The organism is Glutamicibacter sp. AOP5-A2-18, assembly GCF_052446055.1.
GTDB lineage: Bacteria > Actinomycetota > Actinomycetes > Actinomycetales > Micrococcaceae > Glutamicibacter.
In genome coordinates, this window is sequence record NZ_JBQSVW010000001.1 from 741,183 (window position 1) to 798,853 (window position 57,671).

The 57,671-nt window shown below is 56.0% G+C and carries 50 protein-coding genes and 1 tRNA gene (2 of these 51 cut by a window edge); 35 read left to right on the plus strand and 16 right to left on the minus strand.

Going from position 1 to position 57,671, the window contains the following annotated elements:
* The 17 genes from ACT3RW_RS03555 to ilvA all read left to right on the plus strand — a co-directional run.
* Positions 1–1,107: the 3' portion of an ABC transporter permease gene (locus ACT3RW_RS03555; protein WP_315973719.1), read on the plus strand. The gene continues 102 nt to the left of window position 1, outside the view; 1,107 of the gene's 1,209 nt are visible here — the last part of the coding sequence; its start codon lies off the left edge, out of view; it ends in the stop codon at positions 1,105–1,107.
* Positions 1,104–2,375, plus strand: a complete 1,272-nt coding sequence (locus tag ACT3RW_RS03560; protein ID WP_131090202.1) for an ABC transporter permease — start codon at positions 1,104–1,106, stop codon at positions 2,373–2,375. The genes ACT3RW_RS03555 and ACT3RW_RS03560 overlap by 4 nt, the downstream gene beginning before the upstream one ends.
* A 9-nt stretch (positions 2,376–2,384) precedes the next feature.
* Positions 2,385–2,795 carry a cytidine deaminase gene (locus ACT3RW_RS03565; protein ID WP_131090201.1) on the plus strand — a complete coding sequence of 137 codons (411 nt, stop codon included), beginning with the start codon at positions 2,385–2,387 and terminating at the stop codon, positions 2,793–2,795.
* Between the two features lie 41 nt (positions 2,796–2,836).
* Positions 2,837–4,150 (plus strand): thymidine phosphorylase, encoded by a 1,314-nt coding sequence (locus ACT3RW_RS03570; RefSeq protein WP_262198224.1) that lies wholly within the window; start codon positions 2,837–2,839, stop codon positions 4,148–4,150.
* 239 nt (positions 4,151–4,389) lie between these two features.
* Positions 4,390–5,064, plus strand: a complete 675-nt coding sequence (locus tag ACT3RW_RS03575; RefSeq protein ID WP_131090199.1) for a DedA family protein — start codon at positions 4,390–4,392, stop codon at positions 5,062–5,064.
* Positions 5,065–5,155: 91 nt separating this feature from the next.
* Entirely contained in the window at positions 5,156–6,361 is a 1,206-nt protein-coding gene (locus tag ACT3RW_RS03580; protein WP_131090198.1) for an adenosine deaminase, read from the plus strand.
* A 110-nt stretch (positions 6,362–6,471) separates the two neighbouring features.
* Positions 6,472–7,170 (plus strand): MazG nucleotide pyrophosphohydrolase domain-containing protein, encoded by a 699-nt coding sequence (locus ACT3RW_RS03585; protein ID WP_262198223.1) that lies wholly within the window; start codon positions 6,472–6,474, stop codon positions 7,168–7,170.
* Positions 7,171–7,260: 90 nt separating this feature from the next.
* Positions 7,261–8,541, plus strand: coding sequence for a phosphopyruvate hydratase (eno, locus tag ACT3RW_RS03590; RefSeq protein ID WP_131090197.1), 1,281 nt, complete (start codon positions 7,261–7,263; stop codon positions 8,539–8,541).
* Between the two features lie 123 nt (positions 8,542–8,664).
* Positions 8,665–9,516: an FtsB family cell division protein gene (locus ACT3RW_RS03595; RefSeq protein ID WP_444612843.1), complete on the plus strand. Its 852-nt coding sequence runs from the start codon at positions 8,665–8,667 to the stop codon at positions 9,514–9,516.
* A 28-nt stretch (positions 9,517–9,544) separates the two neighbouring features.
* Entirely contained in the window at positions 9,545–10,246 is a 702-nt protein-coding gene (locus tag ACT3RW_RS03600; protein WP_444612844.1) for a DUF501 domain-containing protein, read from the plus strand.
* The gene (locus ACT3RW_RS03605) at positions 10,246–11,184 is read left to right on the plus strand and encodes a Ppx/GppA phosphatase family protein (protein WP_444612845.1); all 939 of its coding nucleotides are present in this window, start codon (positions 10,246–10,248) and stop codon (positions 11,182–11,184) included. Before ACT3RW_RS03600 ends, ACT3RW_RS03605 begins: the two co-directional genes overlap by 1 nt.
* A 154-nt stretch (positions 11,185–11,338) precedes the next feature.
* A complete protein-coding gene (locus ACT3RW_RS03610) occupies positions 11,339–12,775 on the plus strand; it encodes a S8 family serine peptidase (protein ID WP_444614608.1) in 1,437 nt (478 codons plus the stop codon).
* A 180-nt stretch (positions 12,776–12,955) separates the two neighbouring features.
* Positions 12,956–14,323, plus strand: coding sequence for an NAD(P)/FAD-dependent oxidoreductase (locus ACT3RW_RS03615; RefSeq protein WP_131090194.1), 1,368 nt, complete (start codon positions 12,956–12,958; stop codon positions 14,321–14,323).
* A 116-nt stretch (positions 14,324–14,439) separates the two neighbouring features.
* Positions 14,440–14,524 (plus strand) — tRNA-Leu (locus tag ACT3RW_RS03620).
* A gap of 331 nt (positions 14,525–14,855) precedes the next feature.
* Positions 14,856–15,662, plus strand: a complete 807-nt coding sequence (locus tag ACT3RW_RS03625) for a Bax inhibitor-1/YccA family protein (protein ID WP_444614609.1) — start codon at positions 14,856–14,858, stop codon at positions 15,660–15,662.
* Between the two features lie 115 nt (positions 15,663–15,777).
* A complete protein-coding gene (locus ACT3RW_RS03630) occupies positions 15,778–17,085 on the plus strand; it encodes an AI-2E family transporter (RefSeq protein ID WP_444612846.1) in 1,308 nt (435 codons plus the stop codon).
* A 3-nt stretch (positions 17,086–17,088) separates the two neighbouring features.
* A complete protein-coding gene (gene ilvA, locus ACT3RW_RS03635) occupies positions 17,089–18,360 on the plus strand; it encodes a threonine ammonia-lyase (RefSeq protein ID WP_131090191.1) in 1,272 nt (423 codons plus the stop codon).
* A gap of 76 nt (positions 18,361–18,436) precedes the next feature.
* On the opposite strand, the gene greA is transcribed toward ilvA, so the two are convergent.
* The gene (gene greA / locus ACT3RW_RS03640) at positions 18,437–18,934 is read right to left on the minus strand and encodes a transcription elongation factor GreA (protein ID WP_131090190.1); all 498 of its coding nucleotides are present in this window, start codon (positions 18,932–18,934) and stop codon (positions 18,437–18,439) included.
* A 289-nt stretch (positions 18,935–19,223) separates the two neighbouring features.
* Positions 19,224–19,643, minus strand: coding sequence for a DUF4307 domain-containing protein (locus ACT3RW_RS03645; RefSeq protein WP_444612847.1), 420 nt, complete (start codon positions 19,641–19,643; stop codon positions 19,224–19,226).
* Between the two features lie 243 nt (positions 19,644–19,886).
* Here ACT3RW_RS03645 and mca point away from each other — a divergent pair, with 243 nt between their 5' ends.
* The 5 genes from mca (at position 19,887) to ACT3RW_RS03670 (ending at position 25,703) form a co-directional block, all read left to right on the plus strand.
* Positions 19,887–20,753, plus strand: coding sequence for a mycothiol conjugate amidase Mca (mca, locus tag ACT3RW_RS03650; RefSeq protein ID WP_131090376.1), 867 nt, complete (start codon positions 19,887–19,889; stop codon positions 20,751–20,753).
* A 43-nt stretch (positions 20,754–20,796) separates the two neighbouring features.
* Positions 20,797–21,078 carry a hypothetical protein gene (locus tag ACT3RW_RS03655; protein ID WP_131090188.1) on the plus strand — a complete coding sequence of 94 codons (282 nt, stop codon included), beginning with the start codon at positions 20,797–20,799 and terminating at the stop codon, positions 21,076–21,078.
* 33 nt (positions 21,079–21,111) lie between these two features.
* On the plus strand, positions 21,112–23,226 hold the full coding sequence (locus ACT3RW_RS03660) for a thioredoxin domain-containing protein (protein ID WP_444612848.1): 2,115 nt from the start codon (positions 21,112–21,114) through the stop codon (positions 23,224–23,226).
* Positions 23,227–23,350: 124 nt separating this feature from the next.
* Positions 23,351–24,112: an isoprenyl transferase gene (locus tag ACT3RW_RS03665; protein ID WP_444614610.1), complete on the plus strand. Its 762-nt coding sequence runs from the start codon at positions 23,351–23,353 to the stop codon at positions 24,110–24,112.
* 274 nt (positions 24,113–24,386) lie between these two features.
* A complete protein-coding gene (locus ACT3RW_RS03670; protein ID WP_131090186.1) occupies positions 24,387–25,703 on the plus strand; it encodes a PhoH family protein in 1,317 nt (438 codons plus the stop codon).
* A 102-nt stretch (positions 25,704–25,805) separates the two neighbouring features.
* Here ACT3RW_RS03670 and ACT3RW_RS03675 read toward each other — a convergent pair whose 3' ends face one another.
* Positions 25,806–26,591 (minus strand): hypothetical protein, encoded by a 786-nt coding sequence (locus tag ACT3RW_RS03675; RefSeq protein ID WP_444612849.1) that lies wholly within the window; start codon positions 26,589–26,591, stop codon positions 25,806–25,808.
* Positions 26,592–26,674: 83 nt separating this feature from the next.
* Between ACT3RW_RS03675 and ACT3RW_RS03680 the strand changes: the two genes are divergently transcribed.
* Together ACT3RW_RS03680 and ACT3RW_RS03685 are read left to right on the plus strand one after the other, a co-directional pair.
* A complete protein-coding gene (locus ACT3RW_RS03680) occupies positions 26,675–27,178 on the plus strand; it encodes a prepilin peptidase (RefSeq protein ID WP_165477365.1) in 504 nt (167 codons plus the stop codon).
* Between the two features lie 73 nt (positions 27,179–27,251).
* Positions 27,252–27,647, plus strand: coding sequence for an NUDIX domain-containing protein (locus ACT3RW_RS03685; protein WP_444612850.1), 396 nt, complete (start codon positions 27,252–27,254; stop codon positions 27,645–27,647).
* Positions 27,648–27,736: 89 nt separating this feature from the next.
* Here ACT3RW_RS03685 and ACT3RW_RS03690 read toward each other — a convergent pair whose 3' ends face one another.
* On the minus strand, positions 27,737–29,443 hold the full coding sequence (locus ACT3RW_RS03690; RefSeq protein WP_444612851.1) for an MDR family MFS transporter: 1,707 nt from the start codon (positions 29,441–29,443) through the stop codon (positions 27,737–27,739).
* Positions 29,444–29,476: 33 nt separating this feature from the next.
* Complete coding sequence (locus tag ACT3RW_RS03695; RefSeq protein ID WP_242632578.1) at positions 29,477–30,079, minus strand: TetR/AcrR family transcriptional regulator; 603 nt, start codon at positions 30,077–30,079, stop codon at positions 29,477–29,479.
* 175 nt (positions 30,080–30,254) lie between these two features.
* Here ACT3RW_RS03695 and ACT3RW_RS03700 point away from each other — a divergent pair, with 175 nt between their 5' ends.
* Positions 30,255–30,824 carry a GNAT family N-acetyltransferase gene (locus tag ACT3RW_RS03700; protein WP_444612852.1) on the plus strand — a complete coding sequence of 190 codons (570 nt, stop codon included), beginning with the start codon at positions 30,255–30,257 and terminating at the stop codon, positions 30,822–30,824.
* A gap of 103 nt (positions 30,825–30,927) precedes the next feature.
* Here the strand turns inward: ACT3RW_RS03700 and ACT3RW_RS03705 are convergent, their stop codons facing one another.
* From ACT3RW_RS03705 to ACT3RW_RS03715, 3 genes are all read right to left on the minus strand, one after another.
* A complete protein-coding gene (locus tag ACT3RW_RS03705) occupies positions 30,928–32,340 on the minus strand; it encodes a class II fumarate hydratase (protein ID WP_444612853.1) in 1,413 nt (470 codons plus the stop codon).
* 130 nt (positions 32,341–32,470) lie between these two features.
* On the minus strand, positions 32,471–33,085 hold the full coding sequence (locus ACT3RW_RS03710) for a carbonic anhydrase (protein ID WP_444614611.1): 615 nt from the start codon (positions 33,083–33,085) through the stop codon (positions 32,471–32,473).
* An 83-nt stretch (positions 33,086–33,168) separates the two neighbouring features.
* Positions 33,169–33,843 (minus strand): DUF4245 domain-containing protein, encoded by a 675-nt coding sequence (locus ACT3RW_RS03715; RefSeq protein WP_444612854.1) that lies wholly within the window; start codon positions 33,841–33,843, stop codon positions 33,169–33,171.
* A 155-nt stretch (positions 33,844–33,998) separates the two neighbouring features.
* Between ACT3RW_RS03715 and glpX the strand changes: the two genes are divergently transcribed.
* Entirely contained in the window at positions 33,999–35,033 is a 1,035-nt protein-coding gene (glpX, locus tag ACT3RW_RS03720; RefSeq protein ID WP_131090374.1) for a class II fructose-bisphosphatase, read from the plus strand.
* A gap of 98 nt (positions 35,034–35,131) precedes the next feature.
* Here glpX and manA read toward each other — a convergent pair whose 3' ends face one another.
* The 4 genes from manA to ACT3RW_RS03740 form a co-directional block, all read right to left on the minus strand.
* A complete protein-coding gene (gene manA, locus ACT3RW_RS03725) occupies positions 35,132–36,340 on the minus strand; it encodes a mannose-6-phosphate isomerase, class I (protein WP_444612855.1) in 1,209 nt (402 codons plus the stop codon).
* A gap of 88 nt (positions 36,341–36,428) precedes the next feature.
* A complete protein-coding gene (locus ACT3RW_RS03730) occupies positions 36,429–38,066 on the minus strand; it encodes an LCP family glycopolymer transferase (RefSeq protein ID WP_444612856.1) in 1,638 nt (545 codons plus the stop codon).
* An 18-nt stretch (positions 38,067–38,084) separates the two neighbouring features.
* Positions 38,085–38,615 (minus strand): 5-(carboxyamino)imidazole ribonucleotide mutase, encoded by a 531-nt coding sequence (gene purE / locus ACT3RW_RS03735; RefSeq protein WP_444612857.1) that lies wholly within the window; start codon positions 38,613–38,615, stop codon positions 38,085–38,087.
* Between the two features lie 75 nt (positions 38,616–38,690).
* Complete coding sequence (locus tag ACT3RW_RS03740; protein WP_131090171.1) at positions 38,691–39,851, minus strand: 5-(carboxyamino)imidazole ribonucleotide synthase; 1,161 nt, start codon at positions 39,849–39,851, stop codon at positions 38,691–38,693.
* 176 nt (positions 39,852–40,027) lie between these two features.
* On the opposite strand from ACT3RW_RS03740, the gene ACT3RW_RS03745 reads away from it, so the two are divergent.
* Positions 40,028–40,609: a GtrA family protein gene (locus tag ACT3RW_RS03745; RefSeq protein ID WP_131090170.1), complete on the plus strand. Its 582-nt coding sequence runs from the start codon at positions 40,028–40,030 to the stop codon at positions 40,607–40,609.
* Here the strand turns inward: ACT3RW_RS03745 and ACT3RW_RS03750 are convergent.
* The gene (locus ACT3RW_RS03750; protein WP_444612858.1) at positions 40,606–41,334 is read right to left on the minus strand and encodes a TIGR03089 family protein; all 729 of its coding nucleotides are present in this window, start codon (positions 41,332–41,334) and stop codon (positions 40,606–40,608) included. The genes ACT3RW_RS03745 and ACT3RW_RS03750 overlap by 4 nt on opposite strands.
* A 287-nt stretch (positions 41,335–41,621) precedes the next feature.
* Between ACT3RW_RS03750 and ACT3RW_RS03755 the strand changes: the two genes are divergently transcribed.
* Genes ACT3RW_RS03755 through ACT3RW_RS03770 form a run of 4 tightly spaced genes read left to right on the plus strand, consistent with a single transcriptional unit; the run spans position 41,622 to position 49,330 of the window.
* On the plus strand, positions 41,622–42,146 hold the full coding sequence (locus tag ACT3RW_RS03755; RefSeq protein ID WP_444614612.1) for a WhiB family transcriptional regulator: 525 nt from the start codon (positions 41,622–41,624) through the stop codon (positions 42,144–42,146).
* Positions 42,092–45,622: a glycosyltransferase gene (locus tag ACT3RW_RS03760; RefSeq protein ID WP_444612859.1), complete on the plus strand. Its 3,531-nt coding sequence runs from the start codon at positions 42,092–42,094 to the stop codon at positions 45,620–45,622. The genes ACT3RW_RS03755 and ACT3RW_RS03760 overlap by 55 nt, the downstream gene beginning before the upstream one ends.
* The gene (locus ACT3RW_RS03765; protein WP_444612860.1) at positions 45,622–48,375 is read left to right on the plus strand and encodes a DUF5719 family protein; all 2,754 of its coding nucleotides are present in this window, start codon (positions 45,622–45,624) and stop codon (positions 48,373–48,375) included. The genes ACT3RW_RS03760 and ACT3RW_RS03765 overlap by 1 nt, the downstream gene beginning before the upstream one ends.
* Positions 48,376–48,400: 25 nt before the next feature.
* Positions 48,401–49,330 (plus strand): COX15/CtaA family protein, encoded by a 930-nt coding sequence (locus tag ACT3RW_RS03770; protein ID WP_131090166.1) that lies wholly within the window; start codon positions 48,401–48,403, stop codon positions 49,328–49,330.
* On the opposite strand, the gene ACT3RW_RS03775 is transcribed toward ACT3RW_RS03770, so the two are convergent.
* Positions 49,327–49,788, minus strand: a complete 462-nt coding sequence (locus ACT3RW_RS03775) for a metallopeptidase family protein (protein WP_131090165.1) — start codon at positions 49,786–49,788, stop codon at positions 49,327–49,329. The two genes, ACT3RW_RS03770 and ACT3RW_RS03775, sit on opposite strands and share 4 nt — an antisense overlap.
* A 27-nt stretch (positions 49,789–49,815) precedes the next feature.
* Between ACT3RW_RS03775 and ACT3RW_RS03780 the strand changes: the two genes are divergently transcribed.
* Entirely contained in the window at positions 49,816–50,274 is a 459-nt protein-coding gene (locus ACT3RW_RS03780; protein ID WP_444612861.1) for a DUF3499 domain-containing protein, read from the plus strand.
* Between the two features lie 179 nt (positions 50,275–50,453).
* Positions 50,454–51,962: a TIGR01906 family membrane protein gene (locus ACT3RW_RS03785; RefSeq protein WP_444612862.1), complete on the plus strand. Its 1,509-nt coding sequence runs from the start codon at positions 50,454–50,456 to the stop codon at positions 51,960–51,962.
* A gap of 74 nt (positions 51,963–52,036) precedes the next feature.
* Here ACT3RW_RS03785 and ACT3RW_RS03790 read toward each other — a convergent pair whose 3' ends face one another.
* Together ACT3RW_RS03790 and ACT3RW_RS03795 are read right to left on the minus strand one after the other, a co-directional pair.
* Complete coding sequence (locus ACT3RW_RS03790) at positions 52,037–53,878, minus strand: AMP-dependent synthetase/ligase (protein ID WP_131090162.1); 1,842 nt, start codon at positions 53,876–53,878, stop codon at positions 52,037–52,039.
* Positions 53,879–53,956: 78 nt separating this feature from the next.
* On the minus strand, positions 53,957–55,567 hold the full coding sequence (locus ACT3RW_RS03795; protein WP_444612863.1) for a dolichyl-phosphate-mannose--protein mannosyltransferase: 1,611 nt from the start codon (positions 55,565–55,567) through the stop codon (positions 53,957–53,959).
* 68 nt (positions 55,568–55,635) lie between these two features.
* Between ACT3RW_RS03795 and rsmI the strand changes: the two genes are divergently transcribed.
* Together rsmI and ACT3RW_RS03805 are read left to right on the plus strand one after the other, a co-directional pair.
* Positions 55,636–56,496: a 16S rRNA (cytidine(1402)-2'-O)-methyltransferase gene (rsmI, locus tag ACT3RW_RS03800; RefSeq protein WP_131090160.1), complete on the plus strand. Its 861-nt coding sequence runs from the start codon at positions 55,636–55,638 to the stop codon at positions 56,494–56,496.
* Positions 56,497–56,632: 136 nt separating this feature from the next.
* Positions 56,633–57,671, plus strand: partial view of an NAD-dependent succinate-semialdehyde dehydrogenase gene (locus tag ACT3RW_RS03805; protein ID WP_262198204.1) — the 5' portion only. 449 nt of this gene lie beyond the right edge of the window; only the first 1,039 of its 1,488 coding nucleotides appear in the window; its start codon is at positions 56,633–56,635; its stop codon lies beyond the right edge, outside the window.

Below are 57,671 nucleotides of genomic sequence, written 5' to 3' on the forward strand. Positions count from 1 at the left end.
GTGATTGTCGCCCTAGTGATCGGCGGTCTGCTGATCGCCGTGACCGATCAGAAGGTTGCCGAGACCGCCGGATACCTCTTCGCCCGGCCTGCCGACTTCTTCGCTGAGGTTTGGCGTGCAGCCACCGAAAGCTACGTGGCACTGTTCAACGGAGCAGTTTACAACTCCACCCAGGGCTTCAAGCCGTTCTTGGAAACCCTCACCGTTTCCACCCCACTGATCTGTGCCGGCCTCGGCGTGGCAGTGGCATTCCGTGCTGGCCTGTTTAACATTGGCGCGCAGGGTCAGATCATCATCGGTTCGGTTTTGGCCGGCTACGTTGGCTTTGCCTGGCACCTTCCAGTTGTTCTGCACCTCTTGCTGGTGATCGTCTTCGGACTGATCGGCGGTGCGATCTGGGGCGGCATCGTTGGTTTGCTTAAGGCCAAGACCGGCGCCCACGAAGTGATCCTCACGATCATGTTCAACTACGTTGCGCTGTATCTGATCGATTACCTGATGAACACTCAGGCATTCCGTCGTCCAGGCGAAACCAACCCAATTTCTCCGATCTTGGATACCACCGCGACCTTCCCAGCCATTCCAGGTTCACGCCTGCACTTGGGCTTTGTCATGGCCGTGCTACTGGTGATTCTGGTTTCGTGGATGTTCAAGCGCTCCACCATCGGTTTTGAATTCCGCGCCGTTGGCCACAACCCTGAGGCTGCAAAAACCGCAGGTATCAACGTTGCTCGCAGCACCATCATTGCCATGGCTTTGGCCGGCGCCCTTGCCGGTGCCGCTGGTGTGGCTCAGGTGGCGGGTACCGAAAAGGTACTGACCAACGGTATTGCCGGTTCGCTCGGCTTCGACGCGATTACCGTAGCGTTACTCGGCCGTTCCACCCCGTGGGGCACCTTCTTTGCTGGCCTGCTCTTTGGAGCTTTCCAGGCCGGTGCGGTGAACATGCAGATCACTACCGGTACCCCGATCGACATTGTCTCGGTGGTGCAGTCGCTGATCGTTCTGTTCATCGCCGCTCCACCACTGGTCAAGGCGATCTTCGGTATGAACCGCAAGAAGAAGCGCAGCCCTAAGCTCGAAACTACCCAGGCAGGTGCCAAGTGACCTCCTCCACCTTGCAGCCGGCAATCACCGTATTGCCAAGTAAGAAGACCCCGATCATCCTGACGGCGATCGCTGTAATTGTCTTCTTCTGTTTCGGTCTGATGGGCAACAGCCAAAGCGCGCACTTCGCGCTGAACAGTGCCGGCGACGCGTTTAAGCTTCCCGAGCTGGTCTTCCCTGGAAAAGCCAGCAACATTGTTATTGGTCTGCTGCTCATTGCTGCTGCGGTCTACTCATGGTTGCAGCGCAAAAAGAGCAAGACCCTAGCCACCTGGATTATCGCTCTGGCAGCGATCCTCTTTGTCCTAGCCTTCCTCATCTGGGTTGTTGCCGGTGCCGATATCACCACCATCTCGCTGGCAAGTCTGCTGGCCGGTGCTGTGGTGCTGGCGGTCCCACTGGTCTTCGGTTCCCTCTCCGGTGTGCTCTGTGAGCGTGCCGGCGTGGTCAACATTGCCATTGAAGGTCAGTTACTGGGTGGTGCATTCACCGCAGCGCTAGTTTCCTCACTGACCAAAAATGCTTTTGCCGGTCTGATCGCAGCCGGTATTGCCGGTGCCTTGGTCTCCTTGATCCTTGCGCTGTTCTCCATCAAATACTTGGTCAACCAGATCATCGTCGGCGTTGTGCTCAACGTTTTGGTTTCCGGTATCACCGGCTTCCTATTCACCACCGTGATGCAGGAAGATCCAGAGTTGTACAACTCGCCAGCTCACCTTCCAGTGATTGAAATTCCGTTGCTTTCGGCGATCCCAGTGATCGGTCCAATTCTGTTCAAGCAGTCGGTCATCGGTTACCTGATGTACCTTGCGGTCTTCATCGTTTGGTTTGGTTTGTTCAAGACCAAATGGGGTTTGCGCGTGCGTGCCGTGGGCGAACACCCGAAGGCCGCTGACACCCTGGGTATCAAGGTCAACCGCACCCGCTTCTGGAATGTCACCTTGGGTGGCATCGTGGCCGGTATCGGTGGTTCCTTCTTCACCTTGGTCGCCATCGACTCCTTCACCAAGGAAATCTCCGGCGGTCGTGGCTTCATCGCATTGGCCGCAGTCATCTTTGGCCGTTGGAATCCTATTGGTGCATTCCTGGCTGCCTTGCTCTTTGGCTTTGCCGATAACTTGCAGGTCATCTTGACCATCATTGGTACTCCGGTGCCAAGCCAGTTCATGGCCATGATGCCTTACCTCGTGACCATCTTCGCCGTAGCTGGACTGGTGGGGCGCTCCCGCGGGCCGGCAGCCGCCGGCGAACCCTACGTGAAGGAATAACTGGTACCCATGAATACCAACACCGCGCCGTGGTCGCAGCTTGAAGCTGCCGCCGCGGCCGCGCTGTCTCAGGCCTACGCACCCTACTCCAAGTTCCGGGTAGGGTCCGCGGCTTTGACCAGCGACGGCCGCACAATCTCCGGATGCAACGTCGAAAACGCCGCCTACGGTGTCACCCTGTGCGCCGAATGCGCCATGGTCGGACAGCTCTTTGCTACCGGTGGCGGCACCTTGGAATACTTCGTTTGCTTCGGCCAACTCGAAGAGAACCAACTTGAACTGATCACTCCCTGCGGGCGCTGCCGCCAAATCCTCTTTGAACACCGAGGGGCAGATCTAAAGATCAAAACTGCCCGCGGCATCGTGGGGATCGAAGATCTATTGCCTGATGCCTTCGGGCCACAAAACCTCAACGTGTAACACCGCTTTACCGGTGAACTCCAGAACGAAAGGTGCCAACGATGGCTACCGAAAAATTCAGTGCAGTTGAAGTCATTCGTGCCAAGCGCGACGGCGGAGAACTGAGCAACGAGATGATTGACTGGACCATCGACGCTTATACCCGCGGGGTCATTGCTGAAGAGCAGATGTCCGCGTTGAATATGGCGATCTTTTTCCAGGGCATGAACCGTAGCGAGATTTCCCGCTGGACCACCGCCATGATCAACTCCGGTGAGCGCATGGACTTCTCCACCTTGGCTGATCCTCAGGGCAAAAAACTCGCAACCACCGACAAGCATTCCACCGGCGGCGTGGGAGATAAGATCACCTTGCCGCTAGCGCCATTGGTGGCAAGCTTTGGTGTTGCCGTGCCACAGCTTTCGGGCCGCGGTCTGGGTCATACCGGTGGCACCTTGGACAAGCTTGAAGCGATTCCCGGATGGCGTGCAAACCTATCCAATGAAGAACTCTTCTCCCAGCTTTCCACCGTGGGTGCGGTGATCTGTGCTGCCGGTGCTGGCTTGGCGCCGGCAGATAAGAAGCTCTACGCACTGCGCGACGTCACCGCAACCGTCGAAGCAATCCCGCTGATCGCCTCGTCAATCATGAGCAAGAAGATCGCCGAAGGTACCGGCTCTCTCGTTCTGGACGTGAAGGTTGGCTCCGGCGCGTTCATGAAGGACGAATCCATGGCCCGCGAACTCGCCGAGACCATGGTCAACCTTGGCACCGACGCCGGAGTGAACACCGTCGCCTTGCTGACCAATATGGAAACTCCGCTGGGCCTCACCGCAGGTAATGCGATCGAGGTCGAAGAGTCCGTTGAGGTGCTCGCCGGTGGGGGACCAGAAGACGTTATTGAGCTGACCGTTGCCTTGGCCGTCGAAATGCTGGCTGGTGCCGGCATTCATGATGTTGATGTGCGTGCAGCGCTGAACAATGGACAGGCCATGGACAGCTGGCGTGCCATGATCGCGGCTCAAGGTGGCGATCCGGATGCAAAACTGCCAGTGGCTAAGGAATCGCACACCGTCGTAGCTCCGGCCGAAGGTGTATTGATCAAACTTGATGCCATGGACATTGGTTTGGCCGCGTGGACTTTGGGTGCAGGCCGTGCCCGTAAGGAAGACAGCGTTCAGGCCGGCGCAGGCGTGCGTATGCACGTGAAGCCCGGAGCCATGGTTCGTCGTGGGGAGCCCATCGCGACCCTGCTGACCGACACACCAGAAAAGATGGCACGTGCTATCGAACTAGTTGAGCACGCCATCATGATCGGCGCCAAGGACGACCGCCCCGATATGCGTCTGATTATGGATCGTATTGCTGCTAGGTAACTGGCTTGAATCATCGAAGGGTCGAAAAACGTCAAAGACGTTTTTCGGCCCTTCTTTTTGCGCATGGGTTGGGAACCATTTTGAGGTACCGAATCGTTGACCCATTAGCTCCTACCTGGGTAGTGGGTAGAAGAAGTCCACATTGACGCAACAGTATGATGCGAACCTGCAGACTCTCGAGCGAAAATGAAGTAGTGGACAACGCTGTAAGCGTTTCGGGAAAGAAGATGTAAGTACGTATGGAACTAGTCAATGAGGCCATTACGCAGGCTGCCAGTGCATGGTGGGTTCTGCCGCTCTTATTTCTGTTCTGCCTTATTGACGCGTTTTTCCCCATCGTTCCCAGCGAATCTTTCCTCGTCTCACTGGCCGTAGTTGGTATCCACTCCGGCACACCTAACCTCATTCTTGTTGGTGTCCTCGGCGCTGCCGGTGCACTGTTGGGGGACCAGATCACCTTTGCGATCGGTCGAAAGATCGGTTCTCGTCGATTTAGCTGGATGCGCGGACGACGTGCTCAACGGGTACTTCACTACGCTGAGAAGAAGTTAGAGACTTCCGGAGCATTGCTGATCTTCACCGCCCGCTACATTCCAGTGGGACGTGTGGCGGTGAACCTCACCGCCGGGGCCACCGGATACAGCCATAAGCGCTTCACGCTCTTTGACACCATCGGGGTGCTGACCTGGGCCACCTACTCGGTGAGCATCGGTGCTCTGGCTGGCAACTGGATGCATGATAATAAACTGCTCGGCATCGCAATCTCGATTGTGATTGCCGTGGTGCTTGGATTCATCATTGATCGGATTGTCAGTTGGGCGCTTGATCGCTATCACCGGCGTGCTGAGCTGGCCAAGGAGCACCGTGAACAAGTTGAACGTGAGACCGTCCCACCAACCACCGACGAGGGTTAACCTGCAGTATTGAGCAGGGTCACATTGTGGCTCGAAGATCTTTACCTGCTGGAACTGTCAGTTCACGGGAATAGCGACTAGGCTCAGTGGTGTGACTGAAGAATTGATTCATACTGATTATGATCCTGCGTTCGACTTCCGGGATCTGCCTAAAGTTTCGCTACACGACCACCTTGATGGCGGATTGCGACCTCAAACGATCATCGAACTGGCCGCTGAGGTAAACCACAAACTGCCTGAGACCGAAGCTGAAGCTTTGGGCGATTGGTTCCGTGAATCGGCCGACTCCGGCTCTCTGCCACGTTACTTGGAAACTTTCGAGCACACCCTTGCAGTGATGCAGACCAGTGACGCACTGATCCGCGTAGCCCGCGAGTTTGTTGAAGACCTCGCAGAAGACGGCGTGATCTACGGCGAAGTTCGCTACGCACCAGAGCAGCACCTGCGCGAAGGCCTGAGCCTGGATGACGTTGTTGACGCCGTTCAAGAAGGTCTGGACCAAGCCTGTGAAGTGCTGAACGCCCAAGGCCACCCAATGCAGGTTGGCCAAGTACTTAGCGCCATGCGCCAAAGTGATCAGAGCGTGGAAATCGCCAAGCTGGCGCTGCGCCACCGCGGCCACGGAGTTGTCGCCTTTGACATCGCCGGCCCGGAAGATGGCTTCCCGCCATCACGCCTAAAGGAAGCTTTCGACCTGTTGGCCGAAAACCTGTTCCCAACCACCGTTCACGCTGGCGAGGCCGCAGGCCTAGATTCCATCAAGGAAGCAATCTTGATCGGTCGCGCTCAGCGCTTGGGTCACGGTGTTCGAGTTGCTGAAGACATTGAAATTGAATTCGGCGCCATCGATGAAAACGGTGAAGAGCTCAGTGATGACACCGGTTTGGTTTCGCTGGGTCCAGTGGCAAACTGGGTACGCGAACGCGGTATCCCACTAGAAATCTGCCCATCGTCTAACCTGCAGACCGGCGCTACCGCCAAGTTCGGTGAGGGTATTCGTAACCACCCGATCGATCTGTTGGTCCAGACTGGTTTTAACGTCACCATCTCACCAGATAACCGACTGATGTCCGGCACCAGCCTGTCCGACGAATTTGAGCTACTGGTCGAAGGCTTCGACTACGACCTCGAAGACCTGTTGGACCTGACGCTCAATGCTGCAGAAGCCGCCTTTGTCCCATTGGAAATGCGTGAGTTGCTTGTTGAATACATCAACGACTACTACGACAATCTGTTGGAAGACGACGACGTGCAGGGCGAATTCGACGAAGACGAATACGAAAACGTCGCCGACTAATAAGCGTCAGTCGCTAGAACGTTGATGCTGAAGGCCAGTTCCTCCTTGATCGGAGGAGCTGGTCTTTTGTTTTGCCTTGGGCGGTGCCAGACTTCGCTAGCATGGTCGTTATGGCGCAGAAGCAGACACCGACGCAACAGTTGATTCAGACGATAAACATCTTGCGTGAAAAATGCGCTTGGACCGCAGCACTGACCCACGAGTCCCTGCGCACCTACCTCATTGAGGAAAGCTACGAGGTTCTTGATGCCATCTCCGAAAACAATCCGGAGCTGCTCAAAGAGGAACTAGGCGATCTTTACTTCCAAGTGTTACTGCATGCACTGATTGAAGACGAGCAGGGCAACTTCGGGATAGAAGACATTTCACAAACACTCAATGAAAAATTGTTGCGTCGAAACCAACATGTTTTTGATGCTGATGGCGAAGTTCGCCATTTCATTACCGATGATGTTGACGAGATTATTCGCGTCTGGGACGCAGCCAAACAAGCCGAGCGACAAGGCAAGCCGAAGGCACGCAAAAACGCTGGCCTCCCTGCTGGATTGCCGTCCCTCACACTGGCCCAAAAGCTACTGGACAGGCATACCAGAGCGGGCTCTGACAAGGTCGATGATCAGTTAGTCAGCCATTCGGTCAGGGAACGAATTACTGATGAAGACACCCTGGCCGCCGAGCTGCTGGCGCTGACGGCAAGGGCAGAAGAACTGGGCCTAGATGCCGAATCTGTTCTGCGCGTAACGCTATCGAAACGCTACGGTTCTGAAATCGACGCCACGATATCGCCTAAATCACCTTCGAAGCGCTAGGCTAGAGACTGGCAAAGGCGCCGACGGTCTTTTCAGCGACTGCTGGCTGACCTTCCTTAGACCACACCTTTCTACAAGGAGCCCATACTCATGGCATTGATTGACGCCATCCACGCGCGCGAAATTCTTGATTCCCGCGGCAACCCAACCGTTGAGGTTGAGGTTCTGCTTTCCGACGGTTCGCACGGCCGTGCAGCAGTTCCATCCGGTGCTTCCACCGGTCAGTTCGAAGCAGTTGAGCGTCGCGACGGTGACAAGGATCGTTACCTGGGCAAGGGTGTTCTCGGAGCAGTAGAGTCCGTCATCGACGAGATCGCTGACGAACTTGAAGGCCTCGACGCAACCGATCAGCGCGCGATCGACCAGGCAATGCTTGAACTGGACGGAACCAGCAACAAGGGCAAGCTTGGCGCAAACGCTATCTTGGGCGTTTCGCTGGCAGTTGCTAACGCAGCAGCAGTGAGCTCCAACCTTCCTCTGTACAAGTACCTGGGCGGCCCGAACGCACACGTACTTCCAGTTCCACTGATGAACATCCTCAACGGTGGCTCCCACGCCGACTCCGATGTGGACATCCAGGAATTCATGATTGTTCCTTTGGGCGCACCAACCTTCTCTGAAGGCCTGCGTTGGGGCGTTGAGGTTTACCACAACCTCAAGTCCGTACTGAAGGAAAAGAACCTGTCCACCGGTCTGGGCGATGAGGGCGGCTTCGCTCCTAACCTGCCAAGCAACCGTGCTGCACTGGAACTGATCACCGAAGCTATCACCCGCGCTGGCTACACCCCAGGTGAGCAGATCGCTTTGGCTTTGGACGTTGCTTCCTCTGAGTTCTTCGAGAACGGTGCATACCAGTTCGAAGGCAAGGCACTGTCCGCTCAGGAGATGAGCGATTACTACGCTGAGCTCGTTGCCGACTTCCCATTGGTTTCCATCGAGGATCCACTGGACGAGAACGACTGGGACGGCTGGAAGACCCTTACCGATGCAATCGGTGACAAGGTTCAGCTGGTTGGTGACGACCTGTTCGTAACCAACCCAGAGCGTCTTGCCGACGGCATTGCCAAGGGCACCGCTAACTCGCTGCTGGTGAAGGTCAACCAGATTGGTTCCCTGACCGAAACCATCGACGCTGTCACCATGGCTCAGCGCGCTGGTTACACCACCATCACCTCGCACCGCTCGGGTGAAACCGAAGACGTCACCATCGCTGACATCTGTGTTGCAACCAACGCAGGTCAGATCAAGACCGGTGCACCAGCTCGTTCCGAGCGCGTAGCTAAGTACAACCAGCTGCTGCGCATCGAGGAAGACTTGGGCGCTTCAGCTGTTTACGCTGGACGCAATGCGTTCCCGCGTTTCAACAGCTAATTAACATTTAAAGCGAATAAGCTCGTCGGTAGTGGATACCGGCGAGCTTTTCGTTATTTAATGGATATATGTGCCGTTTCCACGGCAGTACTGTACGAAAGCACGATGGGAAATTGGGGGAGTATGGCACAGCGACCGCCACGCATGCCTCGGCGTAATACTCCGGAACCGGTAGAGCAGTCTGAAAACATTCCTGCTCAGACGCCTGAGGATTCCGGCCTAGATTCAATGGCTGAACCACCCACCGATGCGTTGCACGTAGTTGCTCCTGTGACTCCAGCCAAAAAAGCTCCAGCGGTGCCGCGTCCTAAGTCTGCTTCAGGTGCCAGCAACAAGGAGGCTTCAACGCCTTCAAAATCTGCACCAAAGCATGAGCAGAGCGAAGATGAAGCGTCAGATGCGTCACCTCGTTCCAAAAAATATGCTGGCAACGAGTCATCAAAATCTAAGTTGCCTCTAGTTGAGCGTGCCAAGGAAAAGCAGAACGAACGCCGTCGCGATGACCGGATGAAGTTCTCGGCCGCGGTACGCCGTAAACCAGGTGAAAAACCTGTCACCGACAAGCCAGTCCCAGAAGGTGAACCGGTAGCAGCACACCGTTTTTCCGGGCGTATCGCTGCTTTGCTTGTGGTCCTTGCCTTCTTCGCTGTGATGCTGGTGCCAACGGTAAATTACTACCGGAAGCAAATGGCTGAACTCAACGAGCTCAACGCTTCCATCGAGTCCCTTGAAGCTCAGCGTGATGACCTCAAAGCCGAAATCGCGCGCTGGGATGATCCGCTGTACATCAAGCAGCAAGCGCGCGAGCGGATAAACTTGGTCATGCCTGGCGAAAAGCTGTACATGGTTGTGGGCGATCGCCCGGAAGATGACGACACCGCAACTGAGGGCAATGGCAGCACCTTTGAGGTGCGCCAAGAACTTCCTTGGGTTGATGCATTGCTTGACTCGGTACGTCGTTCCGCCACTGACTAACCACTTTAACTGAAGAGAACTAAGACCCGTGACTGAACAGCCAATCCGCGAAGCCCTTGACGCTGCCGGACGAGTACCAAGTGAATCCGACCTGGAGACGCTTTCCCGCCAGCTGAACCGACCAGTGCGCGACGTCGTGGAAATCGGCGCTCGTTGCGTCTGCGGAAACCCGTTGGTTGCCACCACCGCACCTCGGCTTTCCTCGGGAATCCCATTCCCAACCACGTACTACCTGGCACATCCAGTGATCACCGCGGCGGTCTCCCGTCTAGAAGCCGCCGGGTTGATGAACGAGATGAACGGAAAGCTCGGTGAAGACTCGGCGCTGGCTGCGGCCTACGTACAAGCTCACGAATCTTACCTAGCTAACCGTGCTGCCATTGGTGAGCGTTCGGGCACCGGAGCGGTTCCCGAAATTGATGGCGTTTCCGCCGGTGGCATGCCCACTCGTGTGAAATGCCTGCACGTTTTGGTAGGACACTCACTGGCCGCGGGCGAAGGCGTGAACCCACTGGGTGATGAAGCGCTGAACGGCATTGCCGAGTGGTGGACCAAGGATAAGTGCTACTGCGTTGGCGCATGGGATACCGAGTCTGAGGCACCAAGCCACGACCGTTCCCGCCATGTTAAGACCCAAGAGATGCAGGACCCTGCAGCTAAGCGTGCACAGCGCGCCGCTAAGCGTGCTGAACGTGAAGCCGCTGAACGCGCCGCCGGAGATGACGCGTAATGCGCGTTGCCGGAATCGACTGCGGAACCAATTCCATCCGCTTGCTCATTGCTGATGTGCACCATGAAAGCACCGGAACCACGCTTGTAGATGTTGTGCGCACCATGCGTGTTGTCCGTCTAGGACAGGGCGTGGATGCCACCGGTGCCTTTGCTCCGGAGGCACTCGAACGTACCTTTGCTGCCGCCCGCGAATACAAAGCGATGTGCGATGAGCATCAGGTTCAGGCCATTCGTTTTGTGGCGACCTCGGCAGCCCGTGATGTTTCAAACCGCGATGTTTTTTCCGAAGAAATTACCCGTATCCTCGGTGTTGCGCCCGAGGTAATCAGTGGAGATGAAGAAGCCTCGCTATCCTTCAACGGTGCTGCTTCGGTGCGTGCCGGTCAAAGTGGAAAGAGCTTGGTCATTGATCTGGGCGGTGGATCCACCGAATTTGTTGTAGGGGATTCGACTGGTCCCTTGGCAGCCAAGAGCTTGGACATGGGTTGTGTTCGAGTCACCGAACGGTTCCAAGAAGTAGGGCTAGATTCCCGTGCAGCAATTGACTTCATGGACACCACGCTGAGTACCCTCAACGGCCAGGTGGATGTTTCGCAGATTGATGCTGTGATCATGGTTGCCGGAACTTTCACTACCCTGACAGCACAGGCGCTGGGTCTAAAAAAGTATGAATCTGAAAAGATTCATGGCGCAGAACTCAGCTTCGACCAGATGCGTGCTGCAACCCAAGACATGCTGTCGTACTCCCGCGAAGAACGTGAAGCGCTAGGCTTTATGCACCCCGGGCGAGTAGATGTTATTCAGGCCGGCGCGGCCATCGTAGAGCGCATCCTTCATTACTTGGAAACGACCAGCGGCAATCGCCCGATGCGACTAATTGCATCGGAACACGATATTCTCGACGGCATCGCTGCTACAGCAGCATCCAACGCCTAATCCGCAATTTCGGAACCGACCAAGGAGAGATCTCTTGAGCTCAACTCTGCGCGCCAAGAACAATGCGAGCCTGAAAAAATGCGGCTCCGCACTTGTCGTTGCGATACTCACTTTAGCTATGCTCACCGGGCTCACCCCAGCTCACGCTGATGACATGCGAGATTCTGAGTACTGGTTGAATTCGCTTGGAGTGAATGACGCGCAACAGACCACCAAGGGTGAGGGCGTCAAGGTTGCCGTGATTGACACAGGCATCGATACCTCGCATACGGACCTCAAGGGGGCCGTCGCCGGGGGAGTGGACATGTCGGGCGCTGGCGACGAAAAAGGCAACAAGCCAATTGGCGTCATGAGTGAACACGCCACCCTTGTCGCGACCCTGCTTGCCGGACGCGGCAACAACAAAAGCGAGATCACCAAGGTCAAGTCCGAAAACGAACGCCTCAAAGCAGCGTGGGAAAAATCTAAGAAGTCTGCCGAAGACGAGAACAAAAAGCGCCTAGACGAGGCCAAAGACGACGAAAAAGACGACGTCGAAAAGGTTGAAATCCCCAAAGAGCCTGAGTATGAAGAGGTTCCGAAACCAAGCGGCGGCAGCGACGGTGTACTGGGTGTAGCCCCGGAATCGAAGCTACTGTCCGTTTCGCTGTGGATGGGTGAAGGCAACCCTGCCAACATCCCAGTCGAAGAGCAGATTCCACGCGCTGTGAAGTGGGCAGTTGATAACGGGGCCAAGGTCATCAACATGTCTTTGGGCTCGACTAGTCCAGCCTGGCCCGAAAGTTGGGACGATGCGTTCAAATACGCTGAAGACCACGACGTTGTTATTGTGGCCGCCGCCGGTAACCGTTCCGGTGGCATGAGCCAGGTAGGTGCGCCTGCGACAATTCCGGGTGTGCTCACCGTGGCCGGTGTGGATGAAAGCGGCAAAGCGTCCCAGGATTCTTCCACTGAAGGCATCTCCATCGGTGTAGCGGCTCCTGCCGAACAGCTGGTGGGTGGCCTGCCAGATAATGGTTACGCTCGCTGGTCTGGTACCTCCGGTGCAGCTCCGCTGGTTGCCGGAGTGGCAGCCCTGATCCGCTCAAAGTACCCAGATATGAAGGCTCCGGATGTCATTAACCGGATCCTGAAGACTGCACGGGATACTGGAGCCCCTGGGGTGGACAACCTGTATGGCTACGGAATCATCAATGCCAATGCGGCAGTGAACAACAATGTGCCTTCGGTATCCGAAAATCCACTGGGCACCATTGAAGAATGGATTCGAGTGCATCGCCGCAACGCGTCGGACACCACCGAGGCTCCAGCACCTGGCGTCTCAATGGAAAAGTCCGCGCTTAAGCAGGTAGCCGCTCCGACTCCGATTCAGCCCGAGCAATCTACTCCGATTTTGCAGCCACTGATAATCATCGGTGGTGCGGCATTACTGGTTCTGGTGATCCTGGCTGGCGGGATTCAAACCTTGCTCCGTAAACGCCGCGAACGATATACCGAAAGTGCAGCTTCGGCATCGCTGAGCTCCTTGAAGGTTGGTAAGTCTGCAGGGGATCACGATCTTTTTGATGACATCCCCGAAGACGAAAAATAGCAGAGATTAAAAATGGGAACGAATCCTCGCGGTTTCGTTCCCATTTTCTGTTGTGGTTTGGACACAGATTTGCTGGCTGAAGTACTCGAAGGCAAGTTCATGAAGTAAGCGTGACGCATCTGACGGAAATAGCTAGTGAATGTTTTCACTAACTCGGAATATCCGCGTAGAATCAAGAGTATGTCGATCATCGAATCCTCCCAGAAGCGTCCACGCATTCTTGTCGTCGGCGGTGGCTACGTTGGCCTTTACGTCGCGATGAAACTGCAGAAGAAGGTCAAGGCCCACGGCGGTATCGTTACCGTTGTTGACCCGAACCCATACATGACTTACCAGCCATTCTTGCCAGAAGTTGCCGGTGGCAATATCGAAGCACGCCACGTTGTGGTTTCGCACCGCCAGCACCTGAAGCACTCCGAACTTGTTAACGGTCGCGTGCTGAGCATCGACCACGCCAACAAGAAGGCAGTAGTTGCTCCAGTCAACGGCGAGCAGTTTGAGCTGGAATACACCGACGTTGTTATGTCGGCTGGCGCCGTCACTCGTACCTTCCCAATCACCGGTCTTGCTGAGACCGGCATTGGTCTGAAGACCATCGAAGAGGCTGTCGCACTGCGCAACAAAGTTGCCGAGCGCATCGAGTCCGCTTCGAACATGACTGACCCAGTAGCCCGCAAGCGCGCACTGACTTTCGTTGTTGTTGGTGGCGGCTTCGCAGGTATCGAAACCATTGCCGAGCTTGAAGATATGGCTCGCGACCTGATCAAGCTCAACGACCGCGTTGACCAGAAGGAAGCTCGCTTCGTTCTTGTTGAGGCCATGGGTCGCATCATGCCAGAAGTTACCGAAGAGCAGGCTGAGTGGGTTGTTGAACACCTGCGTAGCCGCGGCGTAGAGGTACTGCTGAACACCTCGCTGAACAGCGCAGTGGACGGCAACCTTGAGCTGATCAACATGGGCGACAAGTCCTCCGCTGGCGAATTCGGCGCTGACACCCTGATCTGGTGTGCCGGTGTTATGGCTAACCCAATGGTTCGCTCCACCGACTTCCCAATCGAGCAGCGCGGCCGCATCGAGACCCGCACCGACCTGCGCGTCAAGGATGCCAACGGCGATCCACTGGAAGGTGCCTGGGCAGCTGGCGATATCTCGGCAGTCAAGGACGTCACCGGCGGCCTGCCAGACGGAACCTGCGTTCCTAACGCTCAGCACGCCGTACGTCAGGCAAAGCTGTTGGCAAAGAACCTTTATGCTGCGCGCTACGGCGTTGGCACCATCAAGGAATACAAGCACTCAAACCTCGGCGCAGTTGCTGGCTTCGGTCGCAACAAGGGTGTTGCCAAGGTTGTTGGCATCAAGCTCAAGGGCTGGCCAGCATGGATGGCTCACCGCGGTTACCACGGTATGGCCATGCCAACCTTCGAGCGCAAGTTCCGCGTTGTCGGCGACTGGCTAGTTGCAATCTTCTTCAAGCGCGACGGCCTGCAGCTGAACAACCTTGAAGCACCACGCACTGCTTTCGAAGAGTCGGCTAAGCCAAAGAAGTAAGCTTCAGACTTAGCTGATCGACTACGTTGCGAGGGGCCGAATATTCGGCCCCTCGCGCACGTGCGAATTGTGGATTTTATATTTGCTTTCGAGATCACGTAAGATTTGAGAGTCTTGCCCCCATGGTGGAATTGGCATACACGGCTGACTTAAAATCAGCTGCCGAAAGGCTTGCGAGTTCGAGTCTCGCTGGGGGCACCACACAATAAGACCGCTACATCCTTGTAAACACAGGGCAGTAGCGGTCTTTGCTGTTTCCAGAGACAGGTAAGTGGGCGCAATGTGAGCACAGTGTGAGCACACTCGGTTCGCGAATCTTCCCGTGCGGCCTCGCAGTACTATTTCATGGACCGTTTGATGGTTGTTTGTTAGAACCTTCAAGAATATCGCTCAGAGAGTAGTTTTTCCGCGAGAAAACAGCCAATATCATCCTTCCGACTGAGCCATTTCACAGTAATGCTCAATAGGATTGACAGCAACGAACTCTCGCTTTCTGCGAGTCTGCACAATCGCAACCTATGGGGGAATGACGTTGAGCAACCCGGTATTTGGTTCAAAGAGCCAATCTGACGCTTGGGGAACCAAGCCTGGAAGTCCTGTTGGCTTCCGTGACAATGCAAATATGAGTGCCAATCAGCTACAAGATATGTACCAGCAGCCTGCGGCGACCAGTGCTGATACTGGTCGAATGACTATCGGCGACACTATCAACAAGACCATCTTCTGTCTCGCACTTGTTGTCATCGGTGCAGCAGCCGGTTGGATCATGCCAGCGCTCATGCTGCCAGGTGCCCTCGTAGGTTTTGTTCTTGGTCTGGTTAACATCTTCAAGAAGCGCCCATCGCCAGTGCTGATTCTTTTGTACTCGGCTGCTCAGGGTCTGTTCCTTGGTGGACTATCTAGCGTTCTGGAACACCGTCCGGGTATGGAAGGCATTGCCATCCAGGCTGTCTTGGCAACGATCTGCGTTGCCGGTGTCACCTTGGCGCTGTACCGCTCAGGTAAGTACCGTATGACTCCAAAGCTGAACAAGATCTTTATGGTCGGCATGATCGGTCTTATCGTCTTCTCGCTGCTGAACATGGTTCTCTCGATGACCGGTGTTGTTGACGGAATGTTCGGCATGCGCAGTGGCGTACTTGGTCTAGTCATCGGTGTTGTCGCCGTCTTGCTGGCGACCTACGCACTGGTTTCTGACTTCACCATGATCGAGGAACTGTCCAACCAGGGTGCTCCAGCCATCATGTCTTGGCGAGGTGCTTTCGGCCTGACGATGACCCTCATCTGGCTCTACACCGAGATTCTGCGCATTCTGGCCATCTTGCGTGGCGACGATTAACCAAATTGAATCCGAATTCAAGGACCAGTGCCCAAATCGGGCACTGGTCCTTGTTTTTTGTCACAATTCCGACATGGATCAAGAAGCTAGGTTTTAAACGCGGTAGCGTAGACGCATGAAGAGTAGCCGGTTGGAACGTTTACGACGCATACGCGTCTCCCTTCCGGGCAGGATCGCAGAAAAAACTGCAGAGCCCCGCGCTGAAACTGTAGATTTTAAGAGCGCTGAAGATATGCCGTATGCCGTACGTTTGGCAGCGAGCTGGGCTTGGCGCTTCTTGATCATTGTGGCGGCACTCGGTGTGCTTGTCTGGGCGCTTTCGAAGATCTCACTGCTAGTGATTCCCGTCCTTGTCGCTGCCCTTCTATCCGGCCTACTTTCGCCGGTGGTCAATGCGTTGAACCGACGAATGGCAGTACCGCGTGGACTAGCCGTGGGCATTGCGCTCATTGGCTTCCTAGCCTTGGTGATCGCCGGGCTATCCATGGCCGGACAGAAACTGACCTCTGGCTTTAACGCCCTGTGGAGCCAAGCCCTATTTGGTATCGAGCAGGTCCAAGACTGGCTGTTTAACGGTCCGCTGAAGCTGACCAACGCAGACCTGCAGAGCGTCATCGATGACATGATCGCCCAGCTGCGCGGCAACGCTACCAACATCCTGAGCGAAGCTTTGGGTTGGACATCTTTCATTGGCCAATTCCTCACCGGAACCTTGCTGGCACTCTTTGTGCTGATTTTCTTACTACTCGACGGCCGGAAAATCGGTCTGTTCCTGATCAACCTTTTGCCACGACGCGCTCGTCCAGCCATGGACGGAGCGCTGACCCGCGGATGGGCATCTTTGGTCAGTTACGTACGAGTGCAAATGCTCGTGGCGCTCATCGACGCCATCGGTATTGGGCTCGGTGCGTTGTTCCTTGGCGTTCCGCTCGCATTGCCACTGGGCGTACTGGTCTTCATCGGATCCTTTATCCCGGTAGTTGGTGCACTGATTACCGGCGCCTTGGCAGTGCTGCTGGCCCTGGTAGCCAACGGCTGGGTGAACGCACTGATCATGCTCGCGGTGGTCCTGCTAGTACAGCAGGCGGAGTCCAACGTTCTGCAGCCATTGATCATGGGCAAGGCAGTAAGCCTGCATCCACTGGCAGTTGTGCTGGCAGTAGCCGGCGGCACCATGCTGGCCGGAATCCCCGGTGCGCTCTTCGCAGTACCGCTGTTGGCTGTAGTCAACGCCGTCGTCAAATACCTTTCGGCCAGAGCTTGGGAGAGTGATCCGATAGTGCTAGAGCACTATGGAACTCAACCCATAACCGAGCCACCAGCACAAGATGCAGCAGCGACTCCACCGCCAAAGCCTGCGTCAACCCAACCACCAACTTCGCCGGAGACCCGGCATCCTGAGCAGACATCAGACGAGGACTAAGCCATGACCACAGAAACTAAGTTGCCAATCACCCTGGCCGACATCGAGTCCGCTGCCCAGGTCTTGAAGCCAGTTATTGCTTTGACCCCTGTGGAGCATTCCAGGGTACTGTCCCAGCACATTGGTGCCGAAGTCTTTCTCAAATGCGAAAACATGCAGCGTGCCGGATCCTTCAAGGTGCGAGGCGCCTACGTTCGCATGTCCAAACTCAGCGATGAAGAGAAAGCACGCGGTGTTGTCGCAGCTTCCGCCGGTAACCACGCCCAAGGCGTAGCGCAGGCCGCCAGCCAGCTGGGTATCAAGGCTCGTATCTACATGCCTCGTGGAGTTGCACTGCCCAAGCTCACCGCCACTCGCGATCACGGTGCGGAAGTAGTGCTCTTTGGAGACACCGTGGACCAAGCACTGGCCGAAGCCCAGCGCTTCGCCGATAAATCAGGCGCAGTATTTGTTCACCCCTTTGACCACCCGGACATCATCGCCGGCCAGGGAACCATCGGCCTGGAGCTACTAGAACAACTTCCAGAAGTGGAAACGGTTCTTATGGGCGTCGGCGGTGGCGGTCTGCTTGCCGGTGTAGCCATTGCGTTGAAGGAAAAAGCGCGAGAACTGGGACGAACCATCAAGGTGATTGGTGTGCAGGCAGAAAATGCTGCAGCCTACCCACCGTCACTGGCAGCTGACGCATTAGTTCCGCTGGATACCGTGCACACTATCGCTGACGGCATTGCAGTGGGCAAGCCAGGGCAACTGCCGTTCACCATCATCAAGGAACTTGTTGATGATGTGGTGACAGTATCTGAAGACGCACTAGCTCGCGCCTTGGTGGTCCTGTTAGAACGCAACAAGCTGGTGGTTGAACCAGCTGGTGCCGTGGGTGTTGCCGCGCTGCTGGAGAACCGTCTGGAAGAACATGGAATCAATCCAGCGACCACCGCGGTGATCCTCTCGGGCGGCAACATCGATCCGTTGCTGATGCTCAAGGTTATTCAGCGTGGTCTGTCGGCGGCCGGGCGATTCTTGACCGTGCGAATGATGCTTCCGGATCGTCCCGGCGCGCTGGCTCAGATCTCGCGTATCATCGCTGAATCAGATGCCAACGTGACGCGCCTGGACCACACCCGTATCGGTGGCTCGTTGTCCATGGGCGACGTGGCCATCACCATTGATCTGGAAACCAAGGGACACGAACATTCCAAGGCAGTGCTCAATAATCTTCGTGCCGAGGGATTTGATCCACAGATCACTAACAACGCCGGCGGATCAGTCGGCTAATCTCAACGCATAAAAGTCCACGGGCCGCTAACTCAATTGAGTTAGCGGCCCGTGGACTTTGTGCTTATTAGCTTTATTAGGAAGCTTGGTAAGGCTTAGCCGAGATGATTTCGACCTTGATGTCTCGGCCGTTTGGAGCCACGTAGGAAAGCTTGTCGCCAACCTTGGCGCCGTGAACGGCTACGCCGATAGGCGACTGCTCCGAGTAAACTTCCAGATCGGTGTCGCCAGCAACTTCGCGGGAACCGAAGAGGAATGAGGTCTCGTCACCAGCGATGTTGGCAACAACCATCATGCCTGGTTCAACGATGCCATCATCGGCAGGTGCTTCGCCAACGTTGGCGCGACGCAGTAGGTCCTTGAGGTACAGGATGCGGGCTTCGGCCTTACCCTGCTCTTCACGAGCGGCGTGGTAGCCACCGTTCTCCTTGAGGTCACCTTCGGAACGGGCCTGCTCGATACGCGCAACGATCTCGGCGCGTCCCGGGCCGGAGAGGAAGGTCAATTCGGTCTGGAGGCGGTCGAAGGCTTCCTGAGTCAGCCAAACGACAGGTTCGTTGCTGTTGGTGCTCACGTTGTACTTCCTTTGGTCAGTTAGGACTTCGCGGCGGCCGTTGAGGCTCAAAGAGCCACAAAAGCCGAACGCCACCAGTGAGGTGGCGTCGACGAAGTCGAATTCGGTACGGTTTCGCGGGCTTGCGTTGTTCTAGCGTTGCAAGCAAAGACCCCGCCAGCTACATGAAACAGTTCTAAGCTGACTCATTCACCGATGCGGGGTAAAACGTATCTTTTCAACGATAGTAGTCGCCAAAACGCTTTAAGCCCAATAGGTTCAGCTATTAGGGAATGAACTGGCAGAAATATTAACCCTTGAAGTTCTGCGGAACCTTGTAGCAGGATTCAACACCGGATGTCACCGCAAGGTTGTCGGTATGGAGGTCAACATCAATTTGCTGTTTGATCACGCCTGACTGCTCGCCTGGATCAAGCAACACGGTCTTGTAACCGACAACGGCTTTGGACTCGTTCATGGCCCGGATATCACACTGGACACGATCTTTGGAGTTGTACTCAACGATGATGCTGCTCTTGGCCAAGGTTGGAGAAACAACCTCAAAGTTCACGTCCTGAGCCGTGATGGCACTGTAGTTATTGAACCCGACGTATGCAGCGCCAACAACACCAATGCTCAGCGCAGCGCCAATAAGCCAGTTACGTGCTGGTTTGCTGAGGTTGCGTTTCTTGGGGTTGTTGTAGCGAGCCGTTAAGCTTGGATCAGACATTGCTTGTCTTGCACCACTCTCTATATGCCTTGGCGGCATTTGAACAGGGAATGCCGTATGTTGGTTCCTTCGACAAGTTTACCGCCTGAGCTGAATCGGGAATAACCGGCAGTCGAGTATCAGTTGTTATGACTGGTGGACAGTCATCAATATTTTCGACTGTGCAGCATAGTGACGAAGGAAAGTAGATAAGTGGAGATTCACAACGTGAAGAAAATTGCCCCATCGCAGGGTTTGCGTCTCATGGCGATTCACGCGCACCCGGATGATGAATCTTCGAAGGGCGCTGCCACCATGGCTGCCTACGTTGACGCCGGCGCTGAGGTCATGGTCGTTTCCTGCACAGGCGGCGAACGTGGCGACATTCTTAATGCAGCTGCAGGCGAGTTGGCTCACGCGCACCGCGATCTACCAGGGGTTCGCCGTACCGAGATGGCAGAAGCCGCTTCGGTGCTGGGCATTAAGCACCGCTGGCTCGGCTACGTTGACTCCGGCCTGCCTGAAGGTGACCCGCTACCGGAACTTCCTTTTGGCGCTTTTGCGCTGCAACCAGTGGAGGTGGCTGCCGCTGGCATCATTAAGCTGATCCGCGAATTCCGTCCACATGTCATCACTACTTATGACGAAAACGGTGGCTACCCGCACCCGGATCACATCCACAGCCACAAGGTGGCAACCTTCGCATTTGAGCATGCCGATAACCCAGAGATGTACCCAGAACTGGGGGAGCCATGGTCGGTAGGCAAACTGTACTACGACCGTGCTTTTGCACCGGACCGTTTCCGCGCATTGCACTACGCGATGGTCGAGGCCGGCATCGAGTCCCCGTACGCAGAACGTGTTGCGCAGTGGGAAACCGATGAAGATAACCAGATGTTCCAGTGGGTTTCACCACATACGACCACTACTCAGATTCACTGCGCAGACTTTTTCTCGCAGCGTGATCAAGCGTTGCTGGCTCACCGAACCCAGATTGACCCGGAGGGTTTCTTCTTCGCGGTCCCTGAACATGTGTACGCAGAGCGCTGGCCGTGGGAGGATTACACCTTGATCTCTTCGAAGGTGGCTACCGAGTTGCCCGAGTCGGACCTGTTTGCCGGACTAAGATAGCACTAAGCACTTCCCAGTTGTAGAAAAGAGTTGTCCGTATATCGTGAATACGATTTTCGCGTCCTTCGCAGTAGCCTCCGAGACCACCAAATTGGGCACGGAGACCAGTAGCGACTACGGTCCCGGATTCCTTGGATTTATTTTCACCGCGGTCATGGTCATCGCAGTGATTTTCCTTATCCGTGACATGGTTCGCCGTGTTCGCCGGGTGCGCTACACCTCGGAAGCTGAAGCCAAGCAGCAGGAAATGGTTACCAAGGGCAACGAACGCAAACTTCAGGAGCCTGAAGAGCCGATCGACCCTAAGACCAGCGAAGAGCGGTAAACAGTTGTGTGAGCTGCGCGATAGCATTATTGCGTGGCTCAACGACTCGCTGGCGCTGCCAGCCAATATCTTAGACAACATGCGCATCAACTAGTGGACTGGTTCCCTTATGGGGACGAAGCCTTTGAACAGGCTCGGTTGCGCGATGTACCAGTGATGCTCTCCATCGGTTATGCCGCGTGCCACTGGTGCCATGTGATGAGCCACGAATCTTTTGACGATCCCCAAATCGCTGAATTACTCAACGAAAATTTTGTGGCCATCAAGGTGGACCGTGAAGAGCACCCCTTGGTGGATGACACGTACATGATGGCCACCCAAGCGCTCACCGGTGCTGGTGGCTGGCCTATGACCATCTTCGCTATGCCTGATGGACGCGCGGTGCACGCTGGGACTTATTACCCAGCACAGCAGCGCGGCAAAACTCCTGGCTTCAGGCAAGTACTTGATGCTGTGCACCAAGCGTGGGAATCCAAGCGCGAGGGCTTAGAAGAACAAGCCCAGATGCTCGCGGATCACCTAGCTGAACTTGGTACCCGGCAGAGTGCGTTGCTGTCCTTAGAATCTGCAGAACCAGCGGCGCAGGCACTGAGCACTGCCACCGAACGCTGGCTGGCTGCAACAAAGCCTGAAGGCGGATTTACGCCTGCGCCTAAGTTCCCTCCCACCTGGGCTTTGAAGACCATGTGGCGTTCGGTCTTTACCCGTCCAGACACCGCCGAAGACGCCTTTGGCGCCGTAGCAACTCACCTTGAAGCAATTTTCTTGGGCGGATTACAAGACCATATTGATGGCGGATTCGCCCGGTACTGTGTGGATGAAAATTGGTCGGTCCCACACTTTGAAAAGATGCTCTACGACAATGCTGGCTTGCTTTCGTTAGCTGCGCGCAGCGCGGTGCTGGCCAAAGAAGTTGCCTCGAATACGCAGCGCGAATCGGCCCCTCGTGCACAAGCGCTAGCAACACTGGCGGCAAGCAGCGCGCGGGGAATTATCACGTTCCTCAAGGAAGAACTGCTGGTAGATTCCACTTCAGCACCGGCCTTTGCCGCCTCACTGGACGCGGATTCCACCCGAGATGGCGCCCAAGTTGAAGGCGCTTACTACAGCTACAGCCGCGAAGAGATCAACAGCGTCACTTCATCGCTGACGCAGGTTTTGCCTCAGGGGCTGATCCGTTTTGCGCCTATCGCCGAGGACGCCGAGCACTTCTGCTTCTCCTTCGCCAGAATGCCAAAGCCTGGCGAGCAAGCTGTGATCACCGAGCTGATAACTGCCCTACGCAATATGCGCACCTCACGCATCAGGCCGGTCCGCGATGAGAAAATCATCGCTGGCTGGAACGGGCTAGCCATTCAAGCATTGTGCGATGCCGCCGTACTGCTTGATAATTCAGAAGCATTAGAACTGGCCAAGCAAGTTGGAAATAGTGTGTGGCAAACACAATGGGATTCATCCACCCAACGTCTAGCGCGGGTAAGTTTTGCTTCGCGTGCGGCCACCGGCAACGAAGCAACCCTGCAAGACTATGCCGCTCTAGCTGTTGGTTTCCTGGCCCTGGGACAAGCTACGAAAGATGACCAATGGTCCGAACGAGCAGGACAGTTATTAGCACGGGCCAAGGATTTTGTGGATCCGGAATCTGGAGTGCCACGCGACAGCGTTCAAGCTGATGAGCGCATTACCGCGCAACGCAGTGATGTTGCTTCCGTGAGCGTGCTTGACGATGCGTTGCCTGCAGCCGGAGCGCTTTATGCCAAGGCGTTATCTATGCATGCAATTAGGGCCATGGCCACGGGCGAATACTCCCAAACCCATGCAGAAGAACTAGAAAGCGCACGCAAGCTAAGCGCCCACGCTGCAGCGTTGGCCGCTGACGCGCCTACCCAGGTAGCTACCGCCCTAGAAGTCCAGAACATCATCTCTAGCACCGTGCACTACGTGGGACTCTCCGACTGGGAAGGTCCTCAAGCTGCGCAAGTGCGCAATATCGCCTGGGCCCTAGACCTCAATGCCCATCACGATCCGCAGCTCGCCGGTTCAGGCTCAACACTGAAGATTCAACCCTGCCGTGAAGAACTGTGCCAAATGCCGGTTGAATCCATTGAAGATCTACTGGAGCTGCTGCGCGTGAGCCACAACAACTAGGCGAAAAAACGGTGAGCGAGGAGTGTCTTTGGACTGCTGGGATTGCAAGATCCGCAAAGCAACGAGTGATTCGCGGTAGATTTAGAACCTAGACTTTTTGAATCGATTGAAAGGCAGTGCCACGGTGCAGCTTCCCAACCTTGCGTATCGTTACTACGAACGGCGCTTGGCGAAGTCACTGCCTGCCGACAAGCTCCCTCACCACATCGGGGTTATGGTCGATGGCAACCGGCGCTGGGCCAAGCTTGCCGGTTCGCCCACCATGGCCGGTCATCAGGCCGGAGCAGACAAGATTCTTGAATTCCTGGACTGGTGCGAAGACCTCAACATCAAGATGGTCACGCTCTACATGCTCTCCACCGACAATCTGAACCGCGAGGCCAGCGAACTGCGAGACCTCTTGGAAGTCATCGGTGGAACCCTGGATCGACTGGGCGAAACCAACCGGGTGAAAGTTCAACAGGTTGGCGCCAAGGATTTGCTGCCACCTCAATTGGCTCAGAAGCTGTCCGCCTTGGAAACCATTACCGCAAACCGTACTGGTGTCCACGTGAACGTGGCCATCGGTTATGGCGGACGCCGTGAAATCTTGGATGCTTTTAAAGAGCTCTTGGGGCAGGCCGCCCATAACGGACGCACCATCGAAGAGCTGGCCGAAAACCTGTCCACCGACGACATCGAATCGGCCCTGTATACCAAAGGTCAGCCAGACCCAGACTTGGTTATCCGCACCAGCGGTGAGCAGCGCCTGAGCGGATTCTTGACCTGGCAGAGTGCGTACTCAGAGTTCTACTTCTGCGAAGCCTTGTGGCCTGACTTCCGCCGTGTTGACTTCCTGCGAGCCTTGCGCGACTTTGCGGATCGCCAACGCCGATTCGGCGCCTAGTTTCTTTCTCGGTTTAGCGTCTCAAAACTTTCTGCAGCGCGCAGAGTTAAAATAATCGTTACCCAGCTGTTGCTTACTGGTGACCTTCACAGGTCTATGGTGTTCATAAGGCCGGGGCATCAAGCCCTAGCTGACTGAAGGGTTCCGCACTAGATGACCAAAAGCAGCGCAAGCCGGTACCACTGCCGGAAACGCCTTGGACATCCGGTGTTGGGGTTCCCCACTGACGCGTGGGGAAATTCCTCACGCCGGATTCGAGATTGGGTGCGCTGCCATGAGCCGAACTGCCGAACAAGGTGTACGAACCTACGTCATTGACACCTCGGTTTTGCTTTCAGATCCGAAAGCAATGTTCCACTTCGAAGAGCACCATGTGGTGATTCCATTAACCGTGGTCACCGAGTTGGAACAGAAACGCAAAGACCCTGAGCTGGGTTACTTTGCACGTCAAGCCTTGCGCCTGCTTGATGATTTGATTGCCAACCACGGCGGACTAGCCCAAGCGGTTCCCGTCTCTTCTTCCGGTGGCACGCTGCGCATCGAACTAAACCATATTGCCCCTGACGTGCTTCCGGTAGGAATGCGTTCGGGAGATAACGACGCCCGTATTCTCGCCGTGGCAAAACACCTCTTGGATTCCGGTCTCGACGTTGCCCTAGTGACCAAAGATCTGCCGATGCGAATCAAAGCATCAGCCATGGGGCTGCACGCAGAGGTGTACCGCAACGAGCTGATCGCCTCCACCGGTTGGACCGGCATTGAACAGCTAGAGCTTGACGAAGAGTCCATGGCGACGCTTTATGAGCACGAACAGCTCTTGAACCTTAAAGCCGTCGCTGATGCGCCGATCAATACCGGTTTTGTCATCACCTCAACGCGCGGAAGCGCCTTGGCTCGCAAGACCGACGCCACCACGTTGAAATTGGTTCGCGGAGACCAGCAAGCGTTTGGACTACATGGCCGCAGCGCAGAACAGCGCATCGCATTGGACTTGCTCATGGATCCTTCGGTGGGGATTGTATCCCTCGGTGGTAACGCCGGTACCGGTAAGTCAGCGCTGGCGCTCTGTGCCGGCATGGAGGCGGTGCTGGAGCGTCGAGAACATCGTAAGATCACGGTGTTCCGTCCGCTGTATGCCGTGGGCGGCCAGGAGCTAGGCTATTTGCCCGGTTCCGAAGGTGAGAAGATGGGCCCCTGGGCGCAAGCGGTATTCGATACTCTCGGATCAATCGTGTCAAAGAACGCCATCGATGAAGTCATGGAACGTGGCATGCTCGAGGTCCTTCCGCTCACGCACATTCGAGGCCGTTCCCTGCATGACTCTTATGTCATCGTTGATGAGGCTCAGTCACTGGAACGCAATGTGCTGCTCACGGTGCTTTCGCGCATCGGTCAGAATTCAAAAGTGGTGTTGACCCACGATGTGGCCCAGCGCGACAACCTGCATGTTGGACGACACGACGGTATCGCCGCGGTGGTGGAGCAGCTCAAGGGCCACTCGCTGTTCGGCCACGTAACGCTGACTCGATCTGAACGTTCTGCTATCGCCGCGTTGGTGACCCAAATGCTGGACTCGCCAACTCTTCCCTAACCGTCGATAGTTCTCCGGCTCCTCCTGTCCCAAAGAACAACGGGACAGGGGGAGCCCACGCTATTGCGAGCTGTGGAACGGGGTCCTTAGGGTTCGAGAACCTTAGGGATTGACGGTCGGCTGATCTAGCCAGTGAACTTTCTGGAACTGAGAATTGATGTAGTACTCGTCTTGCGCAATGACTCTAGCCGTTAGATCGGGAGCAACCGGGGCCGAACCATCCTCAGTTAGTACCTTTCGCAGCAGACAAGTTCCCGTGCTCTGATCTAAGACCACCAAGGTGCGGGTGTTTTCTGGCACGAGTGGGCAGTGGGCGACTGCAGGTTGATAAGTATGTCCGGCGCTGAGCACGGCGGCTAGTGCAGGGCGACCCTCATGGATCAGCTCGACGGCCTCATGGATATACGTCGGGTGATCAAAAGCCAAATCCAGCGAAGCTGGTTCAGCGCCAGCAAGTTCTACTGGATCCAGAATTGCTTGCCAGTACCCTATTGGCAGCAGCGTGCCAAACCCGGAGATTTCAGGTCGTCGAAGGACCAATTGATCTGCGGTGAACACTGGAGTGCTTAGTTCGGAAGGCAACTGCCAGGAAGCGTTGGTTGATGCCACGTACCCGCGGCTTCGTTGCGCGCTGAAAGTTTCCTTTTGGAAGAGCAGTTCGCCTTCAGCGCTGTGCACAGCGATGGCTTCGCGCCCACGGATTTTTACCGTGACGGTGCCGGCCAAATTGAGTTGCTGTTGCGCCAGCTGCGTTGGCACCTGAATTTCTAGGTTTATTGAAGTGCTCAGCCAAGGGGCCGAACGAGCCAGCGCGCGGTACCTTCGCCGGGTGGCCGAATCGGGAATCGGATGGCCGGGGAAGTAAAGCGGAGCTGATGGTACGTCCATACTTCAATTGTAGGAGTGCCCCTATTATTCACAAGGGCAATCTCCTTCTCCCACTGGACGCAGAAGTTGCCTATGCTCTTTACATGTCAGAGATTTGGAGCGTATCCCACGAAGGACCGGTCATCGGCGTCCTAGTTGCGCTCCAGTTGCTGTGCTTTGTGATCTTTGGATTCTTGTTATCAAAGGAGGACATTTCCAGCCACCGTTTACCCAACCGGCTGGTGGGCTATTGGCTGGTAGCCAGCACCCTAGTGATCGTAGGTTTGGGCATCGCACGCGGCGATGGGTTGGGCATCGTGCAAGGGGTCCTGGGTCTGGTCTTACTTGGTGGCGCCTACCTGTTGATCAGTGTCGTGTCCTTAGGAGCAATGGGCATGGGAGATGTAAAACTTGCCGCTGTTCTCGGGATAAATCTTGGCTACTATTCGTTGGCGTCCTTGTTTCTGGCCACGTTGGTAACTTTTGTGCTCTCTACGCTGTGGGTTCTTGGGGGAGTGATTGCTAGAAGGCTGACCTTAAAATCAGCTGTTCCTTTCGGACCGTTCATGATCATTGGCGCCTTAGCGGTGCTGCTTGTGGCACGATGAAATTGTGGCAACTCCGGAATTCATCACTAGTCTTCGTACGCATATTGGACACGAAATGCTTTGGCTCTCGGGGGTGAAAGTCGTGGTTTTCCAAGATAATAAAGTTCTGTTGGTTCGTCGCGCGGATAACGGGTTGTGGACCCTGCCAGCGGGAATCATTGACCCCGGCGAAGAACCATCGTTGACGGCTGCGCGAGAGGTTTTAGAAGAGACCGGGGTATCGTGCGAAGTTACGGATCTGATTGGTGTTGGGGTGACAGCCCCGACCGTTTATCCCAATGGGGATCACGCCCAGTATCTAGATATCGTCTTTAGAGCACGCCACGTTTCTGGACAGGCAAAAATCAACGATGATGAAAACCTTGAAGTGGGTTACTTCGACCTAGCGGACCGTCCAAAACTACCTCCACTTCACGAACGAGCCTTGGCGTGGGCGCTGGATCCGCGTCCCGGTGGTTACTTCGCGTAGAGACAAAAGAAAAGGCAGCTGGGGTGCGAACCAATAATGGTTCGCACCCCAGCTGCCTTTCGACGCTTTAGCTACAGGCTAAGGCAGTCTTATTTGATGTCGCTATCGGCTTCGCCTGTTGGCTTTTCAGCTACGAGGACAGAGCCTTCGGCCTCTAAGGCCGGGTCAACCGAATCAGTGTGCTGTACGAGGTGGGCTTCTTCGTAAGCGATTGCTTCTTCGCCGCCGATAGCCTCGCCACGAGCCACCATGCCGGCGGTGTCGGACAGTGGAATCTGCTTGAGGAACAGTGCCAAAGCAAACGCGACAACCAGGAATGGAACCAGGTACCAGAACACTGGAGCCAACGAACCTGCGTAGGCATCCACGATGCCGTCACGCAGTGCCTGAGGCAACGAGGAAAGTGTTTGTGGGTCCAAAGACGAAGTTGCTTGACCAGCTTCGGCAGCGTTGGCGCCAGCACCGGAGAACACGTCCATCAGCTTCTCGGAGAGGCGGTTGGTGAATAGCGCACCGAAGATCGCAACACCAAGCGAAGCGCCAACTTCACGGAAGTAGTTGTTGGTCGAGGTTGCGGTACCGATCATTTCGGGATCCACCGCGTTCTGTACCACCAGGACAACAACCTGCATGATCAGACCCATGCCGGCGCCCAATACGAAGAGGTAAACGCAGATCAGCCACAGTGGGGTCTGAGCAGTCAGCGTGGTGAAAGCCAGCAGTGCCACGATGGTCACCAGGGTGCCCGCAATTGGGTACGCCTTGTATCGACCGGACTTGGAGATTGCGATACCGGAGTAGATGGAGGTACCCATCATGCCGACCATCATTGGAACCATCAGCAAGCCGGATACCGCAGCCGAGGTGCCCGAGGACATCTGCAGGAAGGTTGGTACGAAGGCAATTGCCGAGAACATGCCAATACCCAAGGTGAAGCCGATGGCGGTGGCGGTAATAAAGACCCGGTTCTTGAATAGGCTCAGCGGGATGATTGGATCTTGTGCCTTGGCTTCAGCAAAGACAAACAACGAAGCAGCAACAACCAGTCCTGCGCCCCATGCCCAGGTTTCCGGTGCGTTCCAACCGTGGGTTGCAGATCCACCGAAGTCGGTGAAGAAGATCAAGCAGGTAGTTGCAATCGACAGCAGTAGAACACCGAAGTAGTCAATCTTCTTTTCGGCCTTCTTGTTTGGCAGGGTCAGTGCGAACCATGCAATGGCGAAAGCGGCGATACCAACAGGGATGTTGATGTAGAAAGCCCATTCCCAAGTGAGGTGGTCAACGAAGAATCCACCCAGCAGTGGGCCGGCGACTGCGGACAAGCCGAAGATGCCACCTAGTGGACCCATGTACTTGCCACGCTCGGAAGCGGGAACGATGTCAGCGATGATGGCCTGCGACAGGATCATCAAGCCACCGCCACCCAGACCTTGAAGGGCGCGGAAAATCACGAACATCCAGAAGGTGGTGGAGAAGGCTGCGCCAACCGATGCCAAGGTGAACAGGGCAATAGCGATTAGGAACAGATTGCGTCGCCCAAGGACGTCGCCAAATTTGCCATAAATCGGCATCACGATAGTGGTTGCCAGCAAGTAGGCAGTGGTGATCCAGGCCTGGTGCTCAACGCCACCGAGCTTGCCAACGATGGTTGGCATCGCGGTGGAAACGATGGTCTGGTCCAGTGAGGACAGGAGCATGCCTGCGATCAGGGCCGAGAAGATGATCCAGATGCGCCGCTGAGTTAATACCAGTGGCGCGTCGCCCGGGGTTTTCCGGGAACTAACGGTTGTAGCCATGTTTATCCTTGCGAGATTTTGTGCGAAAAGTTTTTAGTCGTTGGTGCGACGTAGCTGCTGGCCCATGATGCTTTGAACTTGGGACATCAAATTCAGGAATTCTTCGCTAAGTGAGCGTTTCCCGGATCCTGCAACGTAGGCATCGATAGCTTGAAGCATGGTGTGTTTCAGGATGTGCATCAGGCTGCTGAGTCGTGGATCTTGGGGATCCACTCCTTCACGCGAAGCGATGAGCTCACGGAACTTTGCCTCTTTTTTCGGGCCGGTCTGAACCATGTGTTGGAGTAGCTCCGGTTCGCGGTGGGCCATGGTGAAGAACCCGTGAGTGCTCACGATCTCGTTCTCATCGATGCTTAGTCGTTCAAGGACTAATTCCACCAAGTCGGCCAGCAATGTTGGGGAGATTCCTTCAATGCCTTCAGGACGTGCGGCCATAAAACGTTCAATGCTTCCCTCTGGCAAAGCATCGGATTCATGGCCAAAGACGGCATCAAGCTTGCTGGGGAAGTAGTTGAAGAAGGTGCGACGCGATATGCCTACGCGTTCGCAAACATTTTCAATAGTGAACCCAGTAAATCCAAGATCTGCGGTCAACTCGCGACAGTGGCGGGTGATGGCCGTTTTGGTTTTTTGCATGCGATCGCTAAGCGTTGGTGCCCCGCAAGGTACCTCAGTTTCGCTTGTTGCACTATTGTTCATATAGTGCAGTATTGCACTATGGGAACGAGGGTGCAACTTATGTGATCTGCAACATTGTGGCCTTCAGGGTCACCGAAAACAGCTCATAGTCTTGGTGTCATAGGGTTGGGTTATGGCCCAAATAGAACTGCGCAAACCAAGTCCTGAACTCCATGCATCATTTATGCAAAGTACTGCCGAATGGAACGGCGTCGACCAAGATGGCGCCTCAGTCTTCTTCGCCGAAAAGTATGGCTGGGACTTGGCTGACCGCACTGATTTTGAGCATTGGGTGCAGTTGCTCAATGACTTGGCAAAGCCGGATTTCACACCCCTGCCGGGATTCGTCTCGCAAAGCACGCTATGGGTCGTGGAAAACGGCGAATACTTAGGTGCCGTGAGCTTGAGGCACGAGTTAGGCAATGACTACTTGTTGGAAGTCGGCGGCCACATCGGTTACGGCATTCGCCCTAGCGCCAGACGAAGAGGGCTCGCCAAATTTGCGCTCGCCGGATCATTGGAGCAAGCGCGAGCACTGGGTCTCTCGAAAGTACTGATTACCTGTAGTGACTCCAACATCGGCTCCGCTCGCACCATTGAATCCAGCGGGGGAGTCCTCGAAAGCCTCAAACCGTTGAGCGAAGTTGGTCCGAAGTTCGGGGTCCAAGAAGCAGTACGACGTTATTGGATCAATCTGCAATAGCAGCGTTCGCCCATATGCCAAGTCACGCCTTGGCATAGCGATGGCTCGTGGTAATTCAGAAAATTCTGAATCACCACGGGCCACTATTTTGCGACCGCAGCGGCTAGTGCTTTCCAACCATGGTGGAAACATCGAGCAACTGATCTAGCTGTTCTTCGGTAACTTCACCGCGCTCAACAAAGCCCAAAGCGACGGTAGCTTCACGCACTGTCAGCCCTTCGGCAACGGCCTTCTTGGCAATCTTTGCGGCGTTCTCGTAGCCAATCAACTTGTTCAGTGGTGTCACGATCGATGGTGAGGCCTCGGCCAAGAATCGAGCACGCTCAACGTTGGCTTTGATGCCGTCAATCATCTTCTCAGCCATGACCTTAGTGGTGTTGGAGAGCAAACGAATTGACTCAAGCAGGTTCGAGGCGATCACTGGAATGCCGACGTTCAGTTCAAAGGCACCGTTCGTTCCGGCCCAGGCGATAGCGGTGTCATTGCCGATCACCTGAGCCGCAACCTGAATGGTGGCTTCAGAGATGACTGGGTTGACCTTGCCCGGCATGATCGATGACCCTGGTTGCAGATCTGGAATGGCAATTTCACCCAAACCAGTGTTTGGACCGGAGCCCATCCAGCGCAAGTCGTTGGCAATCTTGATCAGCGAAATTGCGATGGTGCGAAGAGCGGCGGATGCTTCCACCAGGCCATCACGGTTTGCCTGCGCCTCAAAGTGGTTGCGGGCTTCGGTGATAGGTAGGCCAGTATCTTCGCGGAGGAACTCGATGACCTTCTGTGGGAAACCGTCCGGGGTGTTGATGCCGGTACCCACCGCAGTGCCGCCCAGAGGAACTTCGGCCACTCGTGGCAATGCAGCCTCGATACGTTCAATGCCGTAACGAACCTGTGCAGCGTAGCCACCAAATTCCTGACCCAAAGTCACCGGGGTAGCGTCCATGAGGTGAGTACGTCCGGACTTTACAACGTCCTTGAATTCGGTCGACTTGGACTCCAACGAGGAAGCGAGCTGGCCCAAGGCTGGAATCAGGTCGTTGATCAATGCGCTGGTAGCTGCCACGTGCACCGAAGTAGGGAACACGTCGTTGGAAGACTGCGAAGCGTTCACGTGATCATTCGGATGAACTTCGGTGTCGCTGTTCTTGGCCTTCAAGGCGCGGGTGGCAAGCTCAGCTAGAACCTCGTTGGTGTTCATATTTGAGCTGGTGCCGGAGCCGGTCTGAAAGACGTCAATAGGGAACTGCGCATCGTATTTACCGCTGGCCACTTCTTGGGCCGCATCGGTAATTGCTTCGGCGCGTTCGGCATCCAAGACGCCCAAAGCGAGGTTGGCGGCAGCTGCGGCCTTTTTTACCTGCGCGAGAGCCTTGATGTGCGATGGCTCTAGGGTTTTGCCTGAGATGGGAAAGTTCTCCACCGCACGCTGAGTTTGTGCGCGATACAAAGCCTGAGCTGGAACTCGGACTTCGCCCATGGTGTCGTGTTCAATGCGGAAATCGTCACTGTTAGTCATGCGCCCAGATTACGCCTGTTTGGCAGGCGAAAGACAGGACCCTGATGCAAACATCACAACCCACAGTGACGCTTCAGAAAATCGGGAATAAATGTTGATCTACAAGGCAGTTTGCAATGTGCGCGGGTGCTTAGTCCAGACCCAAGCTGGAGACCAGCTGTGCTCGCCCGTCGTGCAAGTGATAGGCCACGCCAGCTACTGCCGTGCGGCCTTCTTCGATGGCTTGCGCAATGATGGTGGACAAATCAACAAGACGATCCGTGGTCTGCTTGACGTGCTCGACGGCGGTGCCGTTTACATCGGTGATGCCCTTGCGCTCAGCGGCCAGTACCGATGGGGTAATGTGCTCAACCAAGTCCCGAACAAAGCCCTTGGGCATGTTGCCGGTTTCTTTAACCTTGATGGCGCTGGTGATTGCACCACAGGAGTTGTGGCCAAGGATCACAATCAACGGGACGTTCAGGCTCTCAACCGCGAATTCCAATGAGCCCAAGCTAGCCGGGTCAATCACGTGACCGGCGGTGCGCACCACAAACATGTCACCCAAACCGGCATCAAAAATGATTTCAGCAGCAAGTCGGGAATCTGAGCAACCAAAAATCACTGCATAGGGTTCTTGACCAGTGAGCAAGGACTGGCGTCGTGCACTGTCCTGATTGGGGTGCTCGGTCTCTTCGTTGACGAAGCGTAAGTTGCCGGCGCTGAGTTTTTCCCATGCCTCGTTGGGTGACAGGGACTGAGCAATTGAATCAGATGGCATAAGCCAAAGTCTACGGGAACAAATTCGAATATCGAATTCGTCGCGTCAGGTCGCAGTCATAATGCGAACTAATTCATCGTCGATTCTGCCAACTTTGCGACGTTCTCCAACTCTTCGGTGGAAGTGTCGGTCGAAAGGATAAGAGTCGAGTCTTTGCGCTCTGCGATCAGGTAGGTAGTTTTGTCTTTCACACGTTCTTCCCACTTCCAGCCACCAATTGTTTTGGTGCCCGTAGGAACGGCAGCGTCCGTGGTCAAAGCGATCCACGTTTGGTTGGCCTTGGCAGCTTGGCGAACCCATACAAAATTCTTGTCATCGGAGACAACGCCAAATTCCCAGTACGGAACGCCCTGGGCATTGTTAGCCTGCCAACGTGCAAAATTCGCGTACTCGTCTTCGGCCAGCTCGGGTGCAAAAATCTTGAATCCTGCGATGGATTCAGTCTGCTCGGCAGTCTGGGCCAGGTTAACATCGCTCTTAAAGGCTTGTTCTTTAGGAGCCGGGTTGAGAAGAATCAACGGAATGAGAATCGCCAGGGTGAAACCGACCGAAAGAATCATGCCCTTGTAAGTCTGATTGGCACGCTTGGCGGCTTTTTCGGTGAGCTGTGGCTTGAACGGAAGATCGTCAAAGGTAGCTTCGGGATCGTTTAGATCGCGGCGCGGGGCCGAATCTAGCTCGGTGTTTTGATCCAGCGGTTCGTTGACAGGCACGTTGTTCCCGTTGTTGTTCTCAAGTTGCACGTCTTCTATTCTCCCTGAAGAGTCTGTGTAATTCGAACTTGCGTGCCCAAGCCCACGCTGATGTGTTGCAGGGGCCGTCGACATGAACTGTCACGTAATTTTCTAAAGAGCTAGAATGTCAGTGTTTGCATAGGCGCAATGACTACGACTCAGTGATGGGATCTTTCGTGACCGAAAAGAACAATTATGCCCAACTTTCTCCGCGATTGTCGTTAACCGACGCGGAGCCGGACCGCAACCTAGCACTGGAGTTGGTGCGCGCTACAGAAGCGGCCGCTATCGCTTCCACGCCATGGGTTGGCTTCGGAGACAAAAACGCGGCAGACGGCGCTGCAGTTGATGCAATGCGTGGTCTGCTCTCCACTGTGAACTTCAATGGCGTTGTTGTTATCGGTGAAGGTGAAAAAGACGAAGCACCAATGCTCTTCAACGGCGAGGAAGTTGGCAACGGCACCGGTGCGGAGTGCGACGTAGCCGTTGACCCAATCGACGGAACCCGTTTGACGGCCCTGGGCCTGAACAACGCACTTTCGGTGTTGGCAGTAGCTGACCGCGGATCCATGTTTGATCCGTCAGCAGTTTTCTACATGGAAAAGCTGGTCACCGGACCAGAAGCAGCAGACCTAGTTGACCTACGTCTGCCTGTGAAGCAGAACTTGCACCTGATCGCTAAGGCCAAGGGCAAGAAGATCAGCCAGATTACCGTCACCATCTTGGACCGTCCTCGTCACGCTGGGTTGATCGAAGAGATCCGTGCTGCTGGTGCTCGCACCAAGCTGCTCATGGATGGCGACGTAGCCGGTGCTATCGCGGCAACTCGTGAAGGCACGGGTGTTGACGCACTGATGGGTATCGGTGGAACTCCAGAAGGCATTGTGACCGCCTGCGCTATCAAGGCACTGGGCGGTGTCATCCAGGGACGTCTATGGCCTACCGACGATGACGAGAAGCAGAAGGCGCTGGACGCTGGCCACAAGTTGGACCGCGTTCTCACCACCAACGATTTGGTGACCTCGGATAACTGCTACTTCGCAGCTACCGGCATCACCGACGGCGACCTGCTGCGCGGTGTGCGCTACAAGGGCAACCGCATCAGCACCCAGTCGATCGTTATGCGCGCGAAGTCCGGAACCATCCGCTTCGTTGAAGGCGAACACCACCAGGACAAGTGGGAAGCTTACACCCGCTAAATCCAGGTAAGACAAAGACCTGCGGCCATGGACTCAAGTAAGTCCATGGCCGCAGGTCTTTAATCGCTCAACGTTCGTAGCGGCTGGTGTCAGAGATGTCAGTCCAGCTGCGAGCTGGAAGCAAAGAGCTGGCCCCGAGTATCACCTTGGAGAGTTGCTGAAGCTGGTAGCTCCGCAGCGGTGATGAACAAGGATTGGCCCCGGGTAATTGTCCGTTGGCCTTCTTGGGTTCTGATCAAGAATTCGCCTGCGGTGCACAAGATAATGGCGGCCCCGTGCAATTGCAGATCCGATGCTTGGCCTGGTTGTGTCGGATCCAGAACCTGCAACTGGAACTCTTCAAACTCTGGCTTGTACAAGCGGTCATGGTTAGCCAGCGCCACCGGCTCCAGAATTGGTGCGGGGGAGGGCTGGGCTATGGTGACGTCCAAGAGCTCTGGAACATCAATGTGCTTGCTGGTCAGTCCGCCTCGCAATACATTGTCCGAATTGGCCATGACCTCGATGCCGAGTCCACGCAGATAAGCGTGTACGTTTCCGGCACCCAAACTGATGGCCTGTCCTGGCTCCAAGAAAACCAAATTCAGCAACAGAGCAACAAGTACGCCCGGATCGTTCGGGTAGATCTTGTTGATCGAGACAAGCTCCGCAAAGTGAATATTAGAGCTCAACTTTGCCGAAGACTCGATGGCTGCGCAGATCTGCTCAACGGCTTGGGCCACGGGTACACCCGCGGTGAGAATGTGCTTAAAGGTCTGCGCCAACGGATCCGATCCTTGCAACAGACCGATGATCCGCTTGACCTCACCCAGCTGATTGGCTGGGAGCTCACCGGATACCAAGCGTAGATCTTTGATGATTTGAGCTGGCTGACGGAATCCAGACAGAGCCACAAAATCGGTGAGCGCATAAAGCATCTCCGGTTTGTGATTGTCATCCTTGTAGTTACGATCAGCTGCATCCAAAGCCTTGCCACTGGCATTTTCCGAGGCAAAACGTTCTTGAGCTTGCTTGAGCGTTGGATGGGTTTGGATCGATAGCGGCTGGGTGGCCGAGAGTACTTTGAACAAGTATGGCAATCGGCCAAAACGCTGGGCCACAGTAGTACCCAAGATGTGTTGTGGGTCTTGCGCGATGAAGTCATTAAGCGCAACATCTTCATCCGCCAGACGGCTTGGGCACCCAGGATGAGCACCAAGCCACATCTCTGCCTGCGGAGTAATCTCCGCAGGCAGATTCAGCAAGTCAGAGATCTCAGAATCGGATCCCCAGTGGTAGTCCCTGATCGCGTTATTCAACTCGAACACGTCGCTTGACCATAGCCTTTCATTAACAGTGATTGGGTTGCGTTGCGGTCGGGGGGTCTAACCGTTGGTACTGCAGTGCATGATCCGTTTAAGGAACGGTGCACTCGTCGTTGTTGGCGGCAATCTGAGAAATTCTGGTGGTTGCGCCGGCCATTTCCAGCTCAACCAAGTATTCCTCGGTGATCGGGCTGCCATCAGGCTGGGTGAACTCCGCATCGCCACTGTCGGACAGCTTCGGCGCGTTATTGATATCTCCAGCATCTGAAGTGTCCTCGGAAGCCTCGGTACTCTCAGTGCTCTTTTCAGACTTGGAGGAATCCGTTGAGTCTTCACTTGCTTCAGCCGCGGCGCTCTTCTTAGCCTTCTTCTCATCATCCGACTCGTTTTGCTTTGCGATCAAGGTCTGAATTCGACCCTGCAACTTATCAAAATCTGGGTAGGTGGAGAAGGTGCGTTCGAAGTCCGGAGCGCCGAGGGTCAGTCGAGCCATTGGCTGCGAGGAGACCTTTTCTGCCAAGGAGACAAAGGAACCGAGCTGACCGGCTGGAATGTTGGTTTCCACCAGCTGTTCACCGGCGGACATGATGCTGGTGAAGTTGCTCAGAATGGTCTGCGGAGTGAACTGCTTGATGATTGCCTGCTGTAAGCACTGCTGGCGCTTGATGCGGTGGTAGTCATCGGTGAAGTCACGGGAGCGAGCAAACCACAGGGCCTGCTTTCCGGTGAAGGTCTGGTTGCCCGGAGCGAACCAGTGGGTACGAATGGTGCTGTTTTCGTAGCGCTTACCGTTGTAAGGAACCCAGCCACCCGAATCGATGTTCACGCCGCCGAGGGCATCAACAAACTGCTCGAAGCCAGCCATGTCGACCATGACGTAACCCTGAACAGGTAGGCCGGTGGTGCCTTCCAAAGCGTCCATCGCGGCCTGCGCACCGACGTTCTTAACTGTGCTTGGGAAAGCGTCAGCGTGCTCGTCGGTTGCGTTGCGGTAGATGGCGTTAAAGATGCATTCGTCACCGCAGTTGTAGCCGTCAGGCCAGATCTTCTTCATCGGTGAGTCATCGGCAAAGCGAGCACCCTGGAAGTTACGCGGGATGGAGATCAATAGGGTCTTGCCGGTCTTGGCATCCACCGAAAGCAGTGCCACTGAGTCAGTACGCACACCTTCGCGGTCGCTACCGGAGTCGGCACCGAACACGGCGACGTTATAGCGCCCGTTGACCGGTTCAAAGGCCGGTCCTTCGTCAAAGACGGACACGATGGTCTCACGACCGGTGTTCAGAATCGATGCTCCGTAAATGAACACGCCACTGGTGGCCACAACCGCAGCTAGCGTAAACACGGTCACGATAGCGCGCATACCTGGTGCCAACATTCTTGGCTTGATGATCACCAAGGTGTTAACGAACATGACGAACCAACCGACGGCCAATACTGAGAGCACGATGATCAGGAACATCTGGAAGTTCGGGTGCGCGACCCAGCCAAGGATCACCGAACGGTTAATGAAATAGATTGCGAGGACGGCAAGGATAGCCACCCAGCAAATCATGGTGACGGTGACGGCGATACGTCCAAGTTTGCGGTTTCCGGCAACGAGCTGAGCGCTGCCCGGGAAGAAAATGGTCAAGAGGACCAAGATCAGCGCACGTTTGCTGCGTTGCGGAGCGCTTATGGTCTCCGGACTGCGCAACGGACCTTGTGCGCGATGATTGGCAGAACCCATGTACTTATGTGACTTTCCCTAGGAAGCGAAATTCTCGTTGGCAACTTCTTCGCGCAGTGCAGCACCCTTAGCGTGGGCTGATTCGCGCAGAGATTCTGCGAACTCAAGCAACTTTACCTGCAATGACTGTGCAAGCTCGTCGGTTCCCGATGCGAGAGTGCGCACTGCAAGCAATCCTGCATTGCGTGCACCACCGATGGAAACAGTTGCTACGGGGACTCCTGCAGGCATCTGAACGATGGACAGCAAAGAATCCATTCCATCAAGTTTAGCCAGTGGAACTGGCACTCCGATGACAGGAAGCGGAGTAACTGCTGCGAGCATGCCCGGCAGGTGAGCTGCGCCACCAGCGCCAGCAATGATCACACGCAGTCCGCGTTCGTGAGCTTTTGTACCGTACTCAATCATTTCGGTGGGCATCCGGTGAGCAGAGACAACGTCAGCTTCAAAGGGAATGCCAAATTCAGCCAGGGCTTGTGCGGCGAGGCGCATTACTGGCCAATCGGAATCCGAACCCATGACAAGGCCAACAAGAGGTGCAACAGACATCAGAATATTCCTTGGGATAAGTAAGTGTAAGAGCCACTGCGTTGTTGGGTGCAGTGGCTCTTGGCGGTCAAAAGATTAGTGGTCAGCATCCACGCCGTCGCGGATTATCGCGGCGACCTTATTGGCTTGGGAGCGAAGTTCATCCACGCTCTGCCCGGCATTAGCGACTACGTTTACGTGTCCGATCTTGCGTCCCGGACGCACCGATTTGCCGTAGGCATGGACCTTCACCTCGGGCGCGGCGGCCAGGGCAGCGCTAAACGCAGAGTAAAGATCTTGGTTGGCGCCGCCAAGGTAATTCTTCATGACGGTCAGACCCAACTCGCTCGTTTCACCCAGCGGCAAATCTAGAACCGCCCGCAGGTGCTGTTCGAACTGGCTGGTGATAGAACCATTCATGGTCCAGTGCCCGGTGTTGTGTGGACGCATGGCCAATTCATTAATCACAAAACCAGCCCCTTGGCCGGGCGTTTCGAAAAGTTCTGCAGCCATGACACCAGTGACACCAAATTCATTGGCGATCAGCAGTGCCGCCTGCGCAGCGGCTTGGGCCGTAGCCTGATCCAGTTCCTGGGCCGGTGCAATAACTTCGTCGCAGACTCCATCAACCTGGATGGTGTGCACTACTGGCCAAGCCTTGGCTTCACCGGAGGGGGTGCGTGCCACCATGGCTGAAAGTTCTCGGGAGAAATCGACTTTGTCTTCGGCCAGCAGTGGACCGTTGGCGAACCAGTCGGCAGAGTCTTTGGCGTCTTGTGCGTTATCCAGCATGCGCACGCCCTTGCCGTCATATCCGCCGCGAGGGGTTTTGAGCACGATGGGCCAGCCGGTTTGATCACCAAAAGCGATCAGCTGCTCAACATCATCTACCTTGGCCCACGCAGGATTGGGCAAGCCCAGAGCTTCGATAGCTTCACGCATTACCAGCTTGTCCTGTGCATGAATCAGGGCGGCCGGGCGCGGCTGAATGTTTACGCCTTCATTGATTAGCGTGGTGAGAAATTCGTTGGGAACATGTTCATGGTCAAAGGTGACCACGTCCTTACCCTGAGCAAATTTGCGCAGGGTTTCGAGGTCCTTGTAGTCACCAATGGGTGCATCAGGAACACTTCGGGCTGCCGACACCTCGGGCCCTTCGGCCAGAACATGAAGTTCAAAACCTAGGTTCAGGGCCTCGGGGGCCATCATTCGGGCTAGCTGCCCGCCACCAATCACACCAATTTTTGGAAAGCTCACGATATCTAGGGTATCGAAATCACGCGGTAGATTCGCATGCGCGTTGTCTGATTACTCTCAGAATTCGGTCAATCACCAGAAACTACCGATAAAATAGCAAGGTCGCGTTCTCTGAGTTCTGCTCTGCGCGCCCTGTTACTGCTAGCCAGACGGGAACTTGATTCCCTGGAGGACCCTTGCTCGAGCGCATCAAATCAAAAATTGCCGGACTCATATCGCTGTTTTGGCGTGAAGTTGCGAAGTTCGGTGTCGTCGGTGGCGTCGCGTTCATCATTGACTCGGGCATCTATGTCTGGCTATTGCATGGCTCAATGAGCGATTCGCAGGTTAAGGCAAAAATCGTTGCAGGTGTCGTTGCGACCATCTTCTCGTGGGTCGCTAACCGATACTGGACCTTCCGCCATCGTCGCCAAGCAAATGTGGTGCGCGAGCTGGTGATGTTCATCATCATGAACGCAATCGGTCTGGGCATTGCGGCCGCGTGTGTTTGGGTCACCAAGTACTGGCTGGGTCTAACCGATGCAACTTCGGTCTTCATTGCCGGTTCGGTCGTCGGCCTGATCCTGGGCACCATCTTCCGCTTCTTCGCTTACCGCTTCTGGGTCTTTGGTAAGGAAATGGATCAGGAAGAAGAGTTCGCCCACGACCACGAGATTTTGGGTCGACCACAGAGCGAAACCGGTGCGGACGGCAAGGACCTAGCAACAGGTTCCAATGGACCGACCGACACCGGCTCTACTCCTAAGGTCTTTCGTTAGGCCCCAGGCACGTAGTCGAAGGTGATGCGCTCACCATCTCGTAGGCGGTCGCTGACCTCTAGAGAATCTTCAACCAGAACTACGCCGTCCCCGGCTTTCCACTGCCCAATTAGGTAGGGGAGTAGTTTTAAAATTGGCTGATCCGCACGTACCAAGATCGTGCCCTTGGGATCTGCCGCCGGTGAGAAGAGCTCTTCGATGCTCAGCTCTGCGTCAGCAGTGGTGTCAATGGCCGCGGTGGAACCAGCTACTGCCGATGGGAAGAACTGGTCGCCATAAGAACGTACCGTGGCATTAAAGTCTTCAGCAACGGGCCCCAGATCCGAACCGAAGGACAGCGCGAGAGCTGCCGGGTTCACGGCGAGGATCTCGCTACTTGCTGGAATGTTTTCATCGTTGGGCGTGGCCGTAATATACAGGGCCGCGCTCTTCGCATCTTGATGAGCTGGGTCGACAAGTTTGGCGCCGTGGTGCAATGCAGCTAGGGCCAGAACCAGCGATTTCCAGTGTGGGGCGAGGTCTATGACGACGATGGATTCTTCGCCGAGGTCGTAAAGGTCGCCCAGCAAATTCGCGCTTTTAGCCACCCAGTTGTCAAATACCCGTCCAGAGAGCTCGATGCGTTCACCACTTTGAGAATGCCAAGTAAGCCAAGGAGACGCCGAGGACCGTCGCACCGCGAGCAGTGCTTCGACGAAAGTTCCAAGTTGTTGGTTGCTACTCATTGATCGTCCTTTGAAACTAGTTACTGAGAATTCACCGGGAATTCAAGCAAGTCGAGACTCGCCCGCTCTTCTGCCCGTTTTGACGGCGTGTTGTGCCGGGAGTTTCCTGAAAATTGTTCTTAGAATGACCTCCCCACTTGACTCTAGCGGAGTTACACGGATGTAATTAGATGGTGAGTCCGGCGGAATCCATCACATTCTCTAGTTTGATGGAATAAATGCTGCCGGATGGGTAGGCGCCATAGATGGCCCAATCCACTCAAACCAATCGAAAGGTCAACATCACCATGGCGAATCTGGAGCAGGGGTACTCCGAATTTTCGACCTCGGCTGTTGCGTCCGCTCAGTACGGGCTCGAAGACGCACCGTCTGACTGGTTTGTCGACCCTCAAGCCGGTGAGTCCGCACGAGTGGCGCTCGCAGCTGATCTTGAAACTGCAGCCGACAATTATCTTAAAGAGCATGACTCATCTCAGGATGTTGAAGAGATCCCTTCCGTAGGATCTTGGGCACCGGAGCTTGACGAGGACGACGACGTACGCGAGAGCATCAAGGCCGTTTGGCTTGGTGTCGGCGGCGAAGTTGATGAAGGTGAATTGGGCTGGCAAGCCCGCGCACTGTGTGCACAAACAGACCCAGAAGCGTTTTTCCCTGAAAAGGGCGGATCGACTCGAGACGCGAAACGCGTCTGCGGCGCATGTGTTGTTCGCTCAGAATGTCTAGAATATGCCTTGAGCAATGATGAGCGCTTCGGCATATGGGGAGGGCTCTCAGAGCGCGAACGTCGCCGTCTACGGAAACGAGCAATCTAATTCGTCCGCCAATTCATGTCACCGCCATCGTTGCCTCGCACGATGGCGCTGACTTTTTACCACGCACTTTGGCCGCACTGCGAAACCAGTCGAGGCCTATTGAACGCTTTGTCGGAGTAGACGCTTCTTCCTCCGACGCTTCCCTTGAGGTATTGCGTGCCAATCTGCCTTCCAACGCTGCTTTACTGCAAGCCGAGGAAGGCTCTTTGGGCCTATCGATGGAAGCGGCAGTCTCGCAACTGCCAGAAGCACGAGAAGACCGCGACGAATGGTTATGGATCGTCCATGATGACTCCATGCCGGCACCCGAGGCACTTGAAGCACTGACCCGAGCCGTTGAAGCGTCAGAATCGGTGTCCATTGCCGGGTGCAAACTGCTGGACATTGATAACCCCCGCCACCTCGTCGAGGTGGGACTGAGCGTAGACCGCAAGGCTCAGCGACTGACCATGATCGATACCGACGAAGTTGATCAGGGACAGTACGACGCACGCAGCGACTACTTCGCAGTGTCCTCTGCCGGTATGTTCATCCGCCGCGACGTTTTTGAATACCTTGGCGGATTTGATCCAGCAATTCCAGGCCGTGGCGACGACGTGGACCTGTGCTGGCGCAACCGCCTGGCCGGATACCGTGTTGTTGTTGTCCCCGAAGCCAAGATGTACCACCAGGTTGAGGTAGTTGACTCCCTGGCCGGGCCTAGCGAAGCCAAGCGTTCGGAAGTATTCCAGCGTTTGAAGTTTGCCGCCCCACTAACTTTGCCGTTCCTCTGGATCGGCCTTTTGCTCGGCGGTATCGGCCACTTCCTGCTGGCTCTGCTGGCTAAGGACCCAGGCCACGGTTTTGGTCACCTGCGCGCAACGCTGCGCGGTCTATTCACCCCGGGCAAGCTGTCGGCCTCCCGGCGGAATGTGCGCACAATTCGTGAGATTCCACGCCGCCAGGTCCGCAAGCTGATGACCTCGGCGTCGCAGGTTCGCGAATATCGACGCAATCTGACCACCGGCCGCGATGATGCAGAAGTCTTTGGCGACGGAAGCGGTGCCGATGCCATGGTTGAACCCAGTGGCGACAACTTCTCGGACTTTGTTCGCATCGCCCGCCCACCGCGTACCACCGCGGTACTGTCACTGATTTTTGCCCTGCTGATTTCCACGGCCGCTTCGCTAATCGCTTGGCGCAACGTACTTGGTGCGTCTGCGCTTTCGGGTGGCGCCTTGCGTCCGTTCTCGCAGAGCACCAAGGAAATCGGAGCCAATGCGATTTCCTGGTGGCAGAGCATTGGGACCGGGCTGAGTGCTCCACCAGATAATACGGATGCGTTGTTCTGGCTGTACTCGGTAGTGACCTTTGGCCACGCCAACCAGGTAGCTCCTTACCTCTTCCTTGCCGCCATGCCATTGGCTGCCTTGAGCGCTTGGTGGGGCATCGGGGTAGTCAGCCGATCGCGCGCTGTGCGATTCTTTGCCGCACTGGTGTGGGCCCTGCTTCCATCACTCACCTCTTCACTGGCCTCGGGCCGAATCGGCTCAGCTTTGGTTCACATCGTGCTGCCGGTATTTGTGATGGCAGTGATCCGCTCCATGAACGCGCAGGTTGCCGTTGAGGGAGCCAGGCCAAAGACGGCCAAGGCGCAGTCAGTTTCTGCATGGACCGCGTCGGCCTGTGCCGCATTGTTGCTGTGGGTAGTTTCCGCCGGTTCAATGGCGTTCTTCCTGGCAGCGACCATCTTGATTTACGCTCTGGCTCTGTCCTCCCTCCACCGGGCACGTAGCCTGTGGTGGATCCCGTTGCCAGCTGTTGTGTGGAACTTGCCTTTGCTCTTCGCAGCATTGAGCGAACCACGTTTGCTGTTCACCGAGCCAGGAGCTCCTACCGCTTTCTCGCCAGCATTGCCATGGCAGATGCTTCTTGGTTTCCCAGAAGCTTTTGATGCCAAGGCGGGCTTGGTCGGTTGGGATATGTTGCCCGCTGGCCCTTGGGCGCTCGTAGCAGCTTTGCTTATTGGCGCACCGGTGATCATCATGGCCCTTATTGGTACGTTGAGCTCGGCTTTCAGCCACAACGCCACCATGCGCCGCAACTCGCGCCGTCTGCTCTGGGCCGGCGTGATCTCGTTGGCCGCTGGTTGGGCTGTTGGATTTATTCCGGTCAGCCTTCAATCGCATACTTCGGTAACCGCCTACACCGGACCGTTTGTCTCGTTCACCGTTTTTGCTTTGATGGCCGCAGCTGCCAACGCATTGGCTGCACTGCGTCACGAAAACCAGCCTCGCACCCTGCGTGCACGCGCACCACGATCTTTGGTTTCGCTGATGGCAGTCCTGAGCGTGATCGCTGTTGCCGGCTCAGGAAGCGTACTTTTGGCTAGCCAGCTGAACCCAACGGCAGCTTCGCAGGAGCTGACCAAGCTGGTGGATACCCAGCAAGTTCAGTCCTCCCAGCCACGCACCTTGCCGGCCACGGCCGCTGACGCCGGACGCTCTGAATTCCAAGAGCGCACCTTGGTACTCAGCCCACGTTCATCGGGTGAAATCGACAGCCAGCTGGTTTCCAGCTCAGGTGAGACCCTCGATAGCATCAGCCGCTACTCGCAGGTTAAGCAGCTTGATGGAAGCTTGCTAAACCCGGAACGCAACGAAAGCTCGATTACCTCCTCGACCCAGAGCAAGGCAGTTGCCAAGTTGCTCTCCGAGTCCGCACTGGATTCTCGCGATTCCCTGCGTGACTTAGGTATTGGTTACGTTGTACTGAACGAAACCGGTGAGTCCGTTCCCGCCACCGTGCGCACCCTGAACGCAGCTACCGGTTTGGCTTCAGTAGGACAGACCGACAGCGGTTGGCTGTGGCGTGTGGATTACAAAACTTCGGGTGAAACCGAAGGCGCTGGATTTGCTCGCATCGTTGATGAAAATAGTGGCGTGACCGTACTGCCAACCGAGCGTGGCAAGATGAGCAACGTTGAGCTGCCGGAGTCCAAATTGAAGCGGACCTTGGTGCTGTCCACCGCTGCCGATTCGAAGCTGCGCGCCAGCCTCGGAGATGTGGCACTGCGTTCGGTGGCCTATCCGGAAAATTCGGATACCCGCTGGGCTCAGGCCTACGAAATCCCTAATTCCGGTGGCAAGTTGTCGCTGACGCACAAGGAAGGCATGGACACCCCGGTTCTGGTTCTAGGCGCCTTGGTCTTGTTGATTACCGTGCTGCTGGCCATTCCGGTTCCAAGCTCGCGCCGATTCGCCAACTACCGCAATAGCGATTATCGTTTCCGCGAACCTCGCGCTGCGGACGAAGAGCTAGCTGATGGTCATGAAGTCTTGGCCGCAGCTGAAGTTCGCAGCCCCTCAACGGCTACTGGCGCCCTGCCACAAAGCCGTCGCGAGGCTCGTGAGCGGGCCAGTGAGATCCGAGAAAACTTGACCCCGAAGCTCAACGACCGAATTTCGGACGATGAAGCCGAGCAGGAGAAGAAGTAGTGAGCGACGAGAAGAACGTTAACTCAGCGGATTCTGCTGATAAGCCTGAAAGCAAGGCTTCGGAGCAATCCAAGCATCCAATGTCTGCAGCGCTGACCCGCGCCGAAGAAAAAGCTGCCAAGATCAAAGCCAAAATCGACGCAAAGTTGGACAAGGCTCGGGCGAAGGAAGCAACACAACGCGCCAAGGCGGACGCCAAAAACGCTGCTGAGTCTGAAAAGGTTCAGAAGGCGCAGCAGGAAGCTGATGCCAAGGCTGAAGCTAAAGCCGAAAAGGCTCGTTTAGCGCAGCAGGAAGCTGACGCTGCCGAAAAGGCCAAGGCTGACAAAAAGGCCGAAGCCCTGGCCGCCAAGCAGGCTGAAGCTGAGCAGAAGGCTGCCGCCAAGGCAGAGAAAAAGCCAACTGCTCAGAATCAGAGCGAGCAGAAGCCTGCAGTGACCCCGGCACCAGTTGCCGATCCTGACAAGGCTGAAAAGTCTGACCAGGCTGATAAGTCTGCCAAGGATGAGAAATCCGAGACCATTCAGCAGCCTGAGACTTCCCAGAAGTCTGCAACTTCTGTGCCTCTTGCAGTATCGAATACCGAACCGGCAAATGCTCCAGCGCAGGAGCCTGCAAAGCCAGTCGCTGCGCAGAAGCCTGAGCCGGTTGCTCACAAGGCTGAAGAGCACAAGCACGCCTCGCATAAGGCCGAGGAACCAAGCCACGCATCGCATAAGGCAGAGCCACAGCAGGATGAAACCTCAAAACCTGCACAGCTAGTTGCACCGTTGCCTGCTTCGCAGCAGCCAGGCGCACCCGTAGCTGCCGATAAGGCTTCGGATTCGGCGGCGACCAAGGATCCTGAGAGTGCCCCGCAGCCAGCAAAGAGTTCAGCAACGCCTGCTGCCGGGACTGCAACTGTTGCCGGTGCTACAGCTGCCGCTGGCGGTGTCGCCGCATCGAATTCCGCAGATGAGAAGAATCAGGTTCCTGCCGCACAAGAGCCAGAAGACGCACAGGCTGCCAAGCGCCGCCGTAAGTTGGAAAAGATTCGTGCTGCTGAGGCAGCTAAGGAAGAACAGTCGCAGAAGTCGGAGCCAGTGGCTACCGTCCCGGCGTCCGAACCAAAAGATTCAAAGGTCAGCGCCCGTCGACGTAAGCTAGAAAAGGCGCGTATTGCGGCGAGCAAGGATGCCGCAACGGCTCCTACTCGTAAGAAGACCGGGGCAGTGCTCCTGAGTCTGGCCGCCGTTGTTGCAGCCTGCGCGGTTGTTGGTGGCGGATCGATTATCGCCCCCAAGGCGGCAGAAAGTACTCTGCCAGCGGCGGTGACCAACCTGCCTGCAGGTGACGCCACGAGTATCTGTGCTTCAACTCCACAGCTGCTCAAGGGTGTTGATGGAACGGATCCGCAGTTTGCTGCCGGTGCCAAAAACGTCAACAGCAACGTGCGTTCCATTGCGGTCTCAGACCTAGCCAAACGTATCCCGGGCTCATTGGTTGCCAAACTTGATGGTTCCTCACCCCGCACACTGACCAAACGCATCAAGGAAGCCGAAGCGGTAGAAGCTCGCGGCGCAGATGATGCTGGACAGACCGGGCGAGTCAGCAAGATTTCAACGCTGAATAACGTCGAGGGTATCCAGTCGTATTCGTTGCAGCCATTAGGCGGCCTGGCCTCGGAAGGTAGCGCACTACGCAGCTACCAAGCCTCGGACGGTGACCTTGAAGGTTTAGCCACGGCTACCTGCCAGGCACCTGCCTCCAACTGGCGCTTCACCGGCCTGCAGACCAGCACCGGATCAACCAGCGTGATGCACCTGTCCAACCCAACACACACCACCGCTCAGGTCGCACTGCAGCTGCGTGGTCCAGATGGACTGATCGATACCCCAACCCTGCAGAGCATTGTTCTTGCTCCGGGGGAGGACAAAGCCTTGGTCCTCGGCGGCTACGCGCAGAATATGGGCTCTGTTTCGGCTGAGGTCACCAGCGTTGGTGGAAAGATCACCGCAACGGTTCAGCAGGCAGCGCTTCGCGGCCTGACCCCGTCGGGTGTGGACTTTGTTGGTGCCAATGCTTCGGCTTCAAACAGTCAGGTAATCCCGGGCGTCTGGATTGATAGCAAGGAGAACATCTCCTCGCTGAGCAAGGACGATAGCTCCTTGGTGCCACAGTTGCACGTTTCTGCCACCGGGTCTTCAGGGGCCGGCTACAAGGTAAAGGTCCTTGGAGAAAATGGTGAAGTAGCAGCAAGCTTTGACGAGAACTTGGCGGCAGCATCAAACGCAACCAGTGTTGTGGATTTGAAGCAGCTGGCCGGTGGCTACTACACCGTCGTGGTTGAATCTGACGCTCCGGTGACCGCAGCAGTACGCATGGTACGAGGTGCTAACCCGAAGGATTCTTCGGACACCGCGTGGGCAGCGAGCTCCAATGTTCTTGCTGGCACTCAGGCCATGCCCATTTCTGCCAACGGCACCGGAAAATTTGCTTTGGCTGCCGTAGATTCGGATTCCTCCGTGGAAGCCACCGTAGTAACCAAGGACGGCAAACTGCAGAAAGCAAAGAAGCTACAGATTGATGCCGGTTCTTCTATTGTTTTTGATCCAAAATCAGTCTCGGATGATGCTCAGGCAGTAATTTTCTCAACCGACGCCAATACCTATATTGCTCAGGTGGCGCTCGGTTCGGATCGTTCGATTGCTTGGGCTGCGATGCCTCAGGCTAATGCCGGTCGCGACGGCATTGTGGTAAATATCGGCGGGTAGCGCCCCGTCACCAAGGAACAGTTTTATGATTACCCCCTTCGGCTGGCTAGCTAGCCGATACACCTTGGAGCGTCGTGCCTTGCGTGCGGCCAGCTTCACGGCCCTAGCTGCTGCCATCTTGATCATCGTGGGTGGCGGCGTGGTTCGCGTAACCGGCTCCGGGCTAGGCTGCCCGGATTGGCCGGCCTGCACCGATGGGTCACTTGCACCCACGGCGCAGATGGGCATCCACGCAACCATCGAGTTCGCCAACCGAATGCTCACCACGGTGCTCTGCGTCGCGGTGGGTTGGGTCATCATTGCAGCTCGTCTGCAACGCGAACCAGTTCCCACCATTACTCGGTGGGCCTGGCTACAGTTCTGGTTGGTCGTTTTGAATGCGGTACTTGGTGGCGTGACCGTATGGGTCAAGCTCAATCCGTTTATGGTCGCCGGGCACTTCCTTGCGGCGACTCTGTTGCTGACCGCTGCGGCTATTACCTGGGATAAAACTCAGAACCTTGAAGCCAGCGAACCACCGTCGAGCACCAGTGAACTTAGGCGATGGGGCACCATCGCGGTCATCATCAACGCGGTGCTGGTTGTTTTGGGAACCGCGGTCACGGGTTCCGGACCACATGCCGGAGATTCGGCCGACGTTCCACGTATGGGCTTTGACTGGCTAAGCATCACCCTCATCCACGCTATCGCGGCCTTTGCGGCGTTGGCAGTTACCTTGATCATCTGGCGCAAAGCCAAGACTCAGCAGGTCGCAGCGGTGTCTCGTAAGGCCAAGATCTACGTTCTGGTTTTCGCCGCTCAGGGTGTGATTGGCATCGTTCAGGCGCTGACCCATTTGCCTGAACTGTTGGTGGTCTGTCACCTGGTGGGTTCGGCCCTGGTGTGGATCGGGGCGGTGCGCCTGATGCTCGCCACCCACGCGCCAGCACAAGTGCCGGCGGCTACGCGAAGCTAAAAGTCTTCGGGATCTTCGGGGAAGTAGGACGGGTCAATCTCGTTGATCGGTTTCACCCATAACTGCGCCACCTCGTGAACCACACACTGGTGAACGAGGTCCATCAGCTCTGCGGTGCTATCGGCGATCTGTTCAATCGGCAGACGATAGATCACCAACTCGGCACGCTTATGAGCGGTGGCCGGAGTTGACGATGCCAACGGGATACGATCGGAGACTGCTTCTGCCTGATTGATGAGTTTCTCGCTGGGCACCGGCTCAATGAGGAAATCAATCTGTTCAACTTTATTTGGCCAGCGTTCAGAAAGCCTTTGAGCGCTGGCCATTACTGCGTCGTCGAACCGTTCCGGACGGGAGCGGTAGGCCGGCAAATGAATGGGGATCAGTGGCCCGCGCCGTCCGCGGCCATGGCGATTACGCCGCGGACCACTGGGACGATCAGGCAACTTCGAGTTCATCGTCTCAGCCTATCGCTTAGCACGCTCATGGACCGGCTCCGGCCCACGAACACTGCTAGATCCCCAGCATCAGGGCATCCCACGAGTAGAATAAATAGCGTGGAAGGTCTTCGTCTTTGTTCTCGCCCAGCGTGCCGTGAAACGGCTCGTGCCACCCTCACCTACGTATACGCCGATTCAACGGCCGTGCTAGGTCCATTGGCTACTTACCCCGAGCCGCACTGCTACGACCTCTGCGCTCGGCACGCCAATCGACTCACTGTTCCCAGTGGTTGGTCGCTGATTCGAGGTGCCATGCCTGAAGTGCTTGAGCCCGAAGATGAGTTGAACGCCCTCGTGGACGCGGTGCGCGATAAGCAGCCGCAACCTCATGAATCACGTCATTCCTCCAGCACGCCAGCAGATTCGGTGCGCTCTCGCGATATCAGCAGCCAGCGTTTTGACTCTCGGGTCCGTTTGGCCATGCTCCCTGACGAAGAAAAGTAGTCTAGGCTCACGTATTTAGCCTTTGACGTCCTGCTTATCTCCTAGCCCAAACGTGATTTAGGTGTGGTAATCCGTCGGTTGAGCCCTTGCGGTGGATAAGCTGAAGGCGCGTGAGCCCTCGGTGGCTTACCAGTAACCTAAAACATCACACCATCGCGCGAATTGCAGGAGGTCTGCTCATGGCTGAGGCGGCGAAAAACCCAACCGAGGGGCAAGGAAATGCGGGTCAGCCTGCACCGGCTGCCCCGGAGCGAGCACCCAAGGCGTCACTGAGCCAAAAAGCAGAAGAGCTTGCCGCGCGTCTGGAAGCTCATAAGAATCAGGCTCAGGCCGAAGTAGCTGCCCGCAAGGAAGCTGTTCGCCGAGCCATGTCTGGCAAGTCTGAGTCTGGCACGAACGAATCCGAGACCAATCCAGCTGCTTCACAATCGTCACCTGCAAAGCCGGCTGAGCAGAAGCAGCCTGAACAGAAGCCTGCAGAGCAAAAGTCGACCGCGGACCAGCCAACTGCGCAGAAGCCTGCAGAGCAGAAGCCAGCAACGGCCCAGCCCGCAGCAGCTAAGACTGAGCAGCAGAAGCCAGCGGCAACTACACCTGCACCGGCAAGCACTCCAGCCAAATCTGCTGCTGAAAAACCAGCCGCTGCCAAGCCAGCAGCGAAGCCTCAAGCTCAAGAGCCGGTAGAAGACGTCATTCGCGCCATCAAACTGCCTCACGAACTTGAAGCAGAGAAAAATGTCAAGAACGAACCTGTTGCTCCAGCAACTACCGTTCAACCTAAGGCTGAGCCCGAGAACAAAACTACCGTCCAGCAGGTCCCACCGGTAGCAGTTGCACCGAAGACCGGCTCACTGCCAACCACCAAAGCAGCCGTAGCCCAGGCACGCAATCGTGTCTTTGGTAGCTATGAACCAGAGCCAGAGCGGTCCGAAGCAGCACAGAAGCGTCGGGTGGCTCGTGAGCGGGCGCTGAACTCCAAACCACCACTGGGGCGCACTGCGCAGGTTGTTGTTGCCTTGATCTTCCCCGTGCTCACCCTGATTACGGCCATTCGCCTGATCGCCACCCCGGCATTCCTAGCGCTGTCCTATGGCCGCCCAGGATTCCCTAGTGACCTCTTCGGATTCAGCGATGATGAACGACTGACCTACGGCAGCTACGGACTGGACTACCTGAACAACTTTGCTGGCCCGGAATACTTGTCGGGGCTTAAGCTTTCCACCGGTTCAGCTATGTTCACCGAGGGCGAGGTTCAGCATATGGTGGACGTCAAGCACCTTATTGGTTTCTCCTACATCCTTGGCATCATCTTGGCAGTCATCTTGATTGTTGGTGTTTGGTACCTAGCTAAGCGTTATGCCGGTGGGGTACGCCGGGCCCTGTTCTCTGGAGCTATTCTCACTTTGGTGATGATTGCGGTCCTGACTGTCGCCGCGCTGATGGGCTGGGAAACCTTCTTTACCCAGTTCCACGCGTTGTTCTTCTCGCAAGGTACATGGACCTTCAGCGTCAAGGACACCTTGATCCGCTTGTATCCTGAGCAGTTCTGGGTCGACAGTGCCATTGGAATCGCTGTATTGGTTGTTGCCACCGTTGTTGTGGTTCTTATCAGTTGCTGGCCAACCGGACGCCGCCGTGAGGCCGCAAGGCTTCGGCAGGAAGCACGCGCCTTCGGTCTGGGTGGCTAAGAGAAAACTGCATAAAAACGAGCTGAGGTGCCGCACAAAAAAGTGCGGCACCTCAGCTCGTTTATGTCAGGATTTTATTTTGTGTAAAGGCCCTGGATCGTCTGATCAAACTGCTCAATGACGGCTTGACGCTTGAGCTTTAGTGAGTTGGTCAGATGTCCTGAGGCTTCAGTAAGTTCGTCGTCAAGGACCACAAACTTACGGATTGATTCGGCCTTGGAGACCGTCAGGTTTGCCGTATCAACGTAGGTCTGTACCTCCGCAATGACCTCAGGATGAGTGGCTGCCTCAGCCAGGGACAGCTCGCCCAGTCCCTTAGCTTTGCCCCACAAGACCAGTTCTTCATGGTCCAAGGTCACCAGAGCCGCGATGAACGGAAGCTGGTCACCAACAAGCACACACTGAGCAACAATTCGTCCGGCGCGAACCATTTCTTCCAAAGGCCCGGGGGAGACGTTTTTGCCACCAGCGGTGACGATTAGTTCCTTCTTGCGCCCGGTCACCTTCAAGAAGCCTGCTTCATCGAGTACACCGGTATCGCCAGTCTTAAAGAATCCGTCAGCATCAAAAGCTTCGGCGGTTGCCTTTGGATTGTTGTGATAGCTGGAGAAGACGCCGATGCCCCTAATGAGGATTTCCCCGTCCTCCGCGATTTTCACGCTGGTGCCAGGGATGGGCCGGCCCACCGTTCCCACACGGGTTCGAGATCCTTCATTCACCGTTGCCGGCGCGGTAGTTTCGGTCAGGCCGTAACCCTCCACCAGCTTGATTCCTGCCCCGCGGAAGAAGTGCGCAAGATCTTGGTTCAGAGCGCTGGCGCCAGAGATGGCGTAGTCGCATTCGCCGCCAAAGACATTGCGCAGCTTTGGATAAAGCACCTTGTTGAACAGTGCATGGCGGGCCCGAAGTCCTAGAGGGAAACGAGCCTTGTTTCCGCGTGCACGCGCGTCACGGATTTTGGATACCTCGATGGCAACTGCTTCAGCCTTGAGGAAGACCTCGCCCTTGCCACTGCTTTCGGCAGTAGCAAGCGCTGTGGTGCGGATCTTTTCAAAGACGCGCGGTACTGCCAGTAAGAACCCTGGCTTCACAGCGGCCATATCTTGAATCAGGGTGCCCATCGAACTTGAGTGTGCGACGATCGACCCGCCATGGATGCAGGTCTGCTGCACCGCACGGGCCAAGACGTGCGCCAGCGGCAAGAACATCAAGGTACGACGGTCCTTGCCTAGGACGTCGGGCATATTGCCTGCGAGGTTGTGAGCCACCATGGCAAAGTTCGAGTGGGACATATTGCAACCCTTGGGCCGTCCCGTGGTGCCGGAGGTGTAGACCATCGTGGCGACATCTTCGAGCTTCATTGAAGAACGGCGGGATTCAATGAGCTCCTCGTTCACCCGTTCAGGGGCAACCAGCAGCTGGTGTAGACCAGCCGAGGGGATCAGCGACTTGTCCGCCTGATCGGATCCTTCAAAAATGTGGGTGCGTACTTCTTCACCCAATTGTGCCACCGCGCGACGGACGTTGGCACGTAGCTCATGATCCTCGGCAAAGACAACCCGAGCACCTGAATCACGCAAGATCCATTCAATTTGGAAGGGACTGGAGGATTCATAGATGGGCACCGAAACTCCGCCAGCAAACCAGATGGCTTCTTCAGCAAGAGCCCATTCGTACCGAGTGCGAGAAATGATCGCGACCTTGTCGCCGGGCTGCAAGCCATCATTGACCAGCGTGGTGGCAAGGCGTTTCACGTCAACGAGGAATTTTGCTGCACTGATATCGTGCCACTGACTCTCGCGCTGCACGCTGAACAGGGGCAGATCCGAGCCGCGGGCGACGCGGTCAAGGAGTAGATTCGTCGTATTAAACTCGGGCGGTAGCTCGGTTAGTAGCTCGACGGAAACTTCTTGCATGGAAGCTAAATCCTTCTTGAATCGAAAATCATCAAAGTGGCCTATCTTATGGCTTTAAGGCCCAGCGACCACCGGTGCCTAGCCCCAGCTAGGGATCCACACATGGAGGCGCCACAGTTCATCCGCTATCATTTCCCCAGTCCAGATTGACCAGAAGAATGCTGAAGTGACTAGGAATATCACTAGCACTAAGGCGACCACGACGATGCGTGAGCGGTACACGAGGGCAGAATTCGACTCCCGTGAAACGAACTTGCCAATCATATACGTCAACGAAAGCATCATGAACGGGACCAGCGGCAAGGTGTAGAAGAAGAACATGGTGCGTTCCGGGTACATCAGCCAAGGCAGGAAACCAGCTACAGCTGAGGACAAGATTGCCCCTGCGCGCCAATCTCTCGCGCCAATCCACCACAGGATCAGCAAGAACATGCTGATGGAGCAAGCCCACCACAATAGCGGGTTGGGAAGATCGGTGATGACCTCGGTGCAACGCTTGAGATCACAACCGTTGGCGCCCTTGTCGTAGCCTTCAAAGTAGAACAGCACAGGGCGCCCGGCAAAAGGCCAGGTCCATGGTGAGGACTGCCAGCCATGTTCTGAACTCAGCCCGGTATGGAACTCGTAGCCTGCCTGATGGTAGTGCCACAAGGACCGGAGCGGCGCTGGCAACCAGCTGACTCCTTGGCCAGGATTTTCCTCGGCCCAGTGCCGATAGCGTCCACCGGTTGTGACCAGCCATCCGGCCCACGTGGACAGGTAGGTCATAAATGCCAGGGGCACCATGGTGAAGAAGGAGTAAATTCCGTCACGAGTGAAGGTCGAACGCTGCCACTGATGAATGCCAGCGGTACGGCGAGCAGCAAAATCCCACAGGACGGCGAGCAAGCAGAAAACCGCGACGAAGGACAAAGCGGACCATTTGATCCCGACGGCTCCACCGAGCATGACAGCTGCTACCAGACGCCAGGGACGCCACCAGAGCATGGGACCTTGTTTTAGTAAAAAGTCATCGGGGCGGTTGCCTTCTGGGACGGCTAATTTGCGGGCCAGTTGTGTGCGCCCATGAACCCGATCTTTGAGCAGTGCGTAAAAGGCCGCCAAAACGAAAAACATCAGGAAGATGTCCAACAAAGCGGTACGGGACATCACAATTGAGTGACCATCAATGGCCATCAGTAGACCGGCGATACCGGCCAGTGTGTGGGAGCCGAAGAGCAACCGTGCACACAAGGTCACTAGAAGGACCGCCAAGGTGCCGAATAAGGCGGTGGAGAATCGCCAACCGAATCCGTTGAAGTCGCCAAAGACCAACATGCCCAGAGCGATTAACCACTTACCCAAGGGTGGGTGAACCACGAAGGAGGAGTCTGCGGACAGCTGCGGATTTCCAGCAATGAACTGCGGATCGCTTTCGTCTGCCCATTCGCGCTCATAGCCACTTTGGAGTAGCGAAAAAGCGTCTTTGACGTAATAGGTTTCGTCAAAGATCAGCATGTGAGGGTGGGCAAGATTTACAAAGCGGAGCATTCCGGCCAACAGCGTGACGGCTAACGGGATAATCCACATCAGCGGACCGGAGGCCACAGCGGTTGGCAAGAGCCGAGCTTTCAGGCTCTGAAAAGTGTAGGCCTGCCGTGCTGAGCGGACATGGCCAGCGTCCACGGAGTATAAAGTCGAGGTGCCCATCACCAACTCATGCTACCGGCGGAAAGTACAGAAAGTGGGCTTTTCCTACTTCGCGTAGGCTTAAGAATGTGCAGATCTCAGAGAATGAGGGCGTAATCGTCCTGGGCGCCACCCCGATTGGCAATTTATCCGATGCATCCCCGCGATTGCGGGAGATGATGACCAGCGCGGATATTATCGCTGCGGAAGATACTAGAAACTTCCACCACCTCGCTCACGCCCTCGGTATCAAGATCACCGCCAAGGTCATGAGCCTCCATGAGCACAACGAAGCTCACAAGCTCTCCGAAGTCATTGAACTGGCTGCGCAGGGTGCCACCATCCTGGTCGTCTCGGATGCTGGCATGCCTGCAGTTTCTGACCCCGGTTACCCACTGGTGGCTGCTGCCCTCAGCGCGGGGGTCCGGGTCACCGCAGTACCTGGCCCATCAGCCGTACTGACCGCACTTGCCCTTTCCGGACTTCCCACGGGACGCTTCACCTTTGAGGGCTTCTTGCCTCGTAAGGCGGGGGAGCGACGCAAACGTCTGGACACGTTGCTCCATGAAGAACGCACCATGGTCTTCTTTGAAGCACCACACCGCCTCAGTGATTTTCTTGACGCTGCCATTGAAGCTTTTGGCGAAGACCGCCAAGCTGCGGTGGCTCGCGAACTGACCAAAAAGTTTGAAGAGGTTCGTCGTGACTCACTGGGTGCCTTGAAGACTTGGGCCGAGCCTGGAGTGCGTGGAGAAATCGTGGTGGTGATCCACGGTGCCGAAGAAGCTGAGCCAGCAACCATTGAGGAACTGCTGCCCAAAGTCTCAGATCTCGTGGAGCAGGGCACCCGAATGAAGCAAGCCGTGGCTGAGGTGGCGGAAAAGTTCGGTGCCAAAAAACGTGACCTGTATGAGGCTGTCTTGGCACAACGTCACGAAGCGAAGAAATAGCAAAATTCGCATAGGCTGATTGCACAATGAATCTACGCTTTTATAGTGCACAGGGCGATTTACAGTTTGCTCATGCCGAGAATAGCGTAGGCATCAACGACGATTAGTTTCATTTAGAGATTCAGGAGATGCGCGTATGTCGATCACTGCCCAGCGCGAAGCAGAACTGCTTGCCAAGGTTCCAACCGGTCTTTTGATTAACGGTGAATGGCGCGATGCCTCGGACGGCGGCACTTTTGATGTGCTTGATCCGGCCACCGGTGAAAAGCTACTGACCCTAGCCAGTGCCACCAGCGAAGACGCCATGGCAGCACTGGATGCAGCCGACGCGGTTCAGGCTGAATGGGCCTTGACCGCACCACGTGAACGTGCCGAAATTCTGCGCCGTGCCTTTGACTTGGTCACCGCACGCAAAGATGACTTTGCCCTGTTGATGAGCCTTGAAATGGGTAAGCCACTGGCCGAAGCCTACGGCGAAGTGACCTACGGTGCTGAGTTCCTGCGCTGGTTCTCCGAAGAGACCGTGCGCCACTACGGCCGTTACATCACCACCCCAGAGGGCAAGAACAAGGTCCTTGTTCAGCACAAGCCAGTTGGCCCATGCCTGTTGATCACCCCATGGAACTTCCCATTGGCGATGGCCACCCGTAAGGTCGGCCCAGCGATTGCTGCAGGTTGCACCATGGTGCTCAAGCCAGCAAAGCTGACCCCACTGACTTCCCAGCTGTTCGCAGCCACCATGATGGAAGCTGGCCTTCCAGCAGGTGTGCTCAACGTTGTTTCGGGCTCCTCGGCTTCGAAGATCTCCGCTCCACTGATGCAGGATGACCGCCTGCGCAAGGTTTCCTTCACCGGTTCCACCCCAGTGGGCAAGCAGCTGATGAAGGATGCCGCAGACAAGGTTCTGCGTACTTCGATGGAATTGGGCGGCAACGCACCATTTATCGTCTTTGAGGATGCTGACCTGGATGCTGCAGTTGAGGGCGCCATGGCTGCCAAGATGCGCAACATGGGCGAGGCCTGCACCGCAGCTAACCGCTTCTTGGTTCACGCTGACGTTGCCGAAGAGTTCACCGCGAAGTTCGCTGAAGCGATGAAGGCTCTCAAGCCAGGACGTGGCACCGAAGAGGGCACCACCGTTGGCCCACTGGTTGAAGAGAAGGCCCGCGACGAAG

Excerpts from the sequence above, each read along its gene's own strand:
- ACT3RW_RS03565 (WP_131090201.1), top strand. The coding sequence starts at position 2,385 with ATGAATACCAACACCGCGCCGTGGTCGCAGCTTGAAGCTGCCGCCGCG.
- ACT3RW_RS03570 (WP_262198224.1), top strand. The coding sequence starts at position 2,837 with ATGGCTACCGAAAAATTCAGTGCAGTTGAAGTCATTCGTGCCAAGCGC.
- ACT3RW_RS03575 (WP_131090199.1), top strand. The coding sequence starts at position 4,390 with ATGGAACTAGTCAATGAGGCCATTACGCAGGCTGCCAGTGCATGGTGG.
- ACT3RW_RS03585 (WP_262198223.1), top strand. The coding sequence starts at position 6,472 with ATGGCGCAGAAGCAGACACCGACGCAACAGTTGATTCAGACGATAAAC.
- eno (WP_131090197.1), top strand. The coding sequence starts at position 7,261 with ATGGCATTGATTGACGCCATCCACGCGCGCGAAATTCTTGATTCCCGC.
- ACT3RW_RS03595 (WP_444612843.1), top strand. The coding sequence starts at position 8,665 with ATGGCACAGCGACCGCCACGCATGCCTCGGCGTAATACTCCGGAACCG.
- ACT3RW_RS03605 (WP_444612845.1), top strand. The coding sequence starts at position 10,246 with ATGCGCGTTGCCGGAATCGACTGCGGAACCAATTCCATCCGCTTGCTC.
- ACT3RW_RS03610 (WP_444614608.1), top strand. The coding sequence starts at position 11,339 with ATGCGAGATTCTGAGTACTGGTTGAATTCGCTTGGAGTGAATGACGCG.
- ACT3RW_RS03615 (WP_131090194.1), top strand. The coding sequence starts at position 12,956 with ATGTCGATCATCGAATCCTCCCAGAAGCGTCCACGCATTCTTGTCGTC.
- ACT3RW_RS03630 (WP_444612846.1), top strand. The coding sequence starts at position 15,778 with ATGAAGAGTAGCCGGTTGGAACGTTTACGACGCATACGCGTCTCCCTT.
- ilvA (WP_131090191.1), top strand. The coding sequence starts at position 17,089 with ATGACCACAGAAACTAAGTTGCCAATCACCCTGGCCGACATCGAGTCC.
- ACT3RW_RS03645 (WP_444612847.1), bottom strand. The coding sequence starts at position 19,643 with ATGTCTGATCCAAGCTTAACGGCTCGCTACAACAACCCCAAGAAACGC.
- mca (WP_131090376.1), top strand. The coding sequence starts at position 19,887 with ATGGCGATTCACGCGCACCCGGATGATGAATCTTCGAAGGGCGCTGCC.
- ACT3RW_RS03670 (WP_131090186.1), top strand. The coding sequence starts at position 24,387 with ATGAGCCGAACTGCCGAACAAGGTGTACGAACCTACGTCATTGACACC.
- ACT3RW_RS03675 (WP_444612849.1), bottom strand. The coding sequence starts at position 26,591 with ATGGACGTACCATCAGCTCCGCTTTACTTCCCCGGCCATCCGATTCCC.
- ACT3RW_RS03680 (WP_165477365.1), top strand. The coding sequence starts at position 26,675 with ATGTCAGAGATTTGGAGCGTATCCCACGAAGGACCGGTCATCGGCGTC.
- ACT3RW_RS03690 (WP_444612851.1), bottom strand. The coding sequence starts at position 29,443 with ATGGCTACAACCGTTAGTTCCCGGAAAACCCCGGGCGACGCGCCACTG.
- ACT3RW_RS03695 (WP_242632578.1), bottom strand. The coding sequence starts at position 30,079 with ATGCAAAAAACCAAAACGGCCATCACCCGCCACTGTCGCGAGTTGACC.
- ACT3RW_RS03700 (WP_444612852.1), top strand. The coding sequence starts at position 30,255 with ATGGCCCAAATAGAACTGCGCAAACCAAGTCCTGAACTCCATGCATCA.
- ACT3RW_RS03705 (WP_444612853.1), bottom strand. The coding sequence starts at position 32,340 with ATGACTAACAGTGACGATTTCCGCATTGAACACGACACCATGGGCGAA.
- glpX (WP_131090374.1), top strand. The coding sequence starts at position 33,999 with ATGGGATCTTTCGTGACCGAAAAGAACAATTATGCCCAACTTTCTCCG.
- ACT3RW_RS03730 (WP_444612856.1), bottom strand. The coding sequence starts at position 38,066 with ATGGGTTCTGCCAATCATCGCGCACAAGGTCCGTTGCGCAGTCCGGAG.
- purE (WP_444612857.1), bottom strand. The coding sequence starts at position 38,615 with ATGTCTGTTGCACCTCTTGTTGGCCTTGTCATGGGTTCGGATTCCGAT.
- ACT3RW_RS03750 (WP_444612858.1), bottom strand. The coding sequence starts at position 41,334 with ATGAGTAGCAACCAACAACTTGGAACTTTCGTCGAAGCACTGCTCGCG.
- ACT3RW_RS03755 (WP_444614612.1), top strand. The coding sequence starts at position 41,622 with ATGGCGAATCTGGAGCAGGGGTACTCCGAATTTTCGACCTCGGCTGTT.
- ACT3RW_RS03760 (WP_444612859.1), top strand. The coding sequence starts at position 42,092 with ATGGGGAGGGCTCTCAGAGCGCGAACGTCGCCGTCTACGGAAACGAGC.
- ACT3RW_RS03770 (WP_131090166.1), top strand. The coding sequence starts at position 48,401 with ATGATTACCCCCTTCGGCTGGCTAGCTAGCCGATACACCTTGGAGCGT.
- ACT3RW_RS03775 (WP_131090165.1), bottom strand. The coding sequence starts at position 49,788 with ATGAACTCGAAGTTGCCTGATCGTCCCAGTGGTCCGCGGCGTAATCGC.
- ACT3RW_RS03780 (WP_444612861.1), top strand. The coding sequence starts at position 49,816 with ATGGACCGGCTCCGGCCCACGAACACTGCTAGATCCCCAGCATCAGGG.
- ACT3RW_RS03785 (WP_444612862.1), top strand. The coding sequence starts at position 50,454 with ATGGCTGAGGCGGCGAAAAACCCAACCGAGGGGCAAGGAAATGCGGGT.
- ACT3RW_RS03790 (WP_131090162.1), bottom strand. The coding sequence starts at position 53,878 with ATGCAAGAAGTTTCCGTCGAGCTACTAACCGAGCTACCGCCCGAGTTT.
- ACT3RW_RS03795 (WP_444612863.1), bottom strand. The coding sequence starts at position 55,567 with ATGGGCACCTCGACTTTATACTCCGTGGACGCTGGCCATGTCCGCTCA.